This is a genomic window from Burkholderia sp. BE17, assembly GCF_009362305.1.
GTDB classification, from domain to species: Bacteria; Pseudomonadota; Gammaproteobacteria; order Burkholderiales; family Burkholderiaceae; genus Burkholderia; species Burkholderia pyrrocinia_C.
Genome location: NZ_WHNU01000029.1, coordinates 55,211 through 112,881 on the forward strand (window position 1 = coordinate 55,211; position 57,671 = coordinate 112,881).

General features: G+C 66.3%; 49 protein-coding genes (1 of these 49 cut by a window edge). 39 read left to right on the forward strand and 10 right to left on the reverse strand.

Annotated elements, in window-relative coordinates; genetic code table 11:
* Positions 1-481: 481 nt before the first annotated feature.
* The 4 genes from GD429_RS23880 (at position 482) to GD429_RS23895 (ending at position 3,894) form a co-directional block, all read left to right on the forward strand.
* Positions 482-1,120: a MarR family winged helix-turn-helix transcriptional regulator gene (locus GD429_RS23880; RefSeq protein ID WP_152860506.1), complete on the forward strand. Its 639-nt coding sequence runs from the start codon at positions 482-484 to the stop codon at positions 1,118-1,120.
* Positions 1,121-1,148: 28 nt separating this feature from the next.
* Positions 1,149-1,859: a glutamine amidotransferase gene (locus GD429_RS23885; protein WP_152860508.1), complete on the forward strand. Its 711-nt coding sequence runs from the start codon at positions 1,149-1,151 to the stop codon at positions 1,857-1,859.
* 213 nt (positions 1,860-2,072) lie between these two features.
* The gene (locus tag GD429_RS23890) at positions 2,073-3,185 is read left to right on the forward strand and encodes an NADH:flavin oxidoreductase/NADH oxidase (protein WP_152860510.1); all 1,113 of its coding nucleotides are present in this window, start codon (positions 2,073-2,075) and stop codon (positions 3,183-3,185) included.
* A 178-nt stretch (positions 3,186-3,363) separates the two neighbouring features.
* Positions 3,364-3,894, forward strand: coding sequence for an SET domain-containing protein (locus GD429_RS23895; RefSeq protein ID WP_152860512.1), 531 nt, complete (start codon positions 3,364-3,366; stop codon positions 3,892-3,894).
* Between the two features lie 131 nt (positions 3,895-4,025).
* Here the strand turns inward: GD429_RS23895 and GD429_RS23900 are convergent, their stop codons facing one another.
* Together GD429_RS23900 and GD429_RS23905 are read right to left on the reverse strand one after the other, a co-directional pair.
* Entirely contained in the window at positions 4,026-5,510 is a 1,485-nt protein-coding gene (locus GD429_RS23900; RefSeq protein ID WP_152860514.1) for a sensor histidine kinase, read from the reverse strand.
* Between the two features lie 119 nt (positions 5,511-5,629).
* A complete protein-coding gene (locus tag GD429_RS23905) occupies positions 5,630-6,322 on the reverse strand; it encodes a response regulator transcription factor (protein WP_006401494.1) in 693 nt (230 codons plus the stop codon).
* Positions 6,323-6,444: 122 nt separating this feature from the next.
* On the opposite strand from GD429_RS23905, the gene GD429_RS23910 reads away from it, so the two are divergent.
* Positions 6,445-6,675 (forward strand): DUF3717 domain-containing protein, encoded by a 231-nt coding sequence (locus GD429_RS23910; RefSeq protein WP_047899440.1) that lies wholly within the window; start codon positions 6,445-6,447, stop codon positions 6,673-6,675.
* 92 nt (positions 6,676-6,767) lie between these two features.
* Here the strand turns inward: GD429_RS23910 and GD429_RS23915 are convergent, their stop codons facing one another.
* A complete protein-coding gene (locus tag GD429_RS23915) occupies positions 6,768-7,145 on the reverse strand; it encodes a 4a-hydroxytetrahydrobiopterin dehydratase (RefSeq protein ID WP_263349006.1) in 378 nt (125 codons plus the stop codon).
* A gap of 66 nt (positions 7,146-7,211) precedes the next feature.
* A complete protein-coding gene (gene phhA / locus GD429_RS23920; RefSeq protein ID WP_152860516.1) occupies positions 7,212-8,138 on the reverse strand; it encodes a phenylalanine 4-monooxygenase in 927 nt (308 codons plus the stop codon).
* Positions 8,139-8,244: 106 nt separating this feature from the next.
* Between phhA and GD429_RS23925 the strand changes: the two genes are divergently transcribed.
* Entirely contained in the window at positions 8,245-8,730 is a 486-nt protein-coding gene (locus tag GD429_RS23925) for an Lrp/AsnC family transcriptional regulator (RefSeq protein ID WP_006408082.1), read from the forward strand.
* Between the two features lie 85 nt (positions 8,731-8,815).
* On the opposite strand, the gene GD429_RS23930 is transcribed toward GD429_RS23925, so the two are convergent.
* Entirely contained in the window at positions 8,816-9,349 is a 534-nt protein-coding gene (locus GD429_RS23930) for a class IV adenylate cyclase (protein ID WP_152860518.1), read from the reverse strand.
* A gap of 160 nt (positions 9,350-9,509) precedes the next feature.
* Complete coding sequence (locus tag GD429_RS23935; protein WP_152860520.1) at positions 9,510-10,409, reverse strand: LysR family transcriptional regulator; 900 nt, start codon at positions 10,407-10,409, stop codon at positions 9,510-9,512.
* Between the two features lie 470 nt (positions 10,410-10,879).
* Between GD429_RS23935 and GD429_RS23940 the strand changes: the two genes are divergently transcribed.
* The 6 genes from GD429_RS23940 (at position 10,880) to GD429_RS23965 (ending at position 17,803) form a co-directional block, all read left to right on the forward strand.
* Positions 10,880-12,565, forward strand: coding sequence for a GMC family oxidoreductase (locus GD429_RS23940; RefSeq protein WP_321574820.1), 1,686 nt, complete (start codon positions 10,880-10,882; stop codon positions 12,563-12,565).
* A 443-nt stretch (positions 12,566-13,008) separates the two neighbouring features.
* Positions 13,009-13,788 carry an ABC transporter ATP-binding protein gene (locus GD429_RS23945; RefSeq protein ID WP_006477266.1) on the forward strand — a complete coding sequence of 260 codons (780 nt, stop codon included), beginning with the start codon at positions 13,009-13,011 and terminating at the stop codon, positions 13,786-13,788.
* Positions 13,785-14,540: an ABC transporter ATP-binding protein gene (locus GD429_RS23950; RefSeq protein ID WP_152860522.1), complete on the forward strand. Its 756-nt coding sequence runs from the start codon at positions 13,785-13,787 to the stop codon at positions 14,538-14,540. Before GD429_RS23945 ends, GD429_RS23950 begins: the two co-directional genes overlap by 4 nt.
* Positions 14,541-14,616: 76 nt before the next feature.
* Complete coding sequence (locus GD429_RS23955; RefSeq protein WP_152860524.1) at positions 14,617-15,816, forward strand: ABC transporter substrate-binding protein; 1,200 nt, start codon at positions 14,617-14,619, stop codon at positions 15,814-15,816.
* A gap of 128 nt (positions 15,817-15,944) precedes the next feature.
* Entirely contained in the window at positions 15,945-16,829 is an 885-nt protein-coding gene (locus tag GD429_RS23960; RefSeq protein WP_152860526.1) for a branched-chain amino acid ABC transporter permease, read from the forward strand.
* Positions 16,829-17,803, forward strand: a complete 975-nt coding sequence (locus tag GD429_RS23965) for a branched-chain amino acid ABC transporter permease (protein ID WP_193727181.1) — start codon at positions 16,829-16,831, stop codon at positions 17,801-17,803. The genes GD429_RS23960 and GD429_RS23965 overlap by 1 nt, the downstream gene beginning before the upstream one ends.
* A gap of 491 nt (positions 17,804-18,294) precedes the next feature.
* Here GD429_RS23965 and GD429_RS23970 read toward each other — a convergent pair whose 3' ends face one another.
* The gene (locus GD429_RS23970; RefSeq protein WP_152860530.1) at positions 18,295-18,693 is read right to left on the reverse strand and encodes a hypothetical protein; all 399 of its coding nucleotides are present in this window, start codon (positions 18,691-18,693) and stop codon (positions 18,295-18,297) included.
* A gap of 224 nt (positions 18,694-18,917) precedes the next feature.
* Between GD429_RS23970 and GD429_RS23975 the strand changes: the two genes are divergently transcribed.
* The 19 genes from GD429_RS23975 to GD429_RS24065 all read left to right on the forward strand — a co-directional run bounded on the left by GD429_RS23975 (position 18,918) and on the right by GD429_RS24065 (position 40,222).
* Positions 18,918-20,075, forward strand: a complete 1,158-nt coding sequence (locus tag GD429_RS23975; protein WP_152860532.1) for an ABC transporter substrate-binding protein — start codon at positions 18,918-18,920, stop codon at positions 20,073-20,075.
* Between the two features lie 200 nt (positions 20,076-20,275).
* Positions 20,276-21,331, forward strand: a complete 1,056-nt coding sequence (locus tag GD429_RS23980; protein WP_152860534.1) for a branched-chain amino acid ABC transporter permease — start codon at positions 20,276-20,278, stop codon at positions 21,329-21,331.
* A gap of 4 nt (positions 21,332-21,335) precedes the next feature.
* A complete protein-coding gene (locus tag GD429_RS23985) occupies positions 21,336-23,120 on the forward strand; it encodes an ABC transporter permease subunit (RefSeq protein WP_152860536.1) in 1,785 nt (594 codons plus the stop codon).
* Positions 23,120-23,875 (forward strand): ABC transporter ATP-binding protein, encoded by a 756-nt coding sequence (locus GD429_RS23990; protein WP_152860538.1) that lies wholly within the window; start codon positions 23,120-23,122, stop codon positions 23,873-23,875. Before GD429_RS23985 ends, GD429_RS23990 begins: the two co-directional genes overlap by 1 nt.
* 624 nt (positions 23,876-24,499) lie before the next feature.
* Positions 24,500-26,470: a tRNA uridine-5-carboxymethylaminomethyl(34) synthesis enzyme MnmG gene (gene mnmG / locus GD429_RS23995; RefSeq protein WP_105390373.1), complete on the forward strand. Its 1,971-nt coding sequence runs from the start codon at positions 24,500-24,502 to the stop codon at positions 26,468-26,470.
* Positions 26,467-27,153 (forward strand): 16S rRNA (guanine(527)-N(7))-methyltransferase RsmG, encoded by a 687-nt coding sequence (gene rsmG, locus GD429_RS24000; RefSeq protein ID WP_152860540.1) that lies wholly within the window; start codon positions 26,467-26,469, stop codon positions 27,151-27,153. The genes mnmG and rsmG overlap by 4 nt, the downstream gene beginning before the upstream one ends.
* A gap of 50 nt (positions 27,154-27,203) precedes the next feature.
* On the forward strand, positions 27,204-27,983 hold the full coding sequence (locus GD429_RS24005) for a ParA family protein (protein ID WP_152860542.1): 780 nt from the start codon (positions 27,204-27,206) through the stop codon (positions 27,981-27,983).
* 31 nt (positions 27,984-28,014) lie between these two features.
* A complete protein-coding gene (locus GD429_RS24010) occupies positions 28,015-28,908 on the forward strand; it encodes a ParB/RepB/Spo0J family partition protein (protein ID WP_152860544.1) in 894 nt (297 codons plus the stop codon).
* Positions 28,909-28,918: 10 nt separating this feature from the next.
* Entirely contained in the window at positions 28,919-30,049 is a 1,131-nt protein-coding gene (locus GD429_RS24015; RefSeq protein ID WP_152860546.1) for an SLC13 family permease, read from the forward strand.
* A 569-nt stretch (positions 30,050-30,618) separates the two neighbouring features.
* Entirely contained in the window at positions 30,619-31,143 is a 525-nt protein-coding gene (locus tag GD429_RS24020) for an ATP synthase subunit I (RefSeq protein ID WP_072442667.1), read from the forward strand.
* 109 nt (positions 31,144-31,252) lie between these two features.
* The gene (gene atpB, locus GD429_RS24025) at positions 31,253-32,104 is read left to right on the forward strand and encodes a F0F1 ATP synthase subunit A (protein ID WP_034183834.1); all 852 of its coding nucleotides are present in this window, start codon (positions 31,253-31,255) and stop codon (positions 32,102-32,104) included.
* Between the two features lie 75 nt (positions 32,105-32,179).
* Entirely contained in the window at positions 32,180-32,449 is a 270-nt protein-coding gene (atpE, locus tag GD429_RS24030) for a F0F1 ATP synthase subunit C (RefSeq protein WP_006482730.1), read from the forward strand.
* A gap of 129 nt (positions 32,450-32,578) precedes the next feature.
* The gene (locus tag GD429_RS24035) at positions 32,579-33,049 is read left to right on the forward strand and encodes a F0F1 ATP synthase subunit B (protein ID WP_006751767.1); all 471 of its coding nucleotides are present in this window, start codon (positions 32,579-32,581) and stop codon (positions 33,047-33,049) included.
* A 2-nt stretch (positions 33,050-33,051) separates the two neighbouring features.
* Positions 33,052-33,591, forward strand: coding sequence for a F0F1 ATP synthase subunit delta (locus tag GD429_RS24040; RefSeq protein ID WP_152860548.1), 540 nt, complete (start codon positions 33,052-33,054; stop codon positions 33,589-33,591).
* 44 nt (positions 33,592-33,635) lie between these two features.
* Entirely contained in the window at positions 33,636-35,177 is a 1,542-nt protein-coding gene (gene atpA / locus GD429_RS24045) for a F0F1 ATP synthase subunit alpha (RefSeq protein WP_034183836.1), read from the forward strand.
* A 69-nt stretch (positions 35,178-35,246) separates the two neighbouring features.
* A complete protein-coding gene (atpG, locus tag GD429_RS24050) occupies positions 35,247-36,122 on the forward strand; it encodes a F0F1 ATP synthase subunit gamma (RefSeq protein ID WP_034183837.1) in 876 nt (291 codons plus the stop codon).
* Positions 36,123-36,187: 65 nt separating this feature from the next.
* A complete protein-coding gene (gene atpD / locus GD429_RS24055; RefSeq protein ID WP_047899458.1) occupies positions 36,188-37,582 on the forward strand; it encodes a F0F1 ATP synthase subunit beta in 1,395 nt (464 codons plus the stop codon).
* Positions 37,583-37,827: 245 nt separating this feature from the next.
* Positions 37,828-38,253: a F0F1 ATP synthase subunit epsilon gene (locus tag GD429_RS24060; RefSeq protein ID WP_006477288.1), complete on the forward strand. Its 426-nt coding sequence runs from the start codon at positions 37,828-37,830 to the stop codon at positions 38,251-38,253.
* A gap of 241 nt (positions 38,254-38,494) precedes the next feature.
* Positions 38,495-40,222, forward strand: a complete 1,728-nt coding sequence (locus GD429_RS24065) for an AMP-binding protein (RefSeq protein ID WP_152860550.1) — start codon at positions 38,495-38,497, stop codon at positions 40,220-40,222.
* Positions 40,223-40,950: 728 nt separating this feature from the next.
* Here the strand turns inward: GD429_RS24065 and GD429_RS24070 are convergent.
* Positions 40,951-41,751: a transporter substrate-binding domain-containing protein gene (locus GD429_RS24070; RefSeq protein ID WP_152860552.1), complete on the reverse strand. Its 801-nt coding sequence runs from the start codon at positions 41,749-41,751 to the stop codon at positions 40,951-40,953.
* A 149-nt stretch (positions 41,752-41,900) separates the two neighbouring features.
* Here GD429_RS24070 and hemE point away from each other — a divergent pair, with 149 nt between their 5' ends.
* The 4 genes from hemE (at position 41,901) to GD429_RS24095 (ending at position 51,242) form a co-directional block, all read left to right on the forward strand.
* Positions 41,901-42,995 (forward strand): uroporphyrinogen decarboxylase, encoded by a 1,095-nt coding sequence (gene hemE / locus GD429_RS24075; protein WP_321574824.1) that lies wholly within the window; start codon positions 41,901-41,903, stop codon positions 42,993-42,995.
* A gap of 448 nt (positions 42,996-43,443) precedes the next feature.
* On the forward strand, positions 43,444-45,705 hold the full coding sequence (locus GD429_RS24080; RefSeq protein ID WP_152860556.1) for a primosomal protein N': 2,262 nt from the start codon (positions 43,444-43,446) through the stop codon (positions 45,703-45,705).
* Between the two features lie 381 nt (positions 45,706-46,086).
* Complete coding sequence (gene putA, locus GD429_RS24090) at positions 46,087-50,019, forward strand: trifunctional transcriptional regulator/proline dehydrogenase/L-glutamate gamma-semialdehyde dehydrogenase (RefSeq protein WP_152860560.1); 3,933 nt, start codon at positions 46,087-46,089, stop codon at positions 50,017-50,019.
* Between the two features lie 83 nt (positions 50,020-50,102).
* Positions 50,103-51,242: a branched-chain amino acid ABC transporter substrate-binding protein gene (locus GD429_RS24095; RefSeq protein WP_034183844.1), complete on the forward strand. Its 1,140-nt coding sequence runs from the start codon at positions 50,103-50,105 to the stop codon at positions 51,240-51,242.
* Positions 51,243-51,349: 107 nt separating this feature from the next.
* Here the strand turns inward: GD429_RS24095 and GD429_RS24100 are convergent, their stop codons facing one another.
* Positions 51,350-52,858, reverse strand: a complete 1,509-nt coding sequence (locus GD429_RS24100) for a class I adenylate-forming enzyme family protein (RefSeq protein WP_152860562.1) — start codon at positions 52,856-52,858, stop codon at positions 51,350-51,352.
* A gap of 51 nt (positions 52,859-52,909) precedes the next feature.
* Positions 52,910-54,562, reverse strand: a complete 1,653-nt coding sequence (locus GD429_RS24105; RefSeq protein WP_152860564.1) for an acyl-CoA dehydrogenase family protein — start codon at positions 54,560-54,562, stop codon at positions 52,910-52,912.
* Between the two features lie 121 nt (positions 54,563-54,683).
* On the opposite strand from GD429_RS24105, the gene GD429_RS24110 reads away from it, so the two are divergent.
* From GD429_RS24110 to GD429_RS24125, 4 genes are all read left to right on the forward strand, one after another.
* The gene (locus GD429_RS24110; protein ID WP_152860566.1) at positions 54,684-55,352 is read left to right on the forward strand and encodes a TetR/AcrR family transcriptional regulator; all 669 of its coding nucleotides are present in this window, start codon (positions 54,684-54,686) and stop codon (positions 55,350-55,352) included.
* Positions 55,353-55,563: 211 nt separating this feature from the next.
* Positions 55,564-56,718, forward strand: a complete 1,155-nt coding sequence (locus GD429_RS24115; RefSeq protein ID WP_152860568.1) for a pyridoxal phosphate-dependent aminotransferase — start codon at positions 55,564-55,566, stop codon at positions 56,716-56,718.
* Between the two features lie 52 nt (positions 56,719-56,770).
* Positions 56,771-57,559: an ABC transporter substrate-binding protein gene (locus GD429_RS24120; RefSeq protein ID WP_034188156.1), complete on the forward strand. Its 789-nt coding sequence runs from the start codon at positions 56,771-56,773 to the stop codon at positions 57,557-57,559.
* Positions 57,560-57,574: 15 nt separating this feature from the next.
* On the forward strand, positions 57,575-57,671 hold the start of the coding sequence (locus GD429_RS24125) for an FAD-binding oxidoreductase (protein WP_152860570.1). It continues 1,334 nt past the right edge of the window; the window shows 97 of its 1,431 coding nt (coding positions 1-97); it begins with the start codon at positions 57,575-57,577; its stop codon lies off the right edge, out of view.

The following is a 57,671-nucleotide window of genomic DNA, read 5'->3' on the forward strand; positions in this document are numbered from 1 at the left end:
TCGACCGCGTCTCGATTCGCTGAACGACGGTTGGTACAGTTTCAGGCTGAAATCGTTGGCAGTCGTCCTGAAAATCTGTGGATAACCCGATATTCCGCTGCAAAGTCAACGATCTGAGGGTGGGATAACCCGGTGGATCGTTGCCATTCACCCGATGGCCGATCCGAACAGGAAAATGCTGGCGCGCCCCGTTCCGCAGGCGCGGCATTGCAGGCACAACAAAAAATTTCAGTTATCCAGCGATTTTCCACAGGCTGCAGGGGATAACTTAGCTGTGCGATTTTCCGCTCTCGCTTAGAATGTCGGCTTTGCGGACACCGGAACGACGCGTGTCTCACCGGTCGCCGCGAACGCGACCGCCGCGTGTGCCTCGCGACGGCCGTGCTGATGCACTCGCAAGAGTGCGTCTGTTTTGAGATGGACATTCGATCTCCACACTACGGCCGCTCGGTAATCCGGGCGGCGGCAAAGCGAAAAGACTATGAGCGAAGGCGTTTACGGGAACCAGGCTTCGGGACGTGTCACCCACAGCCTGCTGCGGTTGAGTACGGCCATGCGAAGCCAGGCATGGGATTGGGCGGAAGGCGCGGGCCTGACGCCGACGCAGGGCGAGATCCTCGTGCTGCTGCTGCAGCGCAAGGGCCCGATGCGGCTCGGCGAGATCGCGCGCGAGACGCAGCTCACCGCGGCGACCACGAGCGATGCGGTCAGCACGCTCGAGACGAAGGGGCTCGTCGAGAAGCGCCGTGCGCTGGACGACGGCCGCGCACTGGCCGTGCGCCTGTCGGCCCGCGGCCGCACGGCCGCGAAGAAGGCGCTGCAATGGCCTGAATTCCTGACGAAAGCGGTCGGCAAGCTCGGCGCGGACGAGCAGGGCGCACTGTATCGCGCGCTGCTGAAGACGCTGCGCGAGCTGCAGGTGGCCGGTGTGACGCCGCCGCAGCGCATGTGCCTGACGTGCGCCCACTTCCAGCCGGGCAAGCTGTCGAAGAAGACCGTGCATTACTGCGCGGCGCTCGACATCTCGATGGCCGACAACGACCTGCGTCTCGACTGCTCGGTGCAGGAAGAAGCCGACGCGGCGACGCAGAAGAAGACCTGGAAGATTTTCGCAGGCTGACGTCCGTCGATCGACCGGGAGGCCGATGATGAACGCTGAAGTCGTGGCGATCCGCCACGTGCATTTCGAGGATCTCGGAAGCTTCGAGCAGGTGCTCGGCGAACGGGGCCGGCGGGTGCGCTATGTAGACGTCGGATCGTCGCGGTTCGAGGTGCTCGATGTGCTCCAGCCGTCGCTGTTCGTCGTGCTCGGCGGGCCGCTCAGCGTGTACGACGATGCGCAGTATCCGACGATCGCGCCGCTCGCGGCGCTCGTGCGCCAGCGCATCGACGCGGGGCTGCCGATCCTCGGCATCTGCCTCGGCGCGCAGTTCATCGCCCGTGCGCTCGGCGCACGTGTCTATCCGGCTGCGCAGCACGAACTCGGCTGGGCGCCGCTGACGCTCACCGATGCCGGCCGTGCGTCGCCGTTGCGCCATCTCGATGGCGCGGCGACGTCGATGCTGCACTGGCACGGCGATACGTTCGACCTGCCGGGCGGCGCGATCCATCTCGCGTCGACGCCGGCCTGCCGCCACCAGGCCTTCGCGTGGGGGCAGCACGTGCTGGCGCTGCAATGCCATCCGGAAATCCGCACCGACCGCTTCGAACCGTGGCTGATCGGGAACGCCGGCGAAATCGCGGCGACGCCCGGCGTCGACGCAAGCCAGTTGCGTGCCGATACCGCCCAGTACGGCCCCGCGCTCGAGTCGGCCGCACGGCGAATGTTCGCGGAGTGGCTCGACAGCGTCGGGCTCTGACGCAGCGGGCGGCACCGTCTGCCGCGAATCCTTGGCCCGGCCGGCATCCGTTGCAGGCCGGCGCGTCGCTGCATGCGACGCGTTTCCCGCCGCGCCGGCAACCTGTTGCCGGCCACACCTGACCATCCGCTTACTGCCGATCGCGCCATCTGCACGCTTCAAGCCTGCGTGCTACGCTCGTCCGCTCTTTCCCTTTCCAGGCGAGCGGCTTCCATGACTGCGCTGTTTTCTCCATTCACGCTGCGCGGCGTGACCCTTCCGAACCGGATCGTGATCTCCCCGATGTGCCAGTACTCGGCCGAACGCGGTGAGGCGACCGACTGGCACATGATTCACCTCGGCCATCTCGCGCTGTCGGGCGCGGGCCTGCTCTGCATCGAGGCGACTGCGGTGGAACCCGACGGGCGCATCACGCATGCCGACCTTGGCCTCTGGGACGACGTGACCGAAGCCGCACTGAAGCCCGTGCTCGCGGCGATTCGCAAGCACTCGCCGGTTCGCATCGCGATGCAGTTGTCGCATGCGGGGCGCAAGGCGTCGAGCGAGGTGCCGTGGAACGGCGGCCAGCTCGTGTCGGTCGCCGACGGCGGCTGGCTGCCGCATGGGCCGTCGGCCGTGCCGCACAAGGAAGGCGAGACGCCGCCGCTCGCGCTCGACGCCGCGGGGCTGAACCGGATCCGCGACGCGTTCGCGGCCGCCGCGAAGCGTGCCGCGCGGCTCGGCATCGACGCGATCGAGGTGCACGCGGCACACGGCTACCTGCTGCACCAGTTCCTGTCGCCGCTCGCGAACTGGCGCACCGACGAATACGGTGGCTCGCGCGAAAACCGGATGCGTTTTCCGCTCGAGATCTTCGAGATCGTGCGCGCGGCGTTTCCGGAGGACCGGCCGGTCGGCGTGCGCGTGTCCGCGACCGACTGGGTCGAAGGCGGCTGGGAGCTCGACGACACGATCGCATTCGCGCACGAATTGAAGCGCCGAGGCTGCGACTGGATCGACGTGTCGTCCGGCGGCGTGTCGCCGCTGCAGAAGATTCCGCTGTCGCCGGGTTACCAGGTGCCGTTTGCGCAGGCCGTGAAGCGCGCGGTCGGCATGCCGACGATGGCGGTCGGCCTGATCAACGAGCCCGCACATGCGAACCGGCTCATCGAGGCCGGCGATGCCGATTTCGTCGCGATGGCGCGCGCGATGCTGTACGACCCGCGCTGGCCGTGGCACGCGGCGGCGGAGCTCGGCGCGCAGGTGACGGCGCCGCCGCAGTATTGGCGCTCGCAGCCGCGCGAGCACAAGGCGTTGTTCGGCGACATCGCGTTCGGCCAGCGTTGAGCGTCGAGCGCGCAATATTGCGCGCGATGTTGAACGAAGCAATATCGAACGTGTAGGATGCGGGTGATTCGCCGCATGCCCCGACGCGGCACCGACCGGTGCCGCGTTTTCGTTTGGCGCGCGCCGGGCCGCGGTCGCGGCCGTCTTCCATTCATTCGTCTTCACAAGGATTCGTTCGATGAGTTCACGCAGGATCGCGGTGCGCCGCTCGGGAGTACACGGCAAGGGCGTGTTCGCGGTGGCGCCGATCAAGGCCGGCGAACGCGTAGTGGAATACAAGGGCGAGCGAATCTCGTGGAAGGAAGCGCTGCGTCGCCATCCGCACGATCCGAGCGAGCCGAACCATACGTTCTACTTCGCACTGGACGAAGGTGGCGTGATCGACGGCAAGATCGACGGCAACAGCGCGCGCTGGATTAACCATTCGTGCGCGCCGAACTGCGAAGCCGAGGAAGTCAAAGGGCGCGTGTACATCCACGCGCTGCGCGACATCGGGCCGGAAGAGGAGCTGTTCTACGACTACGGCCTCGTGATCGACGCGAAGCTGACGAAGAAGCTCAAGCGCGAATACGCATGCCATTGCGGCGCGGCTTCGTGCCGCGGCACGCTGCTCGCGACGTCGGACGACGGCGAGAAGAAGAAAAAGAAGAAGGACAAGAAGGACGGCAAGTCCGAATCCAGCGCGAAGGACAAGAAAAACAGGAAGTGATGCAGGCGGCAGCGCACGATGCGCTGCCGCTTCAGCAGACGGCTGCCGCGTTGCGCGGCAGTCCTTCCCGTTTCCTTATCCGTCGGGCTGCACGTTCAACGGCCGCCCGACGCGAATCGCGTGGCGATCGCTCAATGCGCCGATGCGGCGGCCGGCGTTTCGCTGGCCGGCTTCTCCGTGCGCTGGGTGAGCGGCACCCGCACCACGAAGCGCGAACCGCCTTCCGGCGCATCCTCGTACGACACGGTGCCGCCATGCATCGCGATGATGTCGTGCACGATCGCGAGGCCGAGCCCGGCACCCGTCTCGACGCCGTTGCCGCTTTGCGCGTCGCCGCGGAAGAAGCGCTTGAACAGGTCGGCCTGCTGGTTCGCGGGCACGCCCGGGCCGTTGTCCTCGACGACGATCTCGGCGGCCGGCAGGCCGTCTTCGAGCGCACTGCGCGCGACGTTCACCGTGATCCGCGCGCCGTCCGGCCGCGCGAGCGGCACGTATTTCAGCGCATTGTCGAGCAGGTTCGCGATCACTTCGCGCAGCAGCACGGGGTTGCCGCGCACGATCAGCTTCTCGTCGTCGCCGGGGGCGTCGCTGCGCTGGAAGCCGAGGTCGACATGCGACGCGAGCGCGCGCGGCACCCATTCGGCACCCGTCTCGAACGCCATTGTGGCGAGGTCGACGTCGACGAATCGCGCGGCCTGTTCGCCCGGCTCCGCGCGGGCGAGCGACAGCAACTGGTTCGACAGCCGCACCGCGCGGTCGGCGGCCGCACGCAGTTCGCGCACCGCGGCGAAGGTCTGGTGCGGGTCGCGCGCGACGGCCGCTTGTTCGGCATGCAGCTTCACGGCCGTGAGCGGCGTGCGCAACTGGTGCGCGGCATCGGCGATGAACTTGCGCTGCGCGTCGAGGGCGGTCTTCAGGCGGCCGAGCAGCGCGTTCATCGCGCTCGTCAGCGGCCGGATCTCCAGCGGCACCTCGGTTTCGTCGACCGGTTCCAGCGACGTGTGGGTCTGCCGGTTCAGCGAATCGGCGAGATGCGTGAGCGGGCCGAGTTGCTGGTTCACGACGCGCCACACGATGCCCCAGCCCGCGAGCAGCAGCAGCAGCAGCGGCATCATGATCGCGACGAGGAATTCGGGCGCGATCCGGTAGCGGTGCCGCACCGGCTGCGCGACCTCGACGACCATCGGCTTGCCGCCCTCGACATCGTCGACGCGTACCTGTGCGACGCGCACCGCGCGGTTGTCGTACTCGGCCTCGAACACGTACGCGTGATGCATGCGGCGCACGTTGATGCCCTGCAGCGGCAGCTTCGGATCGCCGGCGAGCTCCTGTTCGCCGTCGCTGATCCGGTAGATCAGAGCTTCGGCGGGATCGGAGAACATCGCCTGCGCGAGCGGCGGCACCGTGAACGGCGCGTCGGGGCCGGCGATCTGGATCTGTTTCGAGATGGCGGTCGCGAGATCGGCGAGCGAGCGGTCGATCACGTGCTGCGTGTATTGCCACGCGAGCCAGTAGGCGATCAGGCCGCTCATCAGCGCGAGCATCGACAGCGGTGCGGCGAGGCGCCGGAGCAGCGAGCGGCGCAGGCTGGTGGTCACAGCCGGATCAGGAGACATTTCGACGGGCAAATGGATAAGCGCCGCTCACGGGGAGCGGCGCGGTCGTGCGCCGGGCGACGACGCGGAGCAGGGTGCACAACGCCGCCGGCACGCGGCCGGCCGACGCGCGGCGCCGCTCAGACGCTCGCCGTCTGGCGGATTTCCTGCAGCAGGTAGCCGAAACCGCGCACCGTGACGATTTCGACACGGCACTGCTCGAGTTTCTTGCGCACGCGGTGCACATAGACTTCGATCGCGGTGTCGCCGAGATCGCCGCCGAAGTGCGTGAGGTGATCCTGCAACTGGGCCTTGCTGACGACGCGGCCGTGACGCAGCAGCAGCATCTCGAGCACCGCGAACTCGCGCGGCGACAGTTCGAGCGGCTTGTCGTCGTTGAAGATGCGGCGGTCGACGCCCGACAGGCGGACGCCGCCGAGCGACACTTCCGGACGCGGCATGTCGCTGTGCGGGCCGCTGCGGCGCATCACCGCGCGGATGCGCGCTTCGAGCTCGGCCGGCTCGAACGGCTTGAGCATGTAGTCGTCGGCGCCCGAGTTCAGGCCCTGGATCCGGTCGTTCAGCTCGTCGCGTGCGGTCAGCACGATGACGGGCGTGTGGCGATTGGTCTGGCGGAAACGCGTGAGCAGCGTCATCCCGTCGATGCCCGGCAGGCCGAGGTCGAGGATCACGAGTTCGTGGCGGTTTTGTGCCAGCGCCTGTTCGGCAAAAATGCCGTCATGCACCATGTCGACGGTGAAGCCAGCCTGCTCGAGGCTGCTCTGGATACCGCGTGCGATGGGGCGGTCGTCTTCGATCAGAAGGAGTCGCATGAAGTTCGCTCAAGTACAATGGGTTGGCGGTTCAGGCACGCGGACAGCACGAAGCCGTTTCCACAGGGGCGCCGCATCGCGTGACATCAAGCATGGCGGCCAGCGAACGATTAAATCCAATCATGTCCGATATTTCGATCAACGACCTTGAAGCCGCGATCAATTTCTGGCGCGCCCGCTCGCCGTCGAGCGGCGACGAACTCAAACTCTGCGAAGAGGCCAGCGCGCTCTCCAAGCCGTATGCGCTGCTGATTGTACAGCGCGGAAGCGCGCTGCAACTGGAAGGTTTGGACCCCAAGGCGCGGAAAGCATACGAGACTTACGTGCGCCTTAAGGATGGCTTGGAAAGCTGAAGGCTTTCGCTGACTACATCGTAGAAAACGTTCATCGAAATGAAAAGTTGACGCACCGCGCACCGAAAGATGCGCGGTGGTGGAGGAAGGGCTCAGGCGGCGGGTTTCGCGTGCGCGCCGGCGCGGTCGATGAACAGAGCGAGTTCGATGTCGCGTTCGGTCAGGCCGTCGGCGTCGTGGGTCGACAGCGTGACGTCGACGCGGTTGTACACGTTGAACCATTCCGGATGGTGGTTCATTTCCTGCGCCTTGATCGCGACGCGCGTCATGAAGCCGAACGCTTCGTTGAAATCGGCGAAGCGCAGGCTGCGCTGGATCGCGTCGCGGCCCGGCATGGCCGTCCAGAGCGGCAGGCCTTCGAGCCGGGTCTTGCGTTCTTCGGATGTGAGCTTGTGGATCATCTTGCACCTCTCGTTCGGTAACGGCACCCGCGCGCGGCTGCGCCGCGCGGCGCAGCCGGCACCGGTCATTGTTTCATAGTTGCGGGACGGCCATCTTGGGACGGGCGGCCGGCATCCGGCGCACGTTGGCGCGCGTCAGGCGTCGGCGTCGTCGGGCCAGCCTTCGCCCGTGCCGCGATGCAGCACGCGATCGCTATCGAGCACCGCGCCGGCCGCGAATTCCGGCAGCGCCGCGAGCCGGTTGGCCAGCGCGCGGCCGTCGACGTCGGCGAGCGCGAACAGTTGCGCGAAATCGTCGATCACGAAGTAGGTCTTCTGGAACGTGTCGATCCGGTACTTCGTGCACATCACGCGCTCGAGGTCGAAGCCGAGCCGGTTCGGCGCCGCGCTTTCGAGGCTGTACAGGCTCTCGCCCTTGCTCGACACGATCCCGGCGCCGTAGATCGACAGCCCGTTCGTGCCGCGCGGGTCGCGGATCAGCCCGAATTCCACCGTATACCAATAGAGCCGTGCGAGCCGCGCAAGCGCCGCTTCGTCGTCGGCGACCGCGAGCGCGGTGCGGCCGTATGCCTGCATGTAGTCGGCGAACACCGGGTCGATCAGCAGCGGCACATGGCCGAACAGGTCGTGGAAGCAGTCGGGTTCCTGCAGGTAGTCGAGCTGGTCGGGACGGCGCATCCACCAGGTGACCGGAAAACGCCGGTTCGCGAGATGCCCGAAGAACACGCGATCGGGCACGAGGCCCGGCACCGCGACGATCTCCCAGCCCGTCGCGAGCTTCAACTGGCGATTCACGTCGGCGAACGACGGCACGCGATCGGCCGGCAGGTCGATCTTGCCGAGCCCCGCGACGAACGCGTCGCAGGCGCGCCCGCGCAGCAGTGCCGACTGGCGTGCATAGAGCTGCTTCCACACCGCGTGGTCGACCTGGCCGTAGCGTTCGAGCGGCTGGTCGATGGTGAAATCTGCGCGGGTTTCGAGGCCCGCGTCGAACTGCTCCTGCAGTTTCGCGGTGACGACGGTGGACATGATCAGGCTCTGCACGCTGTGGTTGGGAACCATGCAAGTGTAGAGCGGCATGCACGCGGAATGGGCGCAAAGTTGGCGTTGATTTGCGTGATGATGCGATAATCTCGCATCAAATTACGAATCAATGCGGAGAATGCTCATGCTGGAACTCGATCACTTCGATCTCGCGCTGCTGGACGTGCTGCAGCGCTTCGGTCGCGCGACGCATCAGCAACTCGGCGAGGAGGTGCCGCTGTCGCCGTCGCAGATCGGCCGGCGGCTGCAGCGGCTCGAGGCGGCCGGCGTGATCGAAGGCTATCGCGTGATGCTGCGGCCCGAAAAGCTCGGGCTCGGCGTCACCGCGTTCACGAGCCTGAAGCTCAAGCACCACGGCGATTCGATCATCGAGCAATTCCAGCAGCAGATCGACGTGTTGCCCGAAGTGCTCGAATGCCATGCGGTGGTGGGCGATGCGGACTACCTGCTGCGGATCGTCGCGCCCGACCTGAACGCGCTGTCGCAGTTCGTGATGAAGAAGCTGATGCGCGTGCCCGGCGTCGACAGCGTGCGCTCGAACATCGTGCTGACGACCTTCAAGCGCAACGGGGCGCTGCCGCTCGCGCACCTGGCACCCGGCGCCGCGTGACGCGGCGGCAGGGCCCGCGTAATCCCGTTATTGGCGGGAACCGGCCCCAGGCGGTGCGCGCCGCACCGCCGCCAGCGGGGCCGGATCAGGTCGCTTCTTGCTGCGTGTCGGCGTTCAGCAGATCGACGTACGCGACCGCGACCAGATCGTCCTGCGATACCCCGAGCTTCGTGAACACGTCGTGCGCTTCGGCTTCGCCGCCGGCTTCGTCATCGTCGGGGCCGAGCACGACTTCCAGTTCGATGAAGTCGCCGAGGCCGTCGACACGGTCGAGGTGGATGCGCGTGCGGCCCGCGAGGTACACGTGCCGCTCCTTCGTCACGATCCCGCGCGTGGTCAGCGCGGTCGCGAGCAGCGCGTGCATCGCGTCGGGATTCGTCACGGGGCTGCGCGTGTAGTACGACGCCTTCGGGCCGTCGCGGTCGTCGCGCTGGTAGAAGATCAGTTCGGCCGGCGTGCCGTCCTCGAAGCGGCGCAGCTTCAGCCGGCCGCGCGGCACGTCATAGAAGAAATCCTGCTGGCGGTAGAACAGCGGCGCTTCGGTCGCGAGCGTCGCCGCGCGTTCGCGCAGCTGGTCGAATTCGCGGGCGCGGGCTTTGATCTCGATGTTGCGGGCCATGCGGGTCTCCTTCAATCAGGGGTCTCGCGGTGTGCGAACGCACAATCTAGCAAAAAGGCGGCGGCGGTGGCGTGACGACGGGCCGGGGGCGGCGAGATGACGCGTGTTGCGTGCGACGCCGGCGCGCGGCGCGTGGCGGCCGCGCCTTCATCAGCACCGCTCATATCGCCCACTGGGCTTCGATCAGCCGCAGCGCGGCTGCGATCGCCGGCTCGTCGCGCCGCTCGGCGAGCGTCACGAACGTCAGTTCGGTCGGCACCGTCACGCGTTCGACGATCGTCAGCGCGTGCGCGTGCGCTTCGGCCAGCGCGGTCGAGTCGCGTGCGAGCGTCAACCCGATGCCCGATTTGACGAGGTCGAGCATCGACTGCTCCTGGTCGACCTCGGCGACCTTCACCGGCTGCGCGCCCGCTTCCGCAAAGCGCCGCGACAGCAGCCGGTGATGCGCGGATGCCGGCGGCGTCCAGATCCACGGCAGCGCGGCGAGCGCGCGCCAGTCGTGCGCGCGCTGCACGCGCTCCTTCCAGCCGGCCGGCGCGAGCACGCGGTACTGGAAATGCGTGAGCGTGACGGTGTGGAACAGTGCGCCGTCGAGCGAATCATCGTCGCCGGGTCGGCCGATGTAGTAGCCGACGTCGAGCGCCTGCGCGCGCACCTGTTCGATCACCCAGCCCGACATCCCGTGCCGCAGCGCCGTCTCGATCTGCGGATGGGTCTCGACCAGCGCGCGCAGGAAGCCGCCGAGCCGCAGGAAGCCGGGATCGAGGATCGTGCCGATCCGCAGCCGGCCGCGCACCTCGTGCCGCAGCGCGGCAGCGGCGCGCTGCACGTCGGCGGCCGCGGCCAGCGCGCGTTCCGCGTGCGGCAGCAGCGTCTGGCCGTCGCGTGTGAGCGCGAGCCCGCGCGACGTGCGCGTGAACAGCGCGACGCCGAGCGTTTCCTGCAGATGCTTGATCTGCAGGCTGACGGCCGGCTGCGTCAGGTGCAGTTGCGCGGCGGCGCGCGTCAGGTTGCCTTCGCGCGCGACCGTCGCGAACGCGCGGAGCAGGGTGAGATCCATCGTCGTGATATGAGCGCTGCTTATAACGCAGTTCAGCATAACTCATTGGATCGGCGGCCGGCAGCCGGAGTACGCTTCATCGGTCGCGTCGCCGGCGCGTTTCGGTCAACCTGGCCGGGAGTGCGGCAGGGCAGGTGGGTGCTGCTGCAGACACCCGCCGCGACGCACTATGCTGGAAATGATGCGCGGCATCGCAGCGCGCGGGATAAAACAACGAGATTGCATGGGACCAGCGTAGGCGCTGAAGCACTAACTCCATCCAGCCACGCCATGGGGTCCGAGTAAGCGCTAAAGCACTTGCGCGGCGCACAACAACGAACTTTGCATGGGACCACCGTAAGTGCTGAAGCACTAACTCAGGTCGACCGCCGTGGGGATGGAGTAAGCGCTAAAGCACTAACTCCATCCAGCCACGCCATGGGACCCGAGTAAGCGCTGAAGCGCTAACTCGGGTCGACAGGAGACAAGCAGTGACTACACAACGCACGGTCGAAGGCGAATTCGATTACGTGATCGTCGGCGCGGGCACCGCGGGCTGCGTGCTCGCGAACCGCCTGACCGAGGATCCCGACATCCACGTGCTGCTGCTCGAAGCGGGCGGCAAGGACGACTATCACTGGATTCATATACCGGTCGGCTATCTGTATTGCATCGGCAACCCGCGCACCGACTGGCTGTACAAGACGCAACCCGAAGCGGCGCTCAACGGCCGCGCGCTGTCGTATCCGCGCGGTCGAGTGCTGGGCGGCTGCTCGTCGATCAACGGGATGATCTACATGCGCGGCCAGCGCGAGGATTACGACAGCTGGGCGCAGGAAACCGGCGATGCAGGCTGGTCGTGGGACAGCGTGCTGCCGATCTTCAAGCGCAGCGAGGATCACCATGCGGGCGCGAGCGACGCGCACGGCGCGGGCGGCTACTGGCGCGTGGAGAAGCAGCGGCTGCGCTGGGAGATCCTCGAATCGTTCGCGCAGGCCGCGCAGCAGACGGGCATTCCGGCGACCGACGATTTCAACCGCGGCGACAATTCCGGGGTCGGCTATTTCGAGGTGAACCAGAAGCGCGGCGTGCGCTGGAATACGTCGAAGGCGTTCCTGCGGCCCGCGATGGCGCGCCCGAATCTGACCGTGATCACCGGCGCGCACGCACAGCGCGTGATCTTCGAAGGGCGGCGCGCGGTCGGCGTCGAGTATCACGGCGGCGGCACCGATTATGTCGCGCGTGCGCGTGCGGAAGTGCTGCTGACGTCCGGCGCCGTGAATTCACCGCAATTGCTCGAACTGTCGGGTGTCGGCTGCGGCCGGCGGCTCCAGGCGCTCGGCATCGACGTCGTGCAGGATCTGCCGGGCGTCGGCGAAAACTTGCAGGATCACCTGCAGTTGCGGATGGCGTTTCGCGTCGAAGGCGTGCGCACGCTCAACACGCTGTCCGCGCACTGGTGGGGCAAGCTGATGATCGGCGCCGAATACGCGTTGCTGCAGCGCGGGCCGATGTCGATGGCGCCGTCGCAGCTCGGCGCCTTTGCGAAATCCGATCCAGACGATCCCGCGCTCACGCGCCCCGATCTCGAATACCACGTGCAGCCGCTGTCGCTCGAACGCTTCGGCGAGCCGTTGCACAGCTTCAACGCATTCACGGCATCGGTCTGCCATCTGCGGCCGACGTCGCGCGGCAGCGTGCATGTCACGAGCGCCGATCCGGGCATCGCGCCCGCGATCGCGCCGAACTATCTGTCGACCGACCACGATCGCCATGTCGCCGCGAACGCGCTGCGCCTCACGCGCAGGATCGCGTCCGCGCCGGCGCTTGCGCGCTATCGCCCCGAGGAAATCCTGCCGGGCGTGCAGTATCGGACCGAGGCAGAACTGATCGAAGCGGCCGGCGCCGTCGGCACGACGATCTTCCATCCGGTCGGCACCTGCCGGATGGGGCGTGCCGACGATGAACGCGCGGTGGTCGACAGCCGGCTGCGCGTGCGCGGCATCGCGGGGCTGCGGATCGTCGATGCATCGGTGATGCCGTTCATTACGTCGGGCAACACCAATTCGCCGACGCTGATGATCGCCGAGCGCGCGAGCGACATGATCCGTGCCGATCGCCGCGCGGTGCGCGACGCGACGCCGGTGCGAACGGAAGCCACGGTCACGGCTGCGTGACGGAACGCTGACATGCGCGACAGCGGGCCGTCATATTCGTGCTCGCTGATTCGATATGCGAAACAAGCTGCCTTTGTATTAGCCGTGCCGGTTGCAGCGGTTCGACCGGCAAGATCCATGCAAGGTGCGCGGTTTTTTTTCGTTGCGCGTATGCCGGGCCTTGCGAGCGATCAACAATCGATGATGCACGTGTCAAAAAAACGTGGTGAAGAACCGTGCATGGCCGCATGCGCGATGGCGGCCAGCCCTATAAGTGCAAATCCCGATGATTGCACTGCACCAACGGCGCGACAATGTTGCGCAATGTGCATACGCGTCGGCGCGGGAGACCACCCTCGAGGCGTACCACGGCGCCCGGGGGCAGCCGGCTGATCCGCTGACCTGTTCGCGGTCGCTTGCACCTCGCTTCCCGGTGCTTCGCCTGACTTCGTACGGAAGGGAACATGATTCTCGGCGACACGATTCTGGAAACACGCGGACTGACGAAGGAATTCAGGGGTTTCACCGCCGTGAACGGCGTCAACCTGCGTGTGCGGCGCGGTGCGATTCATGCGCTGATCGGGCCGAACGGCGCGGGCAAGACCACCTGCTTCAACCTCCTCACCAAGTTCCTGACACCGACGGCCGGCCAGATCGTCTTCAACGGGATCGACATCACCGACGAGCGGCCTGCGCAGGTGGCACGGCGCGGCATCATCCGTTCGTTCCAGATCTCGGCCGTGTTCCCGCACCTGACCGCGCTGCAGAACGTGCGTATCGGCCTGCAGCGCGCGCTCGGCACCGAATTCCATTTCTGGCGCAGCGAACGCACGCTGAAGCGGCTCGACGACCGCGCGATGGATCTCCTCACGCAAGTCGGCCTCACCGATTTCGCGCACGTGCCGACCGTCGAACTCGCGTACGGTCGCAAGCGCGCGCTCGAGATCGCGACGACGCTCGCGATGGAGCCCGAACTGATGCTGCTCGACGAGCCCACGCAGGGGATGGGCCACGAGGACGTCGACCGCGTGACCGCGCTGATCAAGAAGGTCGCGAGCGGCCGCACGATCCTGATGGTCGAGCACAACATGAACGTGATCGCGGGCATCTCCGACACGATCACCGTCCTGCAACGCGGCGAGGTGCTGGCCGAAGGCTCGTATGCGGAGGTGTCGAAGAATCCGCTCGTCATCGAGGCCTACATGGGCAGCGCCGATGCGGCGCTCGCGGGGGCGCACGCATGAAGCACAGCGAACGGGAGGAACGCGAATTGAGCGGCGTCGAGAGCGGTACGCCCGCGCTGGAGATCACGGGCCTGGAGGCCTGGTACGGGGAATCCCACATATTGCACGGTGTCGACCTGACGGTGCATCGCGGCGAGGTCGTCACGCTGCTCGGCCGCAACGGCGCGGGCCGCACGACGACGATGCGCGCGATCATGGGCCTCACGGGGCGCCGCAGCGGGTCGATCAAGGTCGCGGGCAATGAGACGATCGGCCTCGCGACGCACCGCATCGCGCATTTCGGCATCGGCTACTGCCCGGAGGAGCGCGGAATCTTCTCGAGCCTGTCGTGCGAGGAGAACCTGATGCTGCCGCCGCCGATCGGGTCGCGCGAGCATGCGATGTCGCTCGACGAGATCTACGCGATGTTCCCGAACCTCGCGTCGCGCCGGCAGAGCCAGGGCACGAGGCTGTCCGGCGGCGAGCAGCAGATGCTCGCGGTCGCGCGGATCCTGCGCACCGGCGCGAACCTGCTGCTGCTCGACGAGATTTCCGAAGGTCTCGCGCCGGTGATCGTGCAGGCGCTCGCGCGGATGATCGTCGCGCTGAAGGCGCGCGGCTACACGATCGTGATGGTCGAACAGAATTTCCGCTTTGCCGCGCCGCTTGCCGACCGCTTCTACGTGATGGAGCACGGCCGCATCGTCGAGCATTTCCGCGCGGCCGAACTGGAAAGCAAGATGCCGACCCTGCACGACCTGCTCGGGGTGTGACGCCGCCCCGTTTCCCTTGCCGCTAGCCGTGGCGGCCTCGAACAACCACAACGCATCAGAACAACAGGAGACGTCAATGAAAATGAAGACCCTCGCACACGCCTGTCTCGCGTTCGCGACCGCCGCGTTCACTGCCGGCGCCGCGCATGCCGCGGATACCGTGAAGATCGGTTTTGTCACCGACATGTCGGGGCTTTACGCGGACATCGACGGCCAGGGCGGCCTCGAGGCAATCCGCATGGCGGTCGCCGACTTCGGCGGCAAGGTGCTCGGCAAGCCGATCGAGGTCGTGTACGCGGATCACCAGAACAAGGCGGACATTGCCGCGTCGAAGGCGCGCGAATGGATCGACCGCGGCGGGCTCGACCTGCTCGTCGGCGGCACGAATTCGGGGACGGCGCTGGCGATGGCCAAGCTCGCGGCGGAAAAGAAGAAGGTCTACATCAACATCGGTGCGGGCGCGGACACGCTGACGAACGAGGAGTGCACGCCGTACACGGTGCACTATGCATACGACACGATGGCGCTCGCGAAAGGCACCGGCTCGGCGGTGGTGAAGCAGGGCGGCAAGACGTGGTTCTTCCTGACCGCCGACTACGCGTTCGGCAAGGCGCTCGAGAAGAACACGTCGGACGTCGTGAAGGCGAGCGGCGGACAGGTGCTGGGTGCGGTGCGGCATCCGCTGTCCGCGTCGGATTTCTCGTCGTTCCTGCTGCAGGCGCAATCGTCGAAGGCGCAGATCCTCGGTCTCGCGAACGCGGGCGGCGACACGATCAACGCGATCAAGGCCGCGAAGGAATTCGGCATCACGAAGACGATGAAGCTCGCCGGGCTGCTGATGTTCATCAACGACGTGCACAGTCTCGGCCTCGAGACGACGCAAGGCCTGGTGCTGACCGACAGCTGGTACTGGAACCGCGATGCGGTTTCGCGCCAGTGGGCGCAGCGCTACTTCGGCAAGATGAAGAAGATGCCGTCGAGCCTGCAGGCCGCCGACTACTCGTCGGTGACGACCTACCTGAAGGCCGTTCAGGCTGCCGGCACGACCGACTCCGACAAGGTGATGGCCGAGCTGAAGAAGGCGAAGATCAACGACTTCTACGCGAAGGGCTACATCCGCACGGACGGCAGCATGATCCACGACATGTACCTGATGGAAGTGAAGAAGCCGTCGGAATCGAAGGAGCCGTGGGACTACTACAAGGTGCTCGCGACGATTCCGGGCGAACAGGCGTTCGGGACCAAGCAGGAAACGCGCTGCGCGCTGTGGAAGTAAGCGCGACGTAGCGGCGCGCGCGGGCGCGCCGCACGGTGGAGGCTGCAGCGATGTGCCCGCTGCGCGGCCCGCGTGCGCAACGCAGTAAGGTTGCGCACGCAACGAAACTCATACTGACGGCTAAGTCGATGGAAATCTTTGGCATTCCGTTGCCGGCGATGCTGAGCCAGCTGTTGCTCGGGCTCGTCAACGGCTCGTTCTACGCGATCCTGAGCCTCGGGCTCGCGGTGATCTTCGGGCTGCTCAACGTGATCAACTTCGCGCACGGCGCGCTGTTCATGCTGGGTGCGATGCTCGCGTGGATGGGTCTGTCGTACCTCGGGCTGCCGTACTGGGCGATGCTCGTGCTCGCGCCGCTGGTCGTCGGCGCGTTCGGGATCGCGATCGAGCGCTCGATGCTGCGCTGGCTGTACAAGCTCGATCACCTGTACGGGCTGCTGCTGACGTTCGGCCTGACGCTCGTCGTCGAGGGCGTGTTCCGCTCGATCTACGGCGCGTCCGGCCAGCCGTACGACGTGCCGTCGCAGCTTTCCGGTGCGACCAACCTCGGCTTCATGTTCCTGCCGAACTACCGCGCGTGGGTCGTCGTCGCGTCGCTCGCGGTGTGCCTCGGCACGTGGTTCGTGATCGAGAAGACGCGCCTGGGCGCGTACTTGCGCGCGGGCACGGAGAACCCGAAGCTCGTCGAGGCGTTCGGCGTGAACGTGCCGATGATGATCACGCTCACCTACGGTTTCGGCGTCGCGCTCGCCGCGTTCGCGGGCGTGCTGGCCGCGCCGGTGATCCAGGTGTCGCCGCTGATGGGCCAGCCGATGATCATCACCGTGTTCGCGGTGGTCGTGATCGGCGGGATGGGGTCGATCCTCGGCTCGATCGTCACGGGCCTGATGCTCGGCGTGATCGAGGGTTTCACGCGCGTGTTCTATCCCGAAGCGTCGGCCACCGTCGTGTTCGTGATCATGGCGATCGTGCTGCTGTTCCGCCCGGCGGGCCTCTTCGGCAAGGAAAAATGATGCAGAGAAAAGTGCTCTACGGCGTGCTGCTCGCCGCACTGCTCGCCGCGCCGTTCATCGGCGCGTATCCGGTGTTCGTGATGAAGGTGCTCACGTTCGCGCTGTTCGCGGCCGCGTTCAACCTGCTGATCGGTTATACGGGGCTGCTGTCGTTCGGCCATGCGATGTTCCTCGCGACCGCCGGCTACGCGACCGGCTATTCGATGCAGACGCTCGGTTTCACGCCGGAGCTCGGCGTGCTCGTCGGCACCGTTGCCGCGACGCTGCTCGGGCTCGTCGTCGGGCTGTTCGCGATCCGCCGGCAGGGCATCTACTTCGCGATGATCACGCTCGCGTTCGCGCAGATGGTCTACTTCATCTACCTGCAGGCGCCGTTCACGCACGGCGAGGACGGCCTGCAGGGCGTGCCGCGCGGCCACCTGTTCGGGCTGCTCGACCTGTCGAACGACGTCGCGCTGTATTACGTCGTGCTGGCGGTGGTCGTCGCCGCGTGCGCGTTCATCGTGCGGGTCGTCCATTCGCCGTTCGGCCAGGTGCTCGTCGCGATCAAGGAGAACGAGGCGCGCGCGATCTCGCTCGGCTACGACACCGACCGCTTCAAGCTGCTCGCGTTCATCCTGTCCGCCGGGCTCGCGGGGCTGGCCGGCTCGCTGAAGGTGCTCGTGCTCGGCTTCGAGACGCTCTCCGATGCGCACTGGACGATGTCGGGCCTCGTCGTGCTGATGACGCTCGTCGGCGGGATGGGCACGCTGTTCGGGCCGCTCTTGGGCGCGGCGCTGATCGTCGCTTTGGAAGACCGACTCGGCGACATCGGCGAATGGCTCGCGTCGACGACGGGCGTCGCGTGGTTCCATTCGCTCGGCGAATCGACGACGATCGTCACCGGGCTGATCTTCATCGCGTGCGTGCTCGCGTTCCGGCGCGGCATCGTCGGCGAGATCGTCGCGCGGATCAAGCCGCTCAGGGCGTCCTGAGCGCGTGCAGCGCGCATCGCGGCACGTTGATGCGAAGCACCATCCGGCGCACTCCGGAAGGGCGTCGCAACGGGCTCGGGCCGGCGCCGCGCGGCAGACTGGTGCCCCATTTTCGTGCGGCGATGCACCATAGGGGTAAATGCTAAGTTGCCGTGGTGCTTAAGCCTCTTTAAGATTCACTTCAGTTCTGATGCACCGCGAAACGAATTTGCAGGTGGAGAACGAGGAGACAATCGAGGCACAAAGTGCCCGGACCCCAAAGCGCTGTTGGACGGAATCCAACAGCGCTTTTTCATTTGCGTGCACGGATTTCCACCGATGGTGCATCGGCCTGCGCAATTGCCGTATTCCGCGCTTGCATTCGCACCGCGCCTTTTCCGCGCTTCGCCGCGTCCCCCGTTTTTCCCTTTCCCGCAATCCGGTCGCAGACGGTGCGTTGCGATGCGCAGGCCGTCCGGGCTTACCCGGTTGGCGTGCGCGAAACGCGTCCGTTACACTTGGCTTTCGCCGACCGCGCGGTCGGGAAAATCGGTCGGCAGTTCTCCTACAAGCACAATGCAGAAGAGGGAGTACGGTTGGATGAGCAGCGCAGGACGATGGATCGGGGCAGGAAGGGCGGCTGGCGCCGCTCGTTCGTCATTGGGCACGCATCCGTATTTCCCGGCCTTCCCGAGCCGTCCTGCGGCCAGTACGCGCGTTCCGGCGCGATTCGCCGGCATGGCGCCTTCGCCGGTCGTTGCGCTCGCACCCGTCTCGGCATGAGCTGCCGCTTTCCCGATCTTTCGCCGCCGGCGCGCGTGGCCGGGCCGAGCCGGGCCCGCGCACCTTCCGGCAATCGTTGCGCACGCATCGATCGCCCGCGCGATCCCGCATTTCTTTGCCTTCTTCATCCTGACGACACTGCTGCTGCGCATCGTGGCAGTCGAACGAACGTGTCGACCGCGAGGCACGCGCATGCGCCGCGCCGTCGGGATCCTGTTGCGGTGGCGGCGTTTCACGGGAAAACGAGCGTAGGCGCGGCAATTAGAGATAGTTAAATTATTAACTTGTTTGGGAAACGGGAGCCGCCCGAGCGACCCGCGGATTTTTCGAGCAGCGTTTGGAGACAACGTAAATGAAGATGAATCGATGGATGGAGGCCGTGCTTGCCGCTGGCCTCGTGTGCGCGGCGGCCACGGCGTCGGCGCAGGTGAAGATCGGCGTGACGCTGTCGGCCACCGGGCCGGCCGCCTCGCTCGGGATTCCGGAAAAGAACACGATCGCATTGCTGCCGAAGGAAATTGCGGGCAAGAGCGTGCAGTACATCGTGCTCGACGACGCGTCCGACACGAGCCGCGCGGTGCAGAACGTGCGCAAGCTGATCGACGAAGATCACGTCGACGCGATCATCGGATCGTCCGTCACGCCGAACTCGCTCGCGATGCTCGACCCCGTGTCGCAGGGCAAGACACCGACGATCTCGCTCGCGGCGAGCGCGCAGATCATCGCGCCGATGGACGCGAAGCGCGCGTGGATGTTCAAGGTGCCGCAGAACGACCAGCTGATGGCCGACGCGATCGCCGGCTACATGGCGAAGCACGGCGTGAAGACGGTCGGCTTCATCGGCTTCGCCGATGCGTACGGCGACAGCTGGTACAAGACGTTCAGCGCGGCGGCCGAGAAGAACGGCCTCAAGATCGTGTCGAACGAGCGCTTCAACCGCACCGATGCATCGGTGATGGGGCAGGTGCTGAAGCTGATGGGCTCGAATCCGGATGCGATGCTGATCGCCGGCTCCGGCACGCCGGCGGCGCTGCCGGCCAAGACGCTGAAGGAGCGCGGCTACAAGGGCAAGGTCTACCAGACGCACGGCGTTGCGAACAACGACTTCCTGCGCGTGTGCGGCAAGGATTGCGAAGGCGAGATCCTGCCGGCCGGCCCGGTGCTCGTGACCGACCAGCTGCCGGATTCGAACCCGGTGAAGAAGGCGGCGCTCGGCTACAAGGCCGCGTACGAGAAGGCCTACGGCGCGGGCTCGCTGGCGACGTTCGGCGGCCATGCGTGGGATGCGGGACTGCTGCTGCAGCGTGCGATTCCGGACGCGCTGAAGAAGGGGCAGCCGGGCAGCGAGGCATTCCGCGAGGCGCTGCGCGCGTCTTTGGAAAGCGTCAAGGATCTGCCCGTGTCGCACGGCGTGATCAACATGACGTCGACCGATCACAACGGCTTCGACACGCGTGCGCGCGTGATGGTGCAGATCGTCGACGGCAAGTGGAAGCTGCAGGCCGAGTAAGCATCGCGTGAAACCGGCGTGCGCGGCGCGAACGGCGCCGAGCACGCCGTCGGCAGGGCGCCGGGCCTGACGGGCCGCGTCCGTGCCGCATGGAACCGCCGGGGCCCGCCGCATGGCGCCTGACGCGCCGATCTTGCCGTCCGTGCGTTCCGGCCGTTCCCGTCGCCGTTTTTCCGCAGCATTCTCGATACAAGACACGTATGGATCTCTCGATTGCGGCGATCCTCGCGCAAGACGGCATCACGACCGGCGCCATTTATGCATTGCTGTCGCTGGCGCTCGTGCTGGTGTTTTCCGTCACGCGGGTGATCTTCATTCCCCAGGGCGAATTCGTCGCCTACGGTGCGCTGACGCTTGCGGCGTTGCAGGCGCAGAAATTTCCCGCCACCTGCTGGCTGCTGTTCGTGATGGGCGTCGCGTGCTTCCTGCTCGAAGTCGGCGGCCTGATCCGGCATCGCGAACGCCGCCATCAGCTCGGCCGCACGCTCGCGACGCTCGGCAGCCGCTACATCCTGCTGCCGCTCGCGGTGTTCGCGATCACGCGCAGTTTTGCCGCGCAGCCGATGCCGATGCTCGCGCAGATCGCGCTGACGCTTGCGATCGTCGTGCCGATGGGGCCGTTCGTCTACCGGCTCGTGTATCAGCCGATCGCCGAAGGCACGACGCTGCTGCTGCTGATCGTGTCGGTCGCCGTCCATTTCGCGATGGTCGGCCTCGGGCTCGTGATGTTCGGCGCGGAGGGCTCGCGCACCAACGGATTCTCGGATGCGTCGTTGTCGATCGGCAGCATGACGGTGTCGGTGCAGAGCATCCTGGTCGTCGTCACGGCACTCGTGCTGATCGGCGCGCTGTACGTGTACTTCGGCCGCACGATCGCGGGCAAGGCGCTGCGCGCGACGTCGGTGAACCGGCTCGGCGCGCGGCTCGTCGGCATCGGCACGACCGAAGCAGGGCGGCTCGCGTTCACGTTCGCGGCAGGGCTCGGCGTGCTGTCCGGGATCCTCGTCGGCCCGCTGACGACGATCTACTACGACTCGGGCTTCCTGATCGGCCTTAAGGGTTTCGTCGGCGCGATCATCGGCGGCCTCGTCAGCTATCCGCTCGCGGCCGCCGGCTCGCTGCTCGTCGGCGTGCTCGAATCGTATTCGTCGTTCTGGGCGAGCGCATACAAGGAGGTGATCGTGTTCACGCTGATCATTCCGGTGCTGCTGTGGCGGAGCTTCGTGTCGCCGCACGCGGAAGAGGAAGAGGAGTGACGCGATGAAGACGATGGTACGCAACAAGACCTTCTGGGTGTTTCTCGTGGCGCTGTTCGCGCTGCCGGTGCTGCCCGGCGTGCTGCAGGTACCCGAGTACTGGATCACGCTGCTCAATTACATCGGCCTTTATGCGATCGTCGCGATCGGGCTCGTGCTGCTGACGGGCGTCGGCGGGATGACGAGCTTCGGGCAGGCCGCGTTCGTCGGCATCGGCGCGTATGCGACCGCGTTCCTGACGACGCGGTACGGCGTGTCGCCGTGGCTTGCGCTGATCGTCGGCGTCGTGCTGACGGCGCTCGTCGCGCTGGTGCTCGGCGCGGTCACGATGCGATTGTCCGGGCACTTCCTGCCGCTCGGCACGATCGCGTGGGGCCTCGCGCTGTTCTACCTGTTCGGCAACCTCGAGCTGCTCGGCAAGTACGACGGGATCAACGGGATTCCGGCGCTGAACCTGTTCGGCATCGCACTCGAAAGCGGCCGCAGCCTGTATTTCCTGATCTGGGCCGTCGTGCTGGCCGCGATCGTGTCGGTGCAGAACCTGCTGAACAGCCGGCCGGGCCGCGCGATCCGCGCGCTGCGCGGCGGCGGCGTGATGGCCGAGGCGATGGGCGTGAACACCGCGTGGATGCGCGTCGTGATCTTCGTCTACGCGGCCGTGCTGGCAGCCGTGTCGGGCTTTCTGTACGCGCACCTGCAGCGTGCGGTGAACCCGACCCCGTTCGGCCTGAACCACGGGATCGAATTCCTGTTCATGGCCGTGGTCGGCGGCGTGTCGCACGTATGGGGCGCGGTGCTCGGTGCGGCGATCCTCACCGTGCTGCAGGACTACCTGCAGACGCTGCTGCCGAAGCTGCTCGGCTCGGAAGGCAACTTCGAGATCATCGTGTTCGGCGTGTTGATGGTGCTGCTGCTGCAGTACGCGCGCCAGGGCGTGTGGCCGTTCGTCGCGAGGCTGTTCCCGCGCGGGCCGCGCGCGCATGTGCCCGAGCATGCCGATCCGTTGCCGCAGCGTGCGAAGCCCGCGGCCGGCGAGCCGCTGCTCGTGGTCGACAACGCACGCAAGCAGTTCGGCGGGCTCGTGGCCGTCAACGACGTGAGCTTCGATGTGAAAGCAGGGCAGATCATCGGGCTGATCGGCCCGAACGGCGCCGGCAAGTCGACCACGTTCAACCTGGTGACGGGGGTGCTGAAGCCGACGGGCGGCACGATCACGTTCCGCGGCGAGCGCATCGACGGGCTCACGTCGCGCCAGATCGTCCGGCGCGGCATCGGCCGCACGTTCCAGCACGTTAAGTTGCTGCCGGCGATGACGGTGCTCGAGAACGTCGCAATCGGCGCGCATCTGCGCGGCCAAACCGGTGTCTGGCGCAGCATCGCGCGGCTCAATGCACATGAGGAAGCGCAGTTGCTGGCCGAAGCCGCACGCCAGATCCGCCGCGTCGGGCTTGAAAAGCATATGTACGACGAAGCGGGCAGCCTCGCGCTCGGCCAGCAGCGGATTCTCGAAATCGCGCGGGCGCTGTGCTGCGACCCGACACTGCTGCTGCTCGACGAGCCGGCCGCCGGGCTGCGCTACCAGGAGAAACAGCAGCTCGCCGACCTGTTGCGGCGGCTGAAGGCGGAAGGCATGAGCGTGTTGCTCGTGGAACATGACATGGATTTCGTGATGAACCTCACCGACCGGCTGGTGGTGATGGAATTCGGCACGCGGATCGCGGAAGGGCTGCCGCAGGACGTGCAGCAGGATCCGGCGGTGCTCGAAGCGTATCTGGGCGGGGTGGAGTGATGACGGACACGACGATGCCGATTCTCGAAGTGCGCGGGCTGGCGGTCCGATACGGGAAAGTGGAGGCGCTGCACAGCGCGGCGATCAAGGTCGGTGCGGGGCAGATCGTCAGCGTGATCGGCCCGAACGGCGCAGGCAAATCGACGCTGCTGAACGCGATCATGGGCGCGCTGCCGGTGAGCGGGCATGCGTCGGGTGCGGTCGTGTATCGCGGCAACGACGTCGGCGCGTTGCCGGTCGAGCAGCGTGTCGCGCGCGGGATGTGCCTCGTCCCGGAAAAGCGCGAGCTGTTCAGCACGATGACGGTCGAGGACAACCTCGTGCTGGGCGCGTATCGGCGCAAGCAGGCCGGCGAATCGAGCTTCCTCGACCAGCTCGATCACGTGTTCGCGCTGTTTCCGCGGCTGAGGGAGCGGCGCAAACAGGCGGCCGGCACGCTGTCAGGCGGCGAGCGGCAGATGCTCGCGGTCGGCCGCGCACTGATGGGCAAGCCCGACCTGCTGATGCTCGACGAGCCGAGCCTCGGGCTCGCGCCGCTGATCGTGAAGGAGATCTTTCATATCATCAGTGCGTTGCGCGGCACGGGCGTGGCGACGCTGCTGATCGAACAGAACGCACGGGCCGCGTTGCAGATCTCCGACTACGGTTATGTGCTGGAGACGGGCGAGTTTGCGCTGGAAGGGCCGGCGGCCGATCTTGCGCAGAATCCGCGCGTGATCGAAACGTACCTCGGGTTGGCGAAGAAGACAGCTTGATAGTCGCGGCGGGGTTCGCGGGAAACGGACGGCGTGTTTCACGTGAAACACGCCGTTTTTGTTTGTGGGGTTGGAGCAGTGCTTGATGGCCTGATGGTTCGCGGTCAGGGGATAAGTGTCCGGGGAATAGTCGGAAGTTCTGTGTGGCGGCGGGGGAGAAGCTGTCCACGGCACGGGTGATGATCCGTCGTCTCGCTCGGCAGTTAATAGTGGCTTGGTCCACAGGCTGGATTCCTGGTGTGTGGATCTCTGCACAGGCTGGCGATGTGTCGAATCGCGGGGGATAAGTGCCGGACCAACAACATGGAAGTCTGTGAGGGGGGGCACAGGATCTGGTGCCAAGGTTGTCGTGCCGGCCACAGGAATCGATGTCGATCTGTCCTCTGCGGGTCATTTCCCCGCTGATCTGTTTTTTGCACAGCCACAACGATGTGCGCCAATCTGGCCGGGAGCCTTGCTGGAGAAGGCACGACTCCACGGATTCATCCATCCACAGTCGAAAAAACGACGAAATGAACGGACCCTACCATTCGGACGGCCTTCGAGTGAAAAGCGAACCCGCTATAATTCGGCCCATACATTTCTCTGATAGGTTCGTGCGCACTCCTGCGTACGGAATCCACCATGCTTTTTCCCACAGAATTTGACGTCATCGTCGTCGGTGGCGGTCATGCCGGCACGGAAGCGGCGCTGGCGTCCGCCCGAATGGGCGCGAAGACGCTGCTGCTGACCCACAACATCGAAACGCTCGGGCAGATGAGCTGCAATCCGTCGATCGGCGGTATTGGCAAGGGCCATCTGGTCAAGGAAGTCGACGCGCTGGGCGGCGCGATGGCCGCAGCGACGGACGAGAGCGGTATTCAGTTCCGGATCCTCAATTCGTCGAAAGGCCCGGCCGTGCGTGCGACGCGTGCGCAGGCCGACCGCATCCTGTACAAGGCCGCGATCCGCCACCGGCTCGAGAACCAGCCGAACCTGTGGCTGTTCCAGCAGGCCGTCGACGACCTGATGGTCGAGGGCGATCGCGTGGTGGGTGCCGTCACGCAGATCGGCATCCGCTTCCGCGCACGCGCGGTCGTGCTGACGGCCGGTACGTTCCTCGACGGCAAGATCCACGTCGGCCTGAACAACTACACGGGCGGTCGCGCGGGCGATCCGGCGGCCGTGTCGCTGTCGTCGCGCCTGAAGGAGCTGAAGCTGCCGCAGGGCCGCCTGAAGACCGGTACGCCGCCGCGTATCGACGGCCGCACGATCGACTTCTCGAAGCTGGACGAGCAGCCGGGCGACCTCGATCCGATCCCCGTGTTCTCGTTTCTGGGCCGTGCAGAGCAGCATCCGCAGCAGTTGCCGTGCTGGGTCACGCACACGAACGAGCGCACGCACGACATCATTCGCGGCGGCCTCGACCGTTCGCCTATGTATACAGGCGTGATCGAAGGCGTCGGGCCGCGTTATTGCCCGTCGATCGAGGACAAGATCCACCGGTTCGCATCGAAGGAATCGCACCAGATCTTCCTCGAACCGGAAGGGCTGACGACCAACGAGTTCTACCCGAACGGGATCTCGACGAGCCTGCCGTTCGACGTCCAGCTCGAGCTCGTGCATTCGATGCGCGGCCTCGAGAACGCGCATATCCTGCGCCCCGGCTACGCGATCGAGTACGACTACTTCGACCCGCGCGCGCTGAAGGCATCGCTCGAGACGAAGGCGATCAACGGTCTGTTCTTTGCGGGCCAGATCAACGGCACGACCGGCTATGAAGAAGCGGCCGCGCAAGGCCTGCTGGCCGGCCTCAACGCGGGCCGCTACGTGCAGGAGAAGGACGCATGGTGCCCGCGCCGCGACCAGGCATACCTTGGCGTGCTGGTCGACGATCTCGTGACGCGCGGTGTGGCCGAGCCGTACCGGATGTTCACGAGCCGCGCCGAATATCGCTTGAGCCTGCGTGAAGACAACGCCGACATGCGCCTGACCGAGATCGGCCGCGAACTGGGCCTCGTCGACGACGTGCGTTGGGACGCATTCAGCCGGAAACGCGACGCTGTTTCACGTGAAACCGAACGCCTGAAATCGACGTGGGTCACGCCGAAGACGCTGCCGCCGGAAGAGGCGACCGCGCTGCTCGGCAAGGCGATCGATCATGAATACAGCCTCGCCGAGCTGCTGCGCCGTCCGGGCGTCAGCTACGACGGCGTGTGCGGCCTGAAGGGCGGCGAATGCGGCCCGGCCGAGCCGCTCGCCGACGATCCGGTGCTGCTCGAGCAGATCAAGGAGCAGGTCGAGATCGGCATCAAGTATCAGGGTTATATCGAGCGTCAGGCGTCCGAGATCGAACGCAACGACGCGAACGAGAGCACGCGTCTGCCGGACGGTATCGATTACCGCGAAGTTCGCGGCCTGTCGTTCGAGGTGAGCCAGAAGCTCAACGAGTTCCGCCCGGAAACGATCGGGCAGGCGTCGCGCATTTCGGGCGTCACGCCGGCGGCGATCTCGCTGCTGATGGTGCACCTGAAGCGCCGCGGCCTGGGCCGCCGTAATGGCACTGCCGCAGAGGCAACGGAGCAGGGGGACGGCGCCGTCCCGACGCAACAATGACGGCGCGTCGCGCGCCGGCGGTTAATCGGGACGTACTGGAACAGATGCTCGTCGACGGCACGACGGCGCTCGGCCTCACGCTGACGGATGCACAACGCAACCAGTTGCTCGACTATGTCGCGCTGCTCGGCAAGTGGAACGCGGTCTACAACCTGACCGCGATCCGCGACCCGAAGCAGATGCTGATCCAGCACATCCTCGATTCGCTTTCGATCGTCCCGCATCTGCGTGGCCGTGCGACGGCCCGCGTGCTCGACGTGGGTTCGGGCGGCGGGTTGCCCGGGATCGTGCTGGCGATCGTCGAGCCCGACTGGCAGGTCGCGCTGAACGATATCGTGCAGAAGAAGTCTGCATTCCAGACGCAGATGCGCGCGGAGCTGAAGCTCGCGAACCTGTCGGTGGTCACCGGGCGGGTCGAATCGCTGCGGCCGGGCGTCGAAGTGCCGGAAAAATTCGACATGATCGTGTCTCGCGCCTTCGCTGATCTGTCGGACTTCGTTACACTTGCTCGACATCTGGTCGCGCCGGGCGGATCGATCTGGGCAATGAAGGGCGTACACCCGGACGACGAGATTGCGCGGTTGCCGGAAGGCAGCCGCGTGAAGCAGACGATGCGGCTGGCAGTGCCGATGCTCGATGCCGAGCGGCATCTGATCGAAGTGGCCGTCGACGAAGCGAAATGAAGGCGCGCGGTACGCGCCGATTGTTTGAAGGTAAAGGGAACACACCAACGATGGCAAAGATCTTCTGCGTTGCGAACCAGAAGGGGGGCGTCGGCAAGACGACGACATCGGTCAATCTCGCCGCAAGCCTTGCAGCGCAGGAGCAACGAGTCCTGCTGATCGATCTCGACCCGCAGGGCAACGCGACGATGGGCAGCGGGATCGACAAGGCCGCGTGCGAATCGACCGTGTACGAAGTGCTGGTCGACGGCGTGTCGGTGACCGATGCACGTGTGCGTCCGGACGGCGTTACCTACGACGTGCTGCCGGCGAACCGCGAGCTGTCCGGTGCCGAGATCGAACTGATCAGCATCGACAACCGCGAGCGTCGGCTGAAGGCCGCGCTCGAGCACGTGGCCGACGACTACGACTTCGTGCTGATCGATTGCCCGCCGACGCTGTCGCTGCTGACGCTGAACGGGCTATGCGCGGCGCATGGCGTGGTGATCCCGATGCAGTGCGAATACTTCGCACTGGAAGGGTTGTCGGACCTCGTCAATACGATCAAGCAGGTTCACGCGAACATGAACCGTGATCTGAAGATCATCGGCTTGCTGCGCGTGATGTTCGATCCGCGCATCACGCTGCAGCAGCAAGTCTCCGATCAACTGAAAGCGCACTTCGGCGACAAGGTGTTCGACGCGGTGATTCCGCGCAACGTGCGCCTGGCGGAAGCGCCGAGTTACGGGCTGCCGGGCGTCGTGTTCGACCGCAGCTCGCGCGGTGCGCAAGCGTATCTGCAGTTTGGTGCCGAGATGATCGAACGCGTTCGTGCGTTCGAGGTGTCGTGATCCGGACATGAGCGAAGCGAGGAAGAAAGACATGAACGCGGTACCAAAGAAGAAGGGCTTGGGACGTGGCCTCGAAGCGCTGCTCGGCGGCAGCGCCGATATCACCGAAGCGGTGAAGATCGAAGGCGCACCGAACACGCTCGCGCTTGGCAAGCTGCAGGCCGGCAAGTACCAGCCGCGGACGCGGATGGACGAAGGCAGCCTGCAGGAGCTGGCGGCAAGCATTCGCGCTCAGGGCGTGATGCAGCCGATCCTGGTACGGCCCATTTCATCAGACAAATACGAGATCATCGCGGGCGAGCGGCGTTTCCGCGCGGCGCGCCTGGCCGGCCTTGACGAAGTGCCGGTGCTCGTGAAGGACGTGTCCGATCAGGCCGCCGCGGCGATGGCGCTGATCGAGAATATTCAGCGCGAGGATCTGAACCCGCTTGAAGAGGCGCACGGCATCCAGCGCCTGCTCGACGAGTTCGGTTTCACGCACGAACAGGCGGCCGAATCGGTCGGCCGTTCGCGCAGCGCGGTGTCGAACCTGCTGCGCCTGCTGAACCTCGCATCGCCGGTGCAGACGATGCTGCTGGCCGGCGACCTCGACATGGGGCACGCACGCGCGCTGCTCGCCGTCGACGCGGCAACGCAGATCACGCTCGCGCATCAGGTCGTCAACAAGCGCATGTCGGTGCGCGAGACCGAGAAGCTCGTCTCGCACACGACGAAGGAAGCGCCGGCCGTGAAGGCGCGCGCGAAGGACGACGGCGGCCGCGACACGCGCCGTCTCGAGGAGGAGTTGTCTGACCTGCTGGCGTCGACGGTGAAGATCAAGCTCGGCCGCCGCGGGCGAGGGCAGGTGATGATCGACTTCGGCAACCTCGATGCACTCGAGGGCATTCTCGCGCGGCTGCGCGGCAACGTAGCAACCGAAGAGTAACGAGTTGACGATGACGGAGACGGGCGCACCGGCGCCGCGCCGGTGGCTCGGATGGCTTGCGCAGGAGCCCGTACTGTCGGTGCTCGCGCTTGGCCTGATCGTGCTGCAATGGGTGCGTCCGCAACCATTAGCCGTACTGGCCGGGCGCGTCGACTGGCAAACGGTCGCGACGCTCGCGGGCCTGCTGATGCTGACCAAGGCGCTCGAGTTGTCCGGCTGCCTGATGTGGCTCGCGCACCGCATCGTGCATCATGTGCATTCCGAACGCGGGCTCGCGATGCTGCTCGTCGTGTTCGCGGCGGTGCTGTCGATGTGGCTGACCAACGACGTCGCGCTGTTCGTCGTCGTGCCATTGATGGTATCGCTGCGTGCGCTGACGCCGCTGCCGTTCCGGCGGCTTGTGATCGTCGTCGCGCTGGCCGTCAACGCGGGGTCCGTCGCGACGCCGCTCGGCAATCCTCAGAATCTATTCCTGTGGCAATTGAGCGGTATGTCGTTCGGCCGCTTCGTGGTCACGCTCGGGCCGCTCGCGCTCGCGCTGATGGCGCTGCTGCTCGTGCTGACCGCGTGCGCGTTTCGCGCGAAACCGCTCGACCTGTCCGGCGACGTCGTCGCGTTGCCCGTGCAGCGCATGCACGCACTGATTGCAGCGGTGCTGTTCGCGGCATTCGTGCTGCTCGCCGATGCGCACCATCCGCTGCCGGGTCTGGTTGCTGTCGCGATCGTGCTGTTCGTCGTAAAACGTGACGCAGTCCTGAAGATCGACTGGCTGCTGCTGCTGATCTTCGTACTGATGTTCGTGGTGCTGCGCAGTGCGGCTGCGCTGCCCGTCGTGCACGACGCGATTGCGCATGCGCGTCTCGATTCGCCGCTGCGCGTATTTGCGGCTGGCGCCGTACTGTCGCAAGGAATCAGCAACGTGCCGGCCGCGATCCTGCTATCGGAATTCACGCACGACTGGCGTGCGCTCGCGTTCGGCGTATCGGTCGGCGGCTTCGGTTTCGCGATCGGTTCGCTCGCGAACCTGATCGCGGTGCGTCTCGCGAAGGAGCCGCGCATGTGGCTGCCGTTCCACCTGGTCTCGATTCCGTTCGCGCTCGTGAGCGCGGCACTCGGCGCGTGGCTGCTCGTGCACGGTTGAGCGTTGCGGGTGCGTGCGGCACCGGCGTGCCGTTCGAGTGGCGGGGAGGGTGCTCGGCGTTCGCGATGATTGCGAGGCTGTTGATAGGTGCTGCGATTCACAGTCGATCGCCTGTGGTGGTGCGACAACTGATTGGATGGTTCGACGCGCCGGCATCCGATCGAATTTCGTGCATCGGATGCGGCTGACCGGCCACAGTGTTTTGCCTGTCCCGGGGTGCCGGGCCGAGTCGTTCCGGGCAGCTGCTTCACAGCGGATTTTCGGCGGCGATCGTGCCGCTTCGTTTGAGCCCGCGTCGGGCATATCGCTTCCATGCCATCCACCATCACCGGACATTTTTCGGGCAAGAAATACCGGTGCAAAAATCCGACCTTACAACTGTCATCGTACGTCGTTGAATCGCGTGTTTTTCACATGATGAGGCGTCGTTTTATGCAGGTTTTTGTCGCGTCTAAAGCCTTGAATCACTTGCAACTATCGCTTACAATCGCCCGGATTTGTTAGCTAGGCACCCCTGAAAGCTTTCAGAAAGCTTGGGGCCGGGTTCAAGGATTTTGCGGAAGATTGCGATGGCGGGTCAGGCGCCGGACGACAGGCACGATGATCAGCGCACGCAACGCACCGCTTCGGCGGCCGGCGAGCGGCGCGAATCCGACGATGACTGGGACGCCGAGCAACAAGATAACAATATCGTTCCGCTCACGCGGGCAGAAGCCGAGAGGCTGTTCGGCCCGGACGTGAGCAAGCCCTCGCGCGTGACCCCCTACAAGGTGGTGTTCGCACAAGTGGTCTTGTCCCTGGTTGCAACGCTGGCGTGGTGGCTGTTTTCGAAGTCGCCGGGCGCCGCTGCGCAATCCGCGTTTCTGGGTGGAGCGATCGGCTGGGTACCAAGTGCGCTGTTCGTGGCACGACTGAAGGCAGGTGGTTCGGCCACCGTGATGAGCTGGGTGATGGGCGAAGCCCTGAAGCTCGGCCTGACGATCGGGATGTTCGCAGCAGTGGCGTTCGGCTGGGCCGGTGTTCACTGGGTGCCGTTCCTCGTCACGTACCTCGTCGTGCTGAAGACGTACTGGATCGCGCTGGCCTGGCGGTAAGCAACAAGCAGCGTGCGGTTTCGACAACGAACCGCACCGGCCCGTTCCCGCAATAGCGTGTTGCGGAACAGGCAAAACGATTTTCGACAATTTGGGTGGCATTAACGATATGGCAGCTAGCGAAGGCACGCGCGGTCCGGATCCGTCCGAGTACATTGCGCACCACTTGCAGAATTTCTCCACCTCGCATCAGACGTCGATTTTCGACATCCACGTCTGGAATCTCGACACGCTGTTCTGGTCGATCGTATGCGGCATCGTGACGATCCTCCTGCTGCGTCTGGCCGCCCGCAAGGCGACGTCGGGCGTGCCGGGCCGTTTCCAGTGCGCGATCGAGATGCTCGTCGAAATGGTCGAAGACCAGTCGAAGGCCATCGTTCACGGCAATCGCACCTTCATCGCTCCGCTCGCCCTTACGGTGTTCGTGTGGGTCGCGCTGATGAACTCCCTCGACTTCCTCCCGGTCGACCTGCCGGGCCGTGTCATCGGCCTGCTCGGTCTGTCGGACGTGATTTCCCACCATCGCATCGTCCCGACGGCCGACCTGAACGGCACGCTCGGCATCGCGCTCGGCGTGTTCGTCCTGATGATCTACTACAGCATCAAGATCAAGGGCGCGGGCGGCTTTGTGCATGAGCTGCTGTCGGCCCCGTTCGGCGCCCACCCGCTGCTGTGGATCCCGAACCTCGCGCTCAACATCGTCGAATATCTCGCGAAGACCGTCTCCCTCGGTATGCGGCTGTTCGGCAACATGTACGCGGGTGAGCTGTTGTTCCTGTTGATCGCCCTGCTCGGCAGCATGTGGAGCTTCGGTGGCGACGCAACGTTCCTCGGCTTCGTTGGTCACGTGATCGCGGGTAGCGTCTGGGCAATCTTCCACATCCTGATTGTTCTGTTGCAGGCATTCATTTTCATGATGCTGACGCTGGTGTATCTCGGCCAGGCGCACGACACGCACTAAGCGCGGCGTGCAAGAAAGAGTCTTCGTTTTAGTTTTTTAAATCTCAGTTCCAAGTCTTTTCACAAAGGAGTGATCATGCAAGCTTACATCGCCAACATCCAGGGTCTGACCGCCATCGGTATCGGCATCATCATCGGCCTGGGTGCAATCGGCGCCTGTATCGGTATCGCGCTGATGGGTGGCAAGTACATTGAAGCCTGCGCACGTCAGCCGGAACTCATCAACCCGCTGCAAACGAAGATGTTCCTGCTGGCTGGTCTGATCGACGCTGCATTCCTGATCGGCGTTGGTGTCGCAATGCTGTTCGCGTTCGCGAACCCGCTCCTGTCGAAGCTCGCAGGCTAAGGTTCCTCGGAAATTTGCGTCCGGCGCAAGCCGGCGCAGGGCGGAACGGAGACTTGGGGCGCTGATCGAATGCAACTCGATGAGCGCCTTACCGTTTCATTTTTCCGGAATAGCAGATAAGGAAACACCGTGAATCTCAACGCAACTCTGTTTGCGCAAATGGTCGTGTTCCTGGTCCTCGCGTGGTTCACGATGAAGTTCGTGTGGCCGCCGTTGATCAACGCCCTCGACGAACGTTCGAAGAAGATCGCCGACGGCCTCGCCGCCGCGGAGAAGGGCAAGGCGGAACTCGACGCAGCGCACAAGCGCGTGGACCAGGAACTCGCGCAGGCCCGCAACGACGGCCAGCAGCGCATCGCCGACGCTGAAAAGCGTGCCCAGGCGGTCGCCGAGGAAATCAAGGCCAACGCCCAGGCTGAAGCCGCCCGCATCGTCGCCCAGGCGAAGGCGGAAGCAGAACAGCAAATCGTGAAGGCGCGCGAAGCGCTGCGTGGCGAAGTCGCCTCGCTGGCCGTGAAGGGCGCCGAGCAGATCCTGAAGCGCGAAGTCGATCAAACGGCCCACGCCCAACTGCTGAATCAACTGAAAGCCGAGCTCTGATCATGGCCGAACTTGCAACCATCGCCCGCCCTTACGCAGAAGCGCTGTTCCGCGTGGCCGAGGGAGGTGACATCGCCGCCTGGTCTACGCTCGTGCAAGAGCTGGCCCAGGTTGCGCATCTGCCGGAAGTGCTGTCGGTCGCGTCGAGCCCGAAGGTGACGCGCACGCAAGTAGCCGAGTTGCTGCTTGCTGCGGTGAAGTCGCCCCTCGCGGCCGGCGCCGAAGCGAAGAACTTCGTGCAGATGCTGGTCGACAATCATCGCATCGCGCTGCTGCCGGAAATTGCCGAGCAGTTCGAGGCGCTCAAGAACGAACGTGAAGGTGCTGCCGACGCCGAGATCGTGAGCGCGTTCCCGCTGAACGGCGCGGATCTCGAAAGTCTCGTCTCGGGCCTCGAACGCAAGTTCAAGCGCAAGCTGAAACCGACGGTCGAAGTCGATTCGTCGCTGATCGGCGGCGTGCGCGTGACGGTCGGCGACGAAGTGCTCGACACCTCGGTTCGCGCGCGCCTCGCATCGATGCAGGCTGCCTTGACCGCCTGAGCGCCACGCCGGCACGCAACAGAATTGACTATCAGGAGCGAATAATGCAACTCAATCCCTCTGAGATCAGCGAGCTGATCAAGAGCCGGATCCAGGGCCTTGAAGCGAGCGCAGACGTTCGCAACCAGGGCACCGTGATCTCCGTGACCGACGGTATCGTGCGTATCCACGGCCTGTCGGACGTGATGCAGGGCGAAATGCTCGAGTTTCCGGGCAACACGTTCGGCCTCGCGCTGAACCTCGAGCGCGACTCGGTCGGCGCGGTGATTCTCGGCGAATACGAACACATCTCGGAAGGCGACGTCGTCAAGACGACGGGTCGCATTCTGGAAGTCCCGGTCGGTCCGGAACTCGTCGGCCGCGTGGTCGATGCGCTCGGCAACCCGATCGACGGCAAGGGCCCGGTCAACGCGAAGCTGACCGACGCGATCGAAAAGATCGCCCCGGGCGTGATCTGGCGCAAGTCGGTGTCGCAGCCGGTGCAGACGGGCATCAAGTCGATCGACGCGATGGTGCCGATCGGCCGTGGCCAGCGTGAGCTGATCATCGGCGACCGTCAGTGCGGCAAGACCGCGGTGGCGCTCGACGCGATCATCAACCAGAAGGGCAAGGACCTGATCTGTATCTACGTCGCGATCGGCCAGAAGGCTTCGTCGATCATGAACGTGGTTCGAAAGCTCGAAGAAACGGGCGCGATGGAATACACGATCGTCGTCGCCGCCACGGCATCGGATTCCGCAGCAATGCAGTATCTGGCACCGTACGCCGGTTGCACGATGGGCGAATACTTCCGCGACCGCGGCCAGGACGCGCTGATCATTTATGACGACTTGACCAAGCAGGCTTGGGCATACCGTCAGATCTCGCTGCTGCTGCGCCGCCCGCCGGGCCGTGAAGCGTACCCGGGCGACGTGTTCTATCTGCACTCGCGTCTGCTGGAGCGTGCGGCTCGCGTGTCGGAAGAGTACGTCGAGAAGTTCACGAACGGCGAAGTGAAGGGCAAGAGCGGTTCGCTGACGGCACTGCCGGTCATCGAAACGCAGGCAGGCGACGTGACCGCATTCGTTCCGACGAACGTGATCTCGATTACCGACGGCCAGATCTTCCTGGAAACCGACCTGTTCAACGCAGGCATCCGCCCGGCAATCAACGCCGGCGTGTCGGTGTCGCGAGTCGGTGGCGCCGCGCAGACGAAGGTCGTGAAGAAGCTGTCGGGCGGTATCCGTACCGACCTCGCGCAGTACCGTGAACTGGCCGCATTCGCGCAGTTCGCATCGGACCTCGACGAAGCGACCCGCAAGCAGCTCGAGCGCGGCCGCCGCGTGACGGAACTGCTGAAGCAGCCGCAGTACCAGCCGCTGCAGGTGTGGGAACTGGCCGTGTCGCTGTACGCCGCGAACAACGGCTACCTCGACGACCTCGACGTGAAGCAAGTGCTGCCGTTCGAGAAGGGCCTGCGCGAAAGCCTGAAGACCAGCAACGCTGACCTCATCAAGCGCATCGAAGACACCAAGGATCTCTCGAAGGACGACGAAGGCGCGCTGCGCTCGGCGATCGAATCCTTCAAGAAGTCCGGTGCCTATTGATCCGCGAGTGACACACTGAGGCCGCGCGGGTGCTGATGCGCCCGCGCCGCCTCGGTCAAGGAGCAAGCTATGGCTGGAATGAAGGAAATTCGCGGCAAGATCAAGAGCGTGCAGAACACGCGCAAGATCACGAAGGCGATGGAGATGGTGGCCGCATCGAAGATGCGCCGCGCGCAGGAACGCATGCGCGCTGCTCGTCCGTATGCGGACAAGGTCCGTGCCATCGCCGCGCACATGAGCCGCGCGAACCCGGAGTACCGCCACCCGTTCATGGTGGCGAACGACGGCACGAACACGGCCGGCATCATCCTCGTCACGACGGACAAGGGTCTGTGCGGCGGGCTGAACACCAACGTGCTGCGTGCGACGGTGCAGAAGTTCAAGGAGCTGGAAGAGAAGGGCCAGAAGGTCGAAGCCACGGCGATCGGCAGCAAGGGCCTCGGTTTCCTGAACCGCTTCGGCGCGAAGGTCATGTCGCAGGTCGTGCACCTCGGCGACACCCCGCATCTGGACAAGCTGATCGGCGCGGTGAAGACGCAGCTCGACCTGTACTCGGAAGGCAAGCTGTCGGCGGTTTATATCGCTTACACGCGCTTCGTCAACACGATGAAGCAGGAAGCCGTGATCGAGCAGCTGCTGCCGCTGTCGTCGGAACACTTCGAAGCCGATGACGGTACGCCGGCCACGTCGTGGGACTACATCTACGAGCCGGACGCGCAGGCAGTCGTCGACGAACTGCTGGTGCGTTACGTCGAGGCGCTGGTGTACCAGGCCGTCGCGGAGAACATGGCGTCCGAGCAATCGGCGCGGATGGTCGCGATGAAGGCCGCGTCCGACAACGCGAAGACGGTGATCAGCGAACTGCAGCTCGTGTACAACAAGAGCCGTCAGGCCGCGATTACGAAAGAACTGTCGGAGATCGTCGGCGGCGCAGCCGCTGTTTAAGCGCGCGCCCGGACGACAACTGCGCCTTTGCGCGAGTAAAGAATCAGGTATTTAAAGGAAAAGCGATGAGTACTGCTGCTTTGGTAGAAGGCAAGATCGTACAGTGCATCGGCGCCGTTATCGACGTGGAATTCCCGCGCGACAGCATGCCGAAGATCTACGACGCGCTTATTCTCGATGGCTCGGAACTGACGCTCGAAGTCCAGCAGCAGCTGGGCGACGGCGTGGTCCGCACTATCTGTCTGGGTGCATCCGACGGCCTGCGCCGCGGTCTGACCGTGAAGAACACGGCAAATCCGATTTCGGTGCCGGTCGGCAAGCCGACCCTCGGCCGGATCATGGACGTGCTCGGCCGTCCGATCGACGAGGCTGGCCCGATCGTGAGCGAAACGACGCGCTCGATCCACCAGAAGGCTCCGGCGTTCGACGAACTGTCGCCGTCGACCGAACTGCTCGAAACGGGTATCAAGGTCATCGACCTGATCTGCCCGTTCGCAAAGGGCGGCAAGGTTGGCCTGTTCGGCGGTGCTGGCGTGGGCAAGACCGTCAACATGATGGAGCTCATCAACAACATCGCGAAGGAACACGGCGGTTACTCCGTGTTCGCGGGCGTGGGCGAGCGTACCCGTGAAGGGAACGACTTCTACCACGAAATGAAGGACTCGAACGTTCTCGACAAGGTCGCGCTGGTGTACGGCCAGATGAACGAGCCGCCGGGCAACCGTCTGCGCGTCGCGCTGACCGGCCTGACGATGGCCGAGCACTTCCGTGACGAAGGCCTCGACGTGCTGTTCTTCGTCGACAACATCTACCGTTTCACGCTGGCCGGTACCGAAGTGTCGGCACTGCTCGGCCGTATGCCGTCGGCCGTGGGCTATCAGCCGACGCTGGCTGAAGAAATGGGCAAGCTGCAAGAGCGCATCACGTCGACCAAGAAGGGCTCGATTACGTCGGTCCAGGCCGTGTACGTCCCTGCGGACGACTTGACCGACCCGTCGCCGGCTACGACCTTCGGCCACTTGGACGCAACCGTCGTTCTGTCGCGTGACATCGCTTCGCTGGGTATCTACCCGGCGGTCGACCCGCTCGACTCGACGTCGCGCCAGATCGACCCGAACGTGATCGGTGAAGAGCACTACTCGATCACCCGTCGCGTTCAGCAGACGCTGCAGCGCTACAAGGAACTGCGCGACATCATCGCGATTCTGGGCATGGACGAACTGTCGCCGGAAGACAAGCTGTCGGTCGCGCGCGCACGTAAGATCCAGCGTTTCCTGTCGCAGCCGTTCCACGTTGCTGAAGTGTTCACGGGCTCGCCGGGCAAGTACGTGCCGCTGAAGGAAACGATCCGCGGCTTCAAGATGATCGTCGACGGCGAGTGCGACCACCTGCCGGAACAGGCGTTCTACATGGTCGGCACGATCGACGAAGCCTTCGAGAAGGCCAAGAAGATCCAGTAAGGGTCGGGTGTAACGCAGCGGGCGCCCGCGCGTTCGTGAAGGATACCGTCATGGTGTCCTTTCGCGGACGGGCGCTCACGTAATACGCTCAACCCGCCGTGCATGGGATCGGAGTAAGCGCTGAAGCGCTAACTCCGATCGACCGCCGCGGGGCAAGAGTAAGCGCTGAAGCGCCAACTCTTGCCAACCGCGGCATGGGACGGGAGTAAGCGCTGAAGCGCCAACTCCCGTCGGCAGGAGTCGATATGGCAACCATCAAAGTAGACGTCGTCAGCGCGGAAGAGCAGATCTTCTCGGGCGAGGCGAAATTCGTCGCGCTGCCGGGCGAAACGGGTGAGCTGGGTATTCTGCCGGGCCACACGCCGCTGATCACGCGGATTCGTCCGGGTGCGGTGCGCATCGAAGTCGAGGGCGGCAACGACGAATTCGTGTTCGTCGCAGGCGGCATTCTCGAAGTGCAGCCGGGCGCCGTGACGGTGCTCGCCGATACCGCGATCCGCGGCAAGGACCTCGACGCGGCGAAAGCCGAGGAAGCGCGCAAGCGTGCCGAGGAAACGCTGCAGAACGCGAAGTCGGACCTCGACCTCGCGAAGGCGCAATCCGAGCTCGCGACCGCGATGGCGCAGCTCGAGGCGATCCAGCGTCTGGCGAAGATTCGCAGCCGGCACTGAGCCGCGCCGCGTATCCCGCGAAAGAAAGCAGCCTTTGGGCTGCTTTTTTTTCGTCTGCAGGTTGCGCGCCGGATCGACCCGTCCGGTCGTGCTATTTCATCCGTCCGCCGCGATTCGATGTCAGAGTGTCGTCAGCGGAGCGCGTCATCATCCGCAGTGAGGCCGCCCGTCGCGAGTGCGGCGACGGAGGCGGGCGCAGCAAGCGCCCGCGGTCCGATCAGACAAAAAGACGGAGACATTCATGGCAGCAGACCTTGGCGTGGGGGCGCTGATCGCGCCCGAAAACGGACTGTCGTACGTGCGCGGCGCGACCGACGTGCCGCTATCCGAAGCGACGATCGGCAGGTTCCTGCGCGATACCGCCGGCCGCTTTCCCGACCGTCCGGCGGTCGTGTTCCGCGAGCAGCAGGTGCGCTGGACCTGGCGCGAATTCGCGGACGAGGTCGACGTGCTCGCGGCCGGCCTCGCCGTGCTCGGGATCGTGAAGGGCGACCGCGTCGGCATCTGGTCGCCGAACCGCAGCGAATGGCTGCTCACGCAGTTCGCGACCGCGCGTATCGGCGCGGTGCTCGTCAACATCAACCCGGCCTACCGGCTGTCGGAACTTGAATACGCGCTGAACAAGGTCGGCTGCAAGGCCGTGATCGCGGCCGAGCGCTTCAAGTCGTCGGCGTATGTCGAGATGTTGCAGACCATCGCGCCGGAGCTCGCGACCGCGACGCCGGGCAACCTGCAGGCGGCGCGCGTGCCGAGCCTGCGCACGGTCGTGTCGATGGGCGACGTCGCGCCGGCCGGCATGTTCCGTTTCGCCGACGTGATGGCGCGCGGCCGCCAGGCCGTCGACCCCGCGCTGCTCGATGCGATCGGCGCGACGCTCGAGTCCACCGACGCGATCAACATCCAGTTCACGAGCGGCACGACGGGCAGCCCCAAGGGCGCGACGCTCACGCACCGCAACGTCGTCAACAACGCGCGCTCGATCGCGATGGCGATGCGCTTCACCGAGCAGGATTCGCTCTGCATCCCCGTGCCGCTGTATCACTGCTTCGGGATGGTGCTCGCGGTACTCGCGTGCGTATCGAAGGGCGCGGCGATGGTGTTCCCGGGCGAAGCATTCGACCCGGTCGCGACGCTCGCGGCCGTGGCCGACGAACGCTGCACCGCGCTGCATGGCGTGCCGACGATGTTCATCGCCGAGCTCGATCATCCCGAGTTCCCGAAATTCGACCTGTCGACGCTGCGCACGGGGATCATGGCCGGCTCGCCGTGCCCGATCGAGACGATGAAGCGCGTCGTGTCGCAGATGCACCTGTCGGAGATCACGATCGCATACGGGATGACGGAGACGAGCCCGGTGTCGTTCCAGAGCTCGACCGACGATCCGCTCGAGAAGCGCACGACGACGGTCGGGCGCATCCAGCCGCATCTCGAAGTGAAGATCGTCGATCCGAGCGGCGACATCGCGCCGGTCGGCGCGACGGGCGAGCTGTGCACGAAGGGCTATTCGGTGATGCTCGGCTATTGGGACGACGACGCGAAGACGCGCGAGGTGCTGGTCGACGGCTGGATGCATACGGGCGACCTCGCGACGCTCGACGCGGACGGCTACTGCAACATCGTCGGCCGGCTGAAGGACATGGTGATTCGCGGCGGCGAGAACGTCTATCCGCGCGAGATCGAGGAATTCCTGTTTCGGCATCCGAAGATCCAGAGCGCGCAGGTGTTCGGCGTGCCCGATGCGAAATACGGCGAGGAGCTGTGCGCGTGGATCGTGCTGCGCGCGGACGAGCAGATGACCGAGGACGACGTGCGCGCGTTCTGCAACGGGCAGATCGCGCACTACAAGATTCCGCGCTACATCCGCTTCGTCGACGAGCTGCCGATGACGGTGACGGGCAAGGTGCAGAAATTCGTGATGCGCGACCGGATGATCGAGGAACTGAAGCTCGACGTGCAGAAGACCGCGTAAGTTGGCCTAGCGGCCCGGCGGCGGAAAAACGCGGCGGCCTGCGGGCCGTTGCGTTTTCGATGGACGAAAAAAAGCGGGCTTATTAGCCCGCTAAAAACCACACGCTACGGGGTTAGCGCGAGGAGACCAAAGATGAAACCGAGTCCGGCGGGGGCCGGAAACGACTCCAACAGGGATGCCCCTGGGAAGGGCTTCGGTACGTGACCGACTGGCTCGCAGCGCTTCGCGTCCGCTCACACTTGGCACACGAGACCGCATCCGTGTTGAAACCGTTGAGGCCATTGTGGGCGAATTAATGACCCGTCGCGGTAACAAAGTGTTTCAGGTTGTAACGCCCGCCAGATAAGGCTTTCCGGGATTTTTTGCTGTTTTCGGGGTCCTGAAAAAGGTCATTTTTACCCATATTTTCCGCAGCGTTTTCATCGTATGCGTACGACGCGTTTTTCATGCGTATCGGGCGCGATGAATTGCCGAATTACACGCGGGAAAGTGCGCCGCGCGGCAGATACCGCGCATGACGATTCATTCGTCAGAAAGATTTTGAAACGTGATCGGGATGTGTGGAAGTCGGCCGTTTGGCCGATTCGGGGTGATTTCGCGCGGCAGCGGCCCCAGGGGGAGGCGTCGATGTGTAACGGGGCGGCAGGCAGGCCGCCGCCGCGCAGCGATTTCAGCGCGCAGCGGCCACGGGGTCGGTGCCCGTCATCGGCCGCCGCAAACATGCAGGCTTACTTCAGCCACTTGTCCGAAATCACCTGGTATTCGCCGGTCGACAGCGCGAGATGCAGCCACTGGTCGACGTACTGCTGGAACGCGACATCGCCGCGCGGCACCATGTACGCCTTCTCGCCGAACTGGAACGGCTTGTCCGGATGGACCGAGCACAGCCCCGGATTCAGCTTTTGCTGCAGCAGCGTCTCGGACGCATCCGTCACCATCACGTCCGCCTTGCCCGCGAGGATCTGCTTGAAGATCGTCACGTTGTCCGGATAGACGGTCAGGTTAGCGTGCGCGAAGTACTGCTTCGCGAAACGTTCGTTGGTGCCGCCCGGGTTCACGATCACGCGTGTTTCGGGCCGGTCGATCTGCGCGACGGTCTGGTATTTGTCGGCGTCCGCGCAGCGCGCGATCGGCGTCTTGCCGTCGACGACGTACGGCTGCGTGAAGAACACGCGCTTCTGGCGCTCGAGCGTCGTCGATATGCCGCCCACCGCGACGTCGCATTTCGCGACGAAATCGCCGGTAAGGTTCGACCAGCTCGTCTTCACATAGTCGGTCTTCACGCCGAGCGACTTCGCGAGCGATTCGGCCATGTCGATGTCGATGCCCTCGAAGCGGCCGTCCGCGCGGTAGTACGAATACGGCTTGTAGTCGCCTGTCGTGCAGACGCGCAGCGCGCCGCGCGCGAGCACGTCGTCGAGTCGCGAGCCGGCGCCCGGTGCGGCCGCTGCGCTGCCCGCGCCGGTCTGAGCGTGCGCGGCGGCGCAGCAAAGCAACGCGGCCGCGGCGAGCGTGGCGAATGTCTTCATCGGTCTCCTCCTTCGTTTGGTTCGATATGAGCGTCCGATCATAACGGAGCCATCGCGCGCGTCATATGGCCGCCATCGCATCGGCATGCGCAGCGCGGCGCCGGCTGTCCGGTAAAATGCCGCTTTGCCTTCGCATCGTCGCTCCTACCGTGGCCCATAACCTGCTCAACGACACCTTCCTGCGTGCGCTTCTGCGCGAGCCGACCGACTACACGCCGATCTGGCTGATGCGTCAGGCCGGCCGCTACCTGCCCGAGTACAACGCGACGCGCGCGCGCGCCGGCAGCTTCCTCGGTCTCGCGAAGAATCCCGACTACGCGACCGAGGTGACGCTGCAACCGCTCGAGCGCTTCCCGCTCGACGCCGCGATCCTGTTCTCGGACATCCTGACGATTCCGGACGCGATGGGGCTCGGCCTCGACTTCCAGGTCGGCGAAGGCCCGAAGTTCGCGCATCCGGTGCGCACCGAGGCCGACGTCGCGAAGCTCGCGGTGCCGGACATCGAAGCCACGCTCGGCTACGTGACCGGCGCCGTGCGCGAGATCCGCCGCGCGCTGACCGACGGCCAGGGCCGCCAGCGCGTGCCGCTGATCGGCTTCTCGGGCAGCCCGTGGACGCTCGCGTGCTACATGGTCGAAGGCGGCGGGTCGGACGATTTCCGCACGGTGAAATCGATGGCGTATTCGCGCCCCGACCTGATGCACCGGATCCTCGACGTGAACGCGCAGGCGGTGGCCGCCTACCTGAACGCGCAGATCGAAGCGGGCGCGCAGGCCGTGATGATTTTCGATACGTGGGGCGGCGCACTCGCGGACGGCGCATACCAGCGCTTTTCGCTCGACTACATCCGCCGCGTGGTCGCGCAGCTCAAGCGCGAGCACGACGGCGAGCGCGTGCCGGTGATCACGTTCACGAAGGGCGGCGGGCTGTGGCTGGAGGAAATCGCGTCGACCGGCGTCGACGCGGTCGGGCTCGACTGGACGGTCAACCTCGGCACCGCGCGCGAGCGCGTCGCGGGGCGGGTCGCGCTGCAGGGCAACCTCGACCCGACGATCCTGTTTGCGCCGCCGGCCGCGGTGCGGGAACAGGCGCGCGCGGTGCTCGACAGTTATGGCAACCACCCGGGCCACGTATTCAATCTCGGGCACGGCATCTCGCAATTCACGTCGCCCGATCACGTCGCCGAACTCGTCGACGAGGTACATAAGCACAGCCGCGCGATCCGTAGCGGAACCGCCGGCTGAACGCAAGCGCTGTCATGCTGCACTGCGGGGTGACAGCGTTTCTCTGCCGGCGCTAAACAGGGCGCAACCCCGTACCGGTTGCCGATTCGTTGCTTGTCAAGACTTGACTTATACACATTTTCCACGTTGCAGCGCGGTAGAGCCCCGTATCGGTCAAATTGTCTCGCTATGGTTTGGTAATTTGAATAGCAGCCTTATGGAATAAGGCTCCGCGGGGCACCGCCGCAAACGGCGAAAAACAGCGGAAAGCACGGCCCCGCGCGCGTTGCGGCCAGTGAGCGACGAGTTCTCAACAAAGTTATCCACAGGCTGGGCAGGGTATACGGCGATTCTTAATGCGAATCCAAAACTTAGCGCCGAATCTGAAGTTTTACATTAAGTTCACCGACGCGATGCGGGCGCGGTTGCAAGCCGTCCACGCGGCGCGTGCCGCCGCCGGAGCGCCGTGATGGACGGCACCTACCTGCGCGTCGCGCTCGACCATCCGCTCGCGACCCTGTTCGACTACCGCTGCGATGCGCAGCCGGCGCCCGTGCCCGGCACGCTCGTGCAGGTGCCGTTCGGCAAGCGGCTGGTCGTCGGGCTCGTCTGCGAAGTGACGACTCACACCGACGTGCCGCCGTCCCGGCTGCGCGCGATCGACGCGATCTGCACCGACCTGCCGCCGCTGTCGGCGGACTGGCTCGCGCTCGTGTCGTTCGCGGCCGACTACTATCAGCGCGGTCGCGGCGAGGTCGCGCTGCCGGCGCTGCCGCAGGCGCTGCGCGACGCCGGGCGCTGGGGGCGGCTGCTGGCGCCCGAGGTGCGCTACCGGCCGACGGAAGCCGGCCGCGCGGCGCTGCCCGATGCGTTGCCGGCACGCGGGGCCGCGTTGCGGCGGCTCGCGCAGGCGCTCGTCGACACCGGCTCGCTGGCGCTGCCCGACGCGCGCGCGCTGCATCCGAAGGCGGCCGCGACGCTCGACGACTGGGCGGCGCGCGGCTGGGTCGACGTCGAGGAGATCGGCTGGAACCACGCGCCTGTGCCCAAAGCTGTGGACAACCTGTCGACAACCGGTGGACGAGCTGTGCCGCCGGCACTGACCGACCAGCAGGCCGAGGCGCTCGACGCGATTCGCGCCGCGCAGGGTTTCGCGCCGTTCCTGCTGCACGGCGTGACGGGCAGCGGCAAGACCGAGGTCTACCTGCATGCGCTTGCGTCGCTGCTCGATGCGCGGCCGGACGCGCAGGCGCTCGTGCTCGTCCCCGAAATCAACCTGACGCCGCAGTTCGAGGCCGCGTTTCGCGCGCGCTTCGCGGGCGCGCTCGCCGACGACGCGATCGTTACGCTGCACAGCGGGCTCGCCGAGGGCGAGCGCGCGCGAAACTGGCTCGCCGCGCACACGGGCCGCGCGCGGATCGTGCTCGGCACGCGCCTCGCGGTGCTCGCGTCGATGCCGACGCTCGCGCTGATCGTCGTCGACGAGGAGCATGAGCCCGCGTACAAGCAGCAGGAAGGGTTGCGCTACTCGGCGCGCGATCTCGCCGTGTGGCGCGCGAAGCAGCTCGACATCACGGTCGTGCTGGGCTCGGCGACGCCGTCGCTCGAAACCTGGTGGCAGGCCGAGCAGGGCCGCTACACGCGGCTCACGCTGTCGCGCCGCGCGGTGGCCGACGCGACGCTGCCGACCGTGCGGCTGATCGATCTCGAAGAGGAGCGGCGGCGCGGGCGCGCGTCGATGGGCGGGCTGTCGGGGCCGCTCGTCGGCGCGCTGAAGGCGCGGCTCGAGCGCGGCGAGCAAAGCCTCGTGTTCCTGAACCGGCGCGGCTACGCGCCGCAGCTCGCGTGCGACGCATGCGGCTGGGTCGCGGGCTGCCCGCGCTGCAGCGCGTACGTCGTGCTGCACAAGCCCGAGCATGCGCTGCGCTGCCACCACTGCGGCTGGGAAGCGCGCATTCCGCGGTCGTGCCCCGAGTGCGGCAACGTCGACGTCGCGCCGCTCGGGCGCGGCACGCAGCGCATCGAGGAGGCGCTCGCCGAGGCCGTGCCGGGCGCGCGCGTGCTGCGGATCGACGCGGACAGCACGCGCCGCAAGGGCAGCGCGCAGGCGCTCTTTTCCGACGTGCACGCGGGCGAGGTCGACATCCTCGTCGGCACGCAGATGATCGCGAAGGGGCACGACTTCCAGCGCGTGTCGCTCGTCGGCGTGCTCAATGCCGACACCGCGCTGTTCTCGCACGACTTTCGCGCGAGCGAGCGGCTGTTCGCGCAGCTGATGCAGGTGAGCGGCCGCGCGGGCCGCGCCGGGCTGCCGGGCGAGGTGATGGTGCAGACGCGCTACCCGCGTCACGCCCTGTACCACGCGCTCGGGCGGCAGGATTACGTCGGCTTCGCGAATTCGACGCTCGGCGAGCGCCGCGATGCGCACCTGCCGCCGTTCGTCTACCAGGCACTGTTGCGCGCCGAAGGGCGCACGCTCGACGCGGCGCTCGCGTTCCTGCTGCAGGCCGCGGCCGCGTTGCCGGGGCTGCCGGGCGCCGATCGCGTGACCGTGTACGACGCGGTGCCGATGACGATCGTCAAGGTTGCGAACGTCCACCGCGCGCAGCTGCTGCTCGAAAGCGCGTCGCGGGCGGCGCTGCAGCATGCGCTGCGCGCCTGGCAGCTGGAGCTGCGCGCGCTGAAGGGCGTGCTGCGGTGGAGCGTCGAAGTCGATCCGCTGGATATCTGAGCGGCGGGCGCGCAGCCGTCGCACGGCGCGCTGCCGCATTGATTGAAGCCCGGGCCGCCGGGCACCTCCGAACCGACCCGCGTCGCGCGCTCATGCGCCGGCGATACCCTCGCCGCCACACCCAGTGCAACCCGTTTTCGTCCGCTTCCGTATGCGCCGGCGGTTGCACACGCATGTCGAATCGGCTCGATCAGGGAAAACACCGATCCTCCGACCACGGGCAACCCCTAGGTTGCAACCTTCTAAGTGGCTGATTATATTGACTAACCAAAGGGTGCAACCCATCTCTCAATTTGGTTGCACCTTTTTATTGCGTGCCGTAGGATTTCGCGCATCCTCTCACACCACATTGCCGGGCCCGCACCGGCGCACGAACCCACCATGGCAAGCACGACTCTCGGCGTCAAAGTCGACGACCTTCTCCGCTCGCGCCTCAAGGACGCAGCCGCGCGTCTCGAGCGCACTCCCCACTGGCTGATCAAGCAGGCGATCTTCGCGTATCTCGAGCGGATCGAGCACGGCCAGCTGCCGCCCGAGCTGTCGGGCCACAGCGGCGTCACGGAGCTCGCCGACGGTCAGGCCGCGGACGGCGACGACGACAACTCGCCGCATCCGTTCCTCGAGTTCGCGCAGAACGTGCAGCCGCAATCGGTGCTGCGCGCGGCGATCACCGCCGCGTACCGCCGCCCCGAGCCGGAATGCGTGCCGTTCCTGCTCGGCCAGGCGCGCCTGCCCGCGAACCTGCAGGCGGACGTGCAGGCGCTCGCGACGAAGCTCGTCGAGGCGCTGCGCGAGAAGAGCTCGGGCGGTGGCGTCGAAGGGCTGATCCACGAGTTCTCGCTGTCGAGCCAGGAAGGCGTCGCGCTGATGTGCCTCGCCGAAGCGCTGCTGCGTATTCCCGATCGCGCGACGCGCGATGCGCTGATCCGCGACAAGATCAGCAAGGGCGACTGGCGCTCGCACGTCGGCCACGCGCCGTCGCTGTTCGTGAACGCGGCGACCTGGGGGCTGATGATCACCGGCAAGCTCGTGACGACCAACAGCGAAGCGGGCCTGTCGTCGGCGCTCACGCGCCTGATCGGCCGCGGCGGCGAGCCGCTGATCCGCAAGGGCGTCGACATGGCGATGCGCCTGATGGGCGAGCAGTTCGTCACCGGCGAGACGATCTCCGAAGCGCTGGCGAACAGCCGCAAGTACGAAGCGCGCGGCTTTCGCTACTCGTACGACATGCTCGGCGAAGCGGCGACGACCGAAGAGGACGCGCAGCGCTACTACGCGTCGTACGAACAGGCGATCCACGCGATCGGCAAGGCGGCCGGCGGCCGCGGCATCTACGAAGGCCCGGGCATCTCGATCAAGCTGTCGGCGCTGCACGCGCGCTACTCGCGCTCGCAGCAGGACCGCACGATGAGCGAGCTGCTGCCGCGCGTGCGCGCGCTCGCGCTGCTCGCGCGCCGCTACGACATCGGCCTGAACATCGACGCGGAAGAAGCCGACCGCCTCGAACTGTCGCTCGACCTGCTCGAGGCGCTGTGCTTCGATCCGGATCTCGCGGGCTGGAACGGCATCGGCTTCGTCGTGCAGGGCTACCAGAAGCGCTGCCCGTTCGTGATCGACTACCTGATCGATCTCGCGCGCCGCAGCCGGCACCGCCTGATGATCCGCCTCGTGAAGGGCGCGTACTGGGATAGCGAGATCAAGCGCGCGCAGGTCGACGGCCTCGAAGGCTATCCGGTCTACACGCGCAAGATCTACACCGACGTGTCGTACCTCGCGTGCGCGAAGAAGCTGCTCGCGGCACCGGACGCCGTCTACCCGCAGTTCGCGACGCACAACGCGTACACGCTGGCCGCGATCTACCAGCTCGCGGGCCAGAACTACTACCCGGGCCAGTACGAATTCCAGTGCCTGCACGGGATGGGCGAGCCGCTGTACGAGGAAGTCACGGGCCGCGACAAGCTGAATCGTCCGTGCCGCGTGTACGCGCCGGTCGGCACGCACGAGACGCTGCTCGCGTACCTGGTGCGCCGCCTGCTCGAGAACGGCGCGAACACGTCGTTCGTGAACCGCATCGCCGACAAGACCGTGGCGGTGAAGGAGCTGGTCGCCGATCCGGTCGATGAAGCGATGAAGGTCGTGCCGCTCGGCGCGCCGCACGCGAAGATCCCGCTGCCGCGCAACCTGTACGGCGACGAGCGTCCCAATTCGATGGGCCTCGACCTGTCGAACGAACATCGTCTCGCGTCGCTGTCGTCCGCGCTGCTCGCGAGCGCGCATTTCCCGTGGCGCGCGGCGCCGATGCTCGCCGACGACGCGCTTGCCGACGCGCCGGCCCGCGACGTGCGCAACCCGGCCGACCAGCGCGACACGGTCGGCACGGTCAGCGAAGCGACGGCCGAACACGTGAGCGCGGCGCTCGCGCATGCGGTGGCCGCCGCGCCGATCTGGCAGGCGACGCCGGTCGACGCGCGTGCCGATTGCCTGGTGCGCGCAGCCGACCTACTCGAAGCGCAGATGCACACGCTGATGGGCCTGATCGTGCGCGAAGCCGGCAAGTCGCTGCCGAACGCGATCGCCGAGATCCGCGAAGCGGTCGACTTCCTGCGCTACTACGCCGCGCAGATCCGCGACGAGTTCTCGAACGACACGCATCGCCCGCTCGGCCCCGTGGTCTGCATCAGCCCGTGGAACTTCCCGCTCGCGATCTTCATGGGCCAGGTGGCCGCGGCGCTCGCAGCCGGCAACACGGTGCTCGCGAAGCCGGCCGAGCAGACGCCGCTGATCGCCGCGCAAGCCGTGCGCCTGCTGCGCGAGGCCGGCGTGCCGGCCGGCGCGGTGCAACTGCTGCCGGGCGACGGCGAGACCGTCGGCGCGGCGCTGGTCGCCGATCCGCGCACGCGTGCGGTGATGTTCACGGGCTCCACCGAAGTCGCGCGTTTGATCAACAAGACGCTCGCCGCACGCCTCGACCCGGACGGCAAGCCGATCCCGCTGATCGCGGAAACGGGCGGCCAGAACGCGATGATCGTCGATTCGTCGGCGCTCGCGGAGCAGGTCGTCGCGGACGTGATGCAGTCGTCGTTCGATTCGGCCGGTCAACGGTGTTCGGCGCTGCGCGTTCTGTGTCTGCAGGACGACGTCGCGGACCGCACGCTGACGATGCTGAAGGGCGCGATGCACGAGCTCGCGCTCGGCAACCCCGACCGTCTGTCGACGGACGTCGGCCCGGTGATCGACGGCGAAGCGAAGCAGACGATCGATACGCACGTCGCGGCGATGAAGGACAAGGGCCACGCGGTCACGCAGCTGCCGGCGCCCGATGCGTGCGCGCACGGCACGTTCGTGCCGCCGACGCTGATCGAGATCGGCAGCATCGACGAGCTCAAGCGTGAAGTGTTCGGCCCCGTGCTGCACGTCGTGCGCTACCGCCGCAACCAGCTCGACAAGCTGCTCGAGCAGATCCGCGCGACGGGTTACGGCCTGACGCTCGGCATCCACACGCGGATCGACGAGACGATCGCGCACGTGATCTCGAACGCGCACGTCGGCAACATCTACGTGAACCGCAACGTGATCGGCGCGGTGGTCGGCGTGCAGCCGTTCGGCGGCGAAGGGCTGTCGGGCACGGGCCCGAAGGCCGGCGGCGCGCTTTACCTGCAGCGCCTGCTCGCGACGCGTCCGTCGGGCCTGCCGCGTTCGCTCGCGCAGACGCTGGTGGCGGACGGCGCAGTAGAAGGCGACGCACGCGGCAACCCGGCGGCGGCGCTGACGACGCTGCGCGACTGGCTGATCGAGCAGCGCGAACCGGCGCTGGCGGCGCGTTGCGACGGTTATCTCGCGCAGGTGCCGGCCGGTGCGACCGCGGTGCTGACCGGCCCGACGGGCGAACGAAACACGTATACACTCGGCCCGCGCGGCACGGTGCTGTGTGTCGCGGCGACGCCGGGCGGCGCGCGCGCGCAGTTCGCGGCGGTGCTGGCGACGGGCAACCGCGCGTTGTTCGCCGGCGCGGCCGGCGAGGCGCTCGTCGCCGCGCTGCCGGCGTCGCTGAAGCCGCACGCGGCCGTGCGCAAGCAGGCCGACGCGGCGTTCGACGCGGTGCTTTTCGAAGGCGACAGCGACGAACTGCAGACGCTCGTGAAGGACGTCGCGCAGCGGCCGGGCCCGATCGTGTCGGTGCAGGGCGTGTCGGTGGGTGCGTTCGAGAGCGGCGACTCGGAAGACTACGCGCTCGAGCGGCTGCTGACCGAGCGCTCGGTGAGCGTGAATACGGCCGCGGCGGGCGGCAATGCGAATTTGATGACGATCGGCTGATCATCCTTGCCGTTCGGATCAAACAAAGAAGCGGCAAGGCGATCCCGAAGCCGCTTCATTTACCCTGGTACCAAGGAGATGCTATGCAACACACGATGAAAAAGGTGGCAGGCGCGACGTTCGTCGCGGTCATGTCGCTGGCGGGGACGGCCCATGCGGATGACGTGAAGATCGGTTACGCAGGGCCGATGACGGGCGCGCAGGCGCACTACGGCAAGGATATGCAGAACGGGATCGTGCTCGCGCTGGAAGACTTCAACGCGACGAACCCGAAGATCGGCGGCAAGCCGGTGAAGTTCGTGCTCAGCACGCAGGACGACCAGGCTGACCCGCGCACGGGTACGACGGTCGCGCAGAAGCTCGTCGACGACGGCATCAAGGGCATGCTCGGCCACTTCAACTCGGGCACGACGATCCCGGCATCGCGCATCTACGCGAACGCGGGCATTCCGGAAATCGCGATGGCGACGGCGCCGGAATACACGCAGCAAGGTTACAAGACGACCTTCCGCATGATGACGTCCGACACGCAGCAGGGCTCGGTGGCCGGCGCGTTCGCGTCGAAGGATCTCGGCATGAAGAAGATCGCGATCGTCGACGACCGCACGGCCTACGGCCAGGGTCTCGCCGACCAGTTCGAGAAGGCCGCGAAGGCCGGCGGCGCGACGATCGTCGACCGCGAATTCACGAACGACAAGGCTGTCGACTTCAAGGCGATCCTGACCAAGCTGAAGGCGGCGAAGCCGGACCTCGTCTACTACGGCGGCGCGGATTCGCAGGCAGCGCCGATGGTCAAGCAGATGAAGGCGCTCGGCATCGCGGCACCGCTGATGAGCGGCGAAATGGTGAAGACGCCGACGTTCCTGAAGATCGCGGGCAACGCATCGGAAGGCACGATCGCTTCGCTGGCGGGCCTCCCGCTCGAAGAGATGCCTGGCGGCAAGGCCTACGCCGACAAGTACAAGAAGCGCTTCGGCGAAGAAGTGCAGACCTACTCGCCGTACGCCTACGACGGCGCGATGGCGATGCTCAACGCGATGAAGAAGGCCGATTCGACCGATCCGGCGAAGTACCTGCCGGTGCTCGCGAAGAGCGACATGGCGGGTGTCACGTCGACGCACGTCGCGTATGACGCGAAGGGCGACCTGAAGAACGGCGGCATCACGATGTACAAGGTCGAGAAGGGCGAGTGGAAGCCGCTGAAGAGCATCGGCGGCAAGTAAGCAGCCTGTGACTCGCGGGCGGCGGCGAAGGTCGCTGCCCGGCCGATCATGCGAAAAAGCCACCGGGCCGTCGGGCCTGGTGGCTTTTTTGTCGACGTGAGCAGGCGCTATTCCTTGCGCACGCGCAGCAGGAATTTCTGCAGCTTGCCGGTCGGCGTGCGCGGCAGCGCCTGCGCGAACGCGAACTCGCGCGGGATCTTGTACGCGGCGAGCCGCTCGCCGCAGAACGCGCGCAGCGCGTCCGCGTCGGGCACGGCGCCCGCGCGGATCACGACGTGCGCGACGACCGTCTCGCCCCAGTCCGGATGCGGGACGCCGACGACGGCCGCCTCGGCGATGTCCGGGTGCGCGCCGAGCACGTCCTCCACTTCCTTCGAATAGACGTTCTCGCCGCCGGTCACGATCATGTCCTTCAGCCGGTCGACGATGAACAGGTAGCCATCCTGATCGATTCGCGCGACGTCGCCGGTGCGATACCAGCCGCCCGGCGCGAACGCGGCGCGCGTCGCGGCCGCGTCGTCGAGATAACCGAGCATCATGCTGTCGGCCTTCAGCCAGATCTCGCCGGTCTCGCCCGGCTGCGCATCGATGCCGTCCATCCGCACGACGCGCAGGTCGACGCCCGGGCCGCCGTGGCGGCCGATCGAACCGGCCTTCGCGATCTGCTCGTCCGGATACAGCGTCGTGCCGGCCGGCCCCGTTTCCGTCATCCCGAACACCTGGAAGAACGCGTCGCTGCGATACGCGCGTGCGAGCCGTTCGGCCTGCGCGGCGCCGATCGGGCCGCCGCCGTACAGCCATGCGCGCACGCTCGACAGGTCGAACGCCGCGAAGCCGTCGATCGTGTCGAGCGGCAGCGTGTACGACACCGGCGCGCCGAAATACAGCGTCACGCGCTCGCGCTCGACGGCCTGCAGGAAGCGCAGCGGATGGTATTCGCGCAGCAGCACGACGGTGCCGCCCGCGACCAGCGTGCCGCCGAACCAGTTGTTGAGCGGCGACGAATGCCAGATCGGCATCGCCATCAGCGTGCGCTCGTTGCGGCCGATGCCGATCGCGAGCGCCGCCGACATCGCCGCGAGCGTCACGGTGCGGTGGCTGTGCACGCAGCCTTTCGGGCGGCCGGTCGTGCCGGACGTGTAGAGGATCTGTGCGATGTCGCCGTCGGCCGGTTCGATGCCCGCGACGCCGTCCATCGTTGCGCACATCGTGTCGAAGCACGGCACGCCGTCGAGCTCGCCTTCGGTCACGAGCTGCCGCGCCGGATGAACGATGCGTTCGACCACCGGCGCGAGCGCCACGTCGAACAGGAGCGCCTTGCTGCGGCTGTGTTCGAGCACGTAGTCGACTTCCGGCGCCTGCAGCTTGTGGTTGACCGGTACGAACGTCGCGCCGAGCCGCCACACCCCGAACATCAGGTCGACGAAGGCCGGCGTGTTGAAGCACATCGCGGCGACGCGGTCGCCGGCCGCGATGCCGAGTGCGCTCAGCACGGCCGCCGCGCGGTGCGAGCGCTCGCGCGCGGCGGCATAGGTGATCGTCGCGGATTCGCTGACGAGGAACGGCTTGTCGGGCGTCGCGCGGGCGGCGCGATCGAGGGCGGCGACGAGGTTCATCAGGGCTCCGGGCGGGGCGAACGAAGGCGAACTCAGGTGAACGAACCGGCGTCAGGCCGGGTACGCGCGCTGCAGCAGCGCGGCGACGTCGATCGCGAGCGGATCGAAGCCGCCCGCGATGCGGCCCCAGTCGGGCGCGGCGAGCCGCGTCGCGACGAACGCGTCGGCGACGGCCGCCGGTGCATCGCGGCGCAGCAGGCACGCCTGCGCGACGATCGCGAGCCGCTGCGCGAATACGCGGCCCGACGCCTCGAGCGTGTCGGCCGGCGCGGCGAGCATCGCGCGCAGCGCGTCGAGCGCAGCGCGGATGCGCGGTTCGCCCGCACCGAGGTCGGTGAGTTCGGCGAACAGCGCGGCGGCCGCGTCGGGCTCGCGCGACACCGCGCGCAGCACGTCGAGGCACATCACGTTGCCCGAGCCTTCCCAGATCGAGTTGACGGGCGCCTCGCGGAACAGCCGCGCGATCGGGCCGTCGTCGACATAACCGTTGCCGCCGAACACTTCCATCACCTCGCCGGTCAGTTCGACCGCGCGCTTGCAGACCCAGAATTTCGCGGCGGGCGTGACGATCCGCTTCCACGCGCGCTCGAGCGGCGAGTCGTCGCGCTCGAACGCGTCGGCGAGACGCATCGCGAGCGCGAGGGCCGCCTCGCTTTCGAGCGCGAGATCGGCGAGCACGGTGCGCATCAGCGGTTGCTCGGCGAGCGCGCGGCCGAACGCGTGGCGCTGGCGCGTGTACGCGATCGCCTGCACGACGCCCTGGCGCAGCATCGCCGCGCTGCCGAGCACGCAGTTCAGCCGCGTGTAGGTGGCCATCTCGATGATGGTCGGAATGCCGCGGCCTTCGTCGCCGAGCATGATGCCCCACGCGTCGTTCAGCTCGATCTCGCTGCTCGAGTTGCTGCGGTTGCCGACCTTGTTCTTCAGCCGCTGGATCTCGACCGCGTTCTTCGTGCCGTCCGGCCGCCAGCGCGGCACGTAGAAGCACGACGGGCTGCCGCCTTCGGTGTGCGCGACGACGAGGTGCGCATCGCACATCGGCGCGGAGAAGAACCACTTGTGGCCGCGCAGCAGGTATTCGCCGCCGCGCCCGCCCGCGCCGACGGGCGTGGCGAGCGTCGTGTTCGCGCGCACGTCGGAGCCGCCCTGTTTCTCGGTCATCCCCATGCCGAACCAGATCGAGCGCTTGTCGGCGACCGGCACGTCGCGCGGATCGTAGTCGTCGCTGTAGAGCTTGTCGCGCAGCAGGTTCCACAGCGCGGGCTCCTTCTGCAGCACGGGAATCGCGGCCTGCGTCATCGTTGCCGGGCACAGCGTGCCGGCCTCGATCTGGCCGTGCAGGTAGAAGCCGGCCGCGGTTGCGGCCCAGCGGCCGCGGCGCGTATCGCGGAACGCGAGCGACACGAAGCCTTCGTGGCGGTACTGGCCGAGCAGCGTGTGCCACGCCGGGTGGAAATCGACGCGGTCGATGCGCCGGCCGCGCCGGTCGAACGTGTGCAGTTCCGGCGGGTGCTGGTTCGCTTCGTCGGCGAGTTGCGCGGTGTCGGCGCTGCCGAGCCGCGCGCCGTACGCGTCGAGCTGCGGCACGGCCCAGTCGGCGCCCGCGCGGGCGAGCGCGTCGCGCAGCGCGACGTCCGTTGCGAAGAGGTTATAGTCGACCAGTTCGTCGAACTGGTTCGTGACGGCGTGAGTCGATTCGGTCATCGAGATTGTCTCCGGTCTCATGCTTCGCGGGCGGCCGGCGTCGTCCGACACGGGTGGCGCTTCGGCGCAGGTTCCGGCTCCCGGTAAAACGCATTCCCTGCTGAATTCCAGAGTAGCAAATATGCCGCCGCGACATGTTCAGGTTCCGGCGCCGCCCGGCCAGCCGGCGGCGCAACCCGCGCCCGCGTTGCGCCGCCGGCCGCGCCAGTCGCGCGCACAGGCGAGCTCCGACGCGCTGCAGCAGGCGTTCGTTCAGCTTTTGCTCGAACGCGGCTACGCGAAGGCGACGATCCGCGAGATCGCGGCCGTCGCGGGCGTCAGCATCGGCACCTTCTACGAGTATTTCGGCGACAAGCAGAGCCTCGGGGCGCTCTGCATCCACCGGCACGTGCTGGCGATGGCCGACCGGCTGCGCGATGTGGCGCAGCAGCTGCGCGGCGCGCCGCGGGCCGAACTCGCCGTGGCGCTCGTCGATCAGCAGGTCGACGCGATCGGCGCCGACGCGGCGCTGTGGAGTGCACTCTTCGCGCTGGAGCGGCAGGTGTCGCCGCTCGCCGCATACCGCCGGCATTACGACGCGTATGTCGCACTGTGGCGCGACGCGCTCGCGCACGCGGCCGATCCGCCGCCGGCCGCGCGGCTCGACGGGCTCGCAAGGATGGCGCATACCGTCTGCTACGGCGGCCTCTCGCAGGCGTTGCTGACGCTCGGGCCCGTGCTCGACTTCGCCGCGCTGCGCGGCGAGCTGCGGGCCGTGCTGCTCGCGTATCTGGCGGCGGCGGACGCGTAGCATCCCTTACGGGTAATGCCTGATTCGCATATCGGGCCGGCAGCTTGGCCTTGCCGCTGCGTGCTTCACACTGCGAGCCATGAGGAAAATGCATGGCCTCCATGACGAACTTTCGATTGTCCGCCGATATTGGCTGGGGCTAAATCATGCGGCAGATGCAGGGCCGCGCGCGTTGCGCGGGCCAGCCCGAAGGACATCAGAAGGAGGATTCATGCGAAGCGCCACCGCGCCCCGTTCGAAACTGCCCGACGTCGGCACGACGATCTTCACGGTGATCGGCCAGCTTGCCGCGCAACACGATGCGTTGAACCTGTCGCAGGGCGCGCCGAATTTCGCGCCCGATCCGGCGCTCGTCGAAGGCGTCGCGCGCGCGATGCGCGACGGGCACAACCAATACTCGCCGATGGCCGGCGTGATGGCGCTGCGTGAGCGGCTCGCCGAAAAGACCGAGGCGCTGTACGGCGCGCGCTACGACCCGGCGACCGAGATCACGGTGATCGCGAGCGCGAGCGAAGGGCTGTACGCGGCGATCAGCGCGCTCGTGCATCCGGGCGACGAGGTGATCTATTTCGAGCCGTCGTTCGACAGCTATGCGCCGATCGTGCGGCTGCAGGGCGCGACGCCGGTCGCGATCAAGCTGTCGCCCGAGCATTTCCGCGTGAACTGGGACGAGGTGGCTGCCGCGATCACGCCGCGCACGCGAATGATCATCGTGAACACGCCGCACAACCCGACCGCGACGGTGTTCTCCGCCGACGATCTCGAGCGGCTCGCGCAGCTCACGCGCGACACCGGCATCGTGATCCTGTCCGACGAGGTCTACGAGCATGTGGTATTCGACGGAGCGCTGCACCAGAGCGTGGCGCGCCATCGCGAGCTGGCCGAGCGCAGCGTGATCGTGTCGTCGTTCGGCAAGTCGTTCCACGTGACCGGCTGGCGGGTCGGTCACTGCCTGGCGCCGGCCGAGCTGATGGACGAGATCCGCAAGGTGCACCAGTTCATGGTGTTCGCGGCCGACACGCCGATGCAGGTCGCGTTCGCGGAGATCCTCGCGCGGCCGGACAGCTATCTCGGCCTGTCGGCGTTCTACCAGGCCAAGCGCGACCTGCTCGCGCGCGAACTGGCCGATTCGCGTTTCGAGCTGCTGCCGAGCGAAGGCTCGTTCTTCATGCTCGCGCGCTTCCGGCACTTCTCGGACGAAAGCGACAGCGATTTCGTGCTGCGCCTGATCCGCGACGCGCGCGTCGCGACGATTCCGCTGTCGGCGTTCTATACCGACGGCACCGACGCCGGCGTGATCCGGCTCAGTTTTTCGAAGGACGACGCGACGCTGGTCGAAGGCGCGCGGCGGCTGCGTTCGCTGTAAGTAAGGAAACCGGCGACGAGGACGTCGCATCGACCAGACCCAGGAGATCACGATGAAGCACACGGCAACCCTGAAACTCGCATTCGCACTCGCGTGCGCAATCGGCTCCGGCGCGGCGCTCGCCGACGCGCAGACGCTGCGCTTCGGCCTTGAGGCGCAATACCCGCCGTTCGAATCGAAAGCGCCGAACGGCGACCTGCAGGGCTTCGACATCGACGTCGGCAATGCCGTCTGCCAGACGGCGAAGCTGTCGTGCAAATGGGTCGAGACGTCATTCGACGGCCTGATTCCCGCGCTGAAGGGCCGCAAGTTCGACGCGATCAACTCGGCGATGAACGCGACCGAGCAGCGACGCCAGGCGATCGACTTCACGACGATCATCTATCGCGTGCCGACCCAGCTGATCGCGCGCACCGGCAGCGGCCTGCTGCCGACGCCCGAATCGCTGAAGGGCAAGCGCGTCGGCGTGCTGCAGGCGTCGATCCAGGAAACCTTCGCGAAGGCGCACTGGGAACCGGCCGGCGTCGCGGTCGTCGCATACCAGGATCAGAACCAGGCGTATGCGGACCTCGTGGCGGGTCGCCTCGACGCGACGCTGGTGCTCGCACCGTCCGGGCAGCGCGGCTTCCTGTCGCGCCCGGACGGCAAGGGCTTCTCGTTCGTCGGCCAGCCTGTGCACGACGACCGGATTCTCGGCAGCGGCATCGCCTTCGGCCTGCGCAAGGGCGACGACGCGCTGAAGGCGAAGCTCGACGCGGCGATCGACAAGCTGAAGGCGGACGGCACGGTGAAGTCGCTCGGCCTGAAGTATTTCGGCGATATCGACATCTCGACGAAGTAAGCCGGGGCGCGCGCGATGCAGAACCCGAACCCGGCCGCCGCGGGCGGCGAACAGGGCGGCGCGCCGCTGTCGGACGATGCGCTCGATGCCGTGCTCGTCGCCGAACTGGGCG

Coding starts and splice junctions, on each gene's coding strand:
- GD429_RS23880 (WP_152860506.1), top strand. CDS start 482: ATGAGCGAAGGCGTTTACGGGAACCAGGCTTCGGGACGTGTCACCCAC.
- GD429_RS23885 (WP_152860508.1), top strand. CDS start 1,149: ATGAACGCTGAAGTCGTGGCGATCCGCCACGTGCATTTCGAGGATCTC.
- GD429_RS23890 (WP_152860510.1), top strand. CDS start 2,073: ATGACTGCGCTGTTTTCTCCATTCACGCTGCGCGGCGTGACCCTTCCG.
- GD429_RS23895 (WP_152860512.1), top strand. CDS start 3,364: ATGAGTTCACGCAGGATCGCGGTGCGCCGCTCGGGAGTACACGGCAAG.
- GD429_RS23900 (WP_152860514.1), bottom strand. CDS start 5,510: ATGTCTCCTGATCCGGCTGTGACCACCAGCCTGCGCCGCTCGCTGCTC.
- GD429_RS23905 (WP_006401494.1), bottom strand. CDS start 6,322: ATGCGACTCCTTCTGATCGAAGACGACCGCCCCATCGCACGCGGTATC.
- GD429_RS23910 (WP_047899440.1), top strand. CDS start 6,445: ATGTCCGATATTTCGATCAACGACCTTGAAGCCGCGATCAATTTCTGG.
- GD429_RS23915 (WP_263349006.1), bottom strand. CDS start 7,145: ATGACCGGTGCCGGCTGCGCCGCGCGGCGCAGCCGCGCGCGGGTGCCG.
- phhA (WP_152860516.1), bottom strand. CDS start 8,138: ATGGTTCCCAACCACAGCGTGCAGAGCCTGATCATGTCCACCGTCGTC.
- GD429_RS23925 (WP_006408082.1), top strand. CDS start 8,245: ATGCTGGAACTCGATCACTTCGATCTCGCGCTGCTGGACGTGCTGCAG.
- GD429_RS23930 (WP_152860518.1), bottom strand. CDS start 9,349: ATGGCCCGCAACATCGAGATCAAAGCCCGCGCCCGCGAATTCGACCAG.
- GD429_RS23935 (WP_152860520.1), bottom strand. CDS start 10,409: ATGGATCTCACCCTGCTCCGCGCGTTCGCGACGGTCGCGCGCGAAGGC.
- GD429_RS23945 (WP_006477266.1), top strand. CDS start 13,009: ATGATTCTCGGCGACACGATTCTGGAAACACGCGGACTGACGAAGGAA.
- GD429_RS23950 (WP_152860522.1), top strand. CDS start 13,785: ATGAAGCACAGCGAACGGGAGGAACGCGAATTGAGCGGCGTCGAGAGC.
- GD429_RS23955 (WP_152860524.1), top strand. CDS start 14,617: ATGAAAATGAAGACCCTCGCACACGCCTGTCTCGCGTTCGCGACCGCC.
- GD429_RS23960 (WP_152860526.1), top strand. CDS start 15,945: ATGGAAATCTTTGGCATTCCGTTGCCGGCGATGCTGAGCCAGCTGTTG.
- GD429_RS23965 (WP_193727181.1), top strand. CDS start 16,829: ATGCAGAGAAAAGTGCTCTACGGCGTGCTGCTCGCCGCACTGCTCGCC.
- GD429_RS23970 (WP_152860530.1), bottom strand. CDS start 18,693: ATGAAGAAGGCAAAGAAATGCGGGATCGCGCGGGCGATCGATGCGTGC.
- GD429_RS23975 (WP_152860532.1), top strand. CDS start 18,918: ATGAAGATGAATCGATGGATGGAGGCCGTGCTTGCCGCTGGCCTCGTG.
- GD429_RS23980 (WP_152860534.1), top strand. CDS start 20,276: ATGGATCTCTCGATTGCGGCGATCCTCGCGCAAGACGGCATCACGACC.
- GD429_RS23985 (WP_152860536.1), top strand. CDS start 21,336: ATGAAGACGATGGTACGCAACAAGACCTTCTGGGTGTTTCTCGTGGCG.
- GD429_RS23990 (WP_152860538.1), top strand. CDS start 23,120: ATGACGGACACGACGATGCCGATTCTCGAAGTGCGCGGGCTGGCGGTC.
- mnmG (WP_105390373.1), top strand. CDS start 24,500: ATGCTTTTTCCCACAGAATTTGACGTCATCGTCGTCGGTGGCGGTCAT.
- rsmG (WP_152860540.1), top strand. CDS start 26,467: ATGACGGCGCGTCGCGCGCCGGCGGTTAATCGGGACGTACTGGAACAG.
- GD429_RS24005 (WP_152860542.1), top strand. CDS start 27,204: ATGGCAAAGATCTTCTGCGTTGCGAACCAGAAGGGGGGCGTCGGCAAG.
- GD429_RS24010 (WP_152860544.1), top strand. CDS start 28,015: ATGAACGCGGTACCAAAGAAGAAGGGCTTGGGACGTGGCCTCGAAGCG.
- GD429_RS24015 (WP_152860546.1), top strand. CDS start 28,919: ATGACGGAGACGGGCGCACCGGCGCCGCGCCGGTGGCTCGGATGGCTT.
- GD429_RS24020 (WP_072442667.1), top strand. CDS start 30,619: ATGGCGGGTCAGGCGCCGGACGACAGGCACGATGATCAGCGCACGCAA.
- atpB (WP_034183834.1), top strand. CDS start 31,253: ATGGCAGCTAGCGAAGGCACGCGCGGTCCGGATCCGTCCGAGTACATT.
- atpE (WP_006482730.1), top strand. CDS start 32,180: ATGCAAGCTTACATCGCCAACATCCAGGGTCTGACCGCCATCGGTATC.
- GD429_RS24040 (WP_152860548.1), top strand. CDS start 33,052: ATGGCCGAACTTGCAACCATCGCCCGCCCTTACGCAGAAGCGCTGTTC.
- atpA (WP_034183836.1), top strand. CDS start 33,636: ATGCAACTCAATCCCTCTGAGATCAGCGAGCTGATCAAGAGCCGGATC.
- atpG (WP_034183837.1), top strand. CDS start 35,247: ATGGCTGGAATGAAGGAAATTCGCGGCAAGATCAAGAGCGTGCAGAAC.
- atpD (WP_047899458.1), top strand. CDS start 36,188: ATGAGTACTGCTGCTTTGGTAGAAGGCAAGATCGTACAGTGCATCGGC.
- GD429_RS24060 (WP_006477288.1), top strand. CDS start 37,828: ATGGCAACCATCAAAGTAGACGTCGTCAGCGCGGAAGAGCAGATCTTC.
- GD429_RS24065 (WP_152860550.1), top strand. CDS start 38,495: ATGGCAGCAGACCTTGGCGTGGGGGCGCTGATCGCGCCCGAAAACGGA.
- GD429_RS24070 (WP_152860552.1), bottom strand. CDS start 41,751: ATGAAGACATTCGCCACGCTCGCCGCGGCCGCGTTGCTTTGCTGCGCC.
- GD429_RS24080 (WP_152860556.1), top strand. CDS start 43,444: ATGGACGGCACCTACCTGCGCGTCGCGCTCGACCATCCGCTCGCGACC.
- putA (WP_152860560.1), top strand. CDS start 46,087: ATGGCAAGCACGACTCTCGGCGTCAAAGTCGACGACCTTCTCCGCTCG.
- GD429_RS24095 (WP_034183844.1), top strand. CDS start 50,103: ATGCAACACACGATGAAAAAGGTGGCAGGCGCGACGTTCGTCGCGGTC.
- GD429_RS24100 (WP_152860562.1), bottom strand. CDS start 52,858: ATGAACCTCGTCGCCGCCCTCGATCGCGCCGCCCGCGCGACGCCCGAC.
- GD429_RS24105 (WP_152860564.1), bottom strand. CDS start 54,562: ATGACCGAATCGACTCACGCCGTCACGAACCAGTTCGACGAACTGGTC.
- GD429_RS24110 (WP_152860566.1), top strand. CDS start 54,684: ATGCCGCCGCGACATGTTCAGGTTCCGGCGCCGCCCGGCCAGCCGGCG.
- GD429_RS24115 (WP_152860568.1), top strand. CDS start 55,564: ATGCGAAGCGCCACCGCGCCCCGTTCGAAACTGCCCGACGTCGGCACG.
- GD429_RS24120 (WP_034188156.1), top strand. CDS start 56,771: ATGAAGCACACGGCAACCCTGAAACTCGCATTCGCACTCGCGTGCGCA.